We start from the raw sequence: 56,922 nt of genomic DNA, 5'->3' as shown, positions 1-56,922 counted from the left end.
TTGCTGGCCGACGTCGCCCTCGCCCGCATGCGCCCCGAAAGCGAACCGGCCAACACCGGCAACCTGCGCAGCGATGTGCGCGCCTGGGCGGAGCAATACCTCGACGAAATGAGTTCCGAGCCCGGCCGGAACATGCTGCGCGATGTGCAATGCAGCACCACGCCGGTCTATTGCACGACGATCATTGGCGGGCAGTTGCAGGCGATTCTCGACCGTTACCCTGATGAACCGAAACCGAGTGTCGATCGATTGATCAACCTGTTGGCGGCACCGACAGTGTTTCGCATCCTGTTTTCGGAGGCGGCGCTGGAGGTTGAGGAGTTGCATCGGTTGATCGATATTGCGTTGCAGCCTTGATGCCGCCAATCGCGGGCAAGCCTGCTCCCACATTAGTTGTTCTGTGGGAGCGGGCTTGCCCGCGAAGAAGCCCTATTGAACGCCACAGATCCAACCAGCAAACACCCTGCGACACCCCGCCACGCCACGACCTTGGTCGACACTGACTAACCCCTGCCATCGTGCGAGACTGTCTCACCGGGCTGCAATCCCGGGTGTCTTTTGTCTGGAGTTACCATGTCGCTGTCCAGCGGGCTGATCGCCGCCGTCGCCCTGGCCTATATGGCCATCATGTTTGCCATCGCCTTTTACGGCGACCGTCGCAGCACACCGTTGCCGCCGCGAGTGCGTGCGTGGGTGTACAGCTTGTCGCTGGCGGTCTATTGCACCAGCTGGACATTCTTTGGCGCCGTGGGCCAGGCCGCCGAACAACTCTGGTCGTTCCTGCCGATCTACCTCGGGCCAATCCTGCTGCTGGTCTGCGCGCCGTGGGTCCTGCAAAAAATGGTGATGATCAGCAAGCAGGAGAACATCACCTCCATCGCCGACTTCATCGCCGCCCGCTACGGTAAATCGCAGTCGTTGGCGGTCGTGGTGGCGCTGATCTGCCTGGTGGGGGTGTTGCCTTACATCGCCTTGCAGCTCAAGGGCATCGTGCTCGGGGTGAACCTGCTGATCGGCGCCGGCGCTGACGCGATGGGCACCCGCGCGCAGGACACGGCCCTGATCGTGTCCCTGGTGCTGGCGCTGTTCACCATCGTCTTCGGGACTCGCAACCTAGATGCCACGGAACACCACCGTGGGATGGTGCTGGCGATTGCCTTCGAGTCGCTGGTCAAGCTGTTCGCGTTCCTCGCCGTCGGCGCGTTCGTGACTTACGGCTTGTACGACGGCTTTGACGACCTGTTCGACCAGGCCATGCTCGCGCCACGCCTTGAGCAATATTGGAAAGAAACCATCAACTGGCCATCGATGGTGGTGCAAACCGGCGTCGCCATGATGGCAATCATCTGCCTGCCCCGGCAGTTCCACGTCACCGTGGTGGAAAACATCGATCCCCAGGATTTGCGCCTGGCCAAATGGGTCTTCCCGGCTTATCTGGCACTGGCGGCGTTGTTTGTCGTCCCGATCGCCCTCGCCGGTCAGATGCTGCTGCCCAGTTCCGTGCTGCCGGACTCGTTCGTCATCAGCCTGCCACTGGCCCAATCCCACCCGGCCTTGGCGATGTTGGCCTTCATCGGCGGCGCCTCGGCGGCGACCGGCATGGTGATCGTGGCCAGCGTTGCGCTGTCGACCATGGTCTCCAACGACATGTTGCTGCCGTGGCTGCTGCGCCGAAACAACGCCGAGCGACCGTTCGAAGTGTTCCGCCAGTGGATGCTCTCGGTGCGCCGCGTCAGCATCGTGGTGATTTTGCTGTTGGCCTACGTCAGCTATCGACTGCTGGGCTCAACCGCCAGCCTGGCGACCATCGGCCAGATCGCGTTCGCCGCCGTGACCCAACTGGCCCCGGCGATGCTCGGCGCGCTGTACTGGAAACAGGCCAACCGCCGGGGCGTATTCGCCGGTCTCGCCACCGGGACGTTCCTGTGGTTCTACACCTTGATCCTGCCCATTGCTGCCAACAGTCTCGGCTGGTCCTTGAGCAGTTTCCCCGGTCTGGCCTGGCTGCACAGTAACCCGCTGCACCTGCCAATCACCCCGTTGACCCAAGGCGTGGTGTTGTCGCTGGCCGGCAACTTCACGTTGTTCGCCTGGGTCTCGGTGCTCTCGCGCACCAGGGTTTCGGAACACTGGCAGGCGGGACGGTTTATCGGCCAGGAAATCAGCGCTCGCCCCAGCGCGCGCTCGATGCTGGCAGTGCAGATCGAGGACTTGCTGCAATTGGCCGCCCGCTTCGTCGGTGAAGAACGCGCCCGGCAGAGCTTCATCCGTTTTGCCTACCGCCAAGGCAAAGGCTTTAACCCGAACCAGAACGCCGACGGCGAATGGATCGCCCACACCGAACGCTTGCTGGCCGGCGTACTCGGCGCTTCGTCGACGCGCGCGGTGGTGAAAGCCGCCATTGAAGGTCGGGAAATGCAGCTGGAGGACGTCGTGCGGATCGCCGACGAAGCCTCGGAAGTGCTGCAATTCAACCGCGCCCTGCTGCAAGGCGCGATAGAAAACATCACCCAAGGCATCAGCGTGGTCGACCAATCGCTGAAACTGGTGGCCTGGAACCGGCGTTATCTGGAGCTGTTCAACTATCCCGACGGCTTGATCAGCGTCGGCCGGCCGATTGCCGACATCATTCGCTACAACGCCGAACGTGGCCTGTGCGGTCCCGGCGAAGCCGAAGTGCACGTCGCCCGTCGCCTGCACTGGATGCGTCAGGGCCGCGCCCATACCTCTGAACGATTGTTCCCCAACGGACGGGTGATCGAGCTGATCGGCAACCCGATGCCTGGCGGCGGTTTTGTCATGAGCTTCACTGACATCACCGCGTTCCGTGAAGCCGAGCAAGCGTTGACAGAAGCCAATGAAGGCCTGGAACAGCGGGTCATCGCTCGAACCCAGGAGCTGTCACAACTCAACGTTGCCTTGACTGAAGCCAAGGGCGTCGCGGAATCGGCGAACCAGTCGAAAACCCGTTTTCTGGCAGCGGTCAGTCATGACTTGATGCAGCCCCTGAATGCCGCGCGGCTCTTCTCTGCCGCCCTTTCCCACCAGGACGACGGCCTGTCCAGCGAAGCGCAGAAACTGGTGCATCACCTCGACAGCTCACTGCGCTCGGCAGAGGATTTGATCAGCGACCTGCTGGACATTTCGCGCCTGGAAAACGGCAAGATCAACCCCGACCCCAAGCCTTTCGTGCTCAACGAGCTGTTCGATGCCCTCGGTGCCGAGTTCAAGGCGCTGGCGCAGGAACAAGGGCTGAAATTCCGCGTCCGGGGCAGCACTTTGCGGGTCGACAGCGATATCAAACTGCTGCGACGGATCCTGCAGAACTTCCTGACGAATGCTTTTCGCTACGCCAAAGGCCCCGTGCTGCTCGGCGTTCGACGGCGCAAGGGCGAGTTGTGCCTGGAAGTCTGGGACCGTGGACCGGGGATTGCCGAAGACAAACAGCGGGTGATTTTCGAAGAATTCAAACGCCTCGACAGCCACCAGACCCGTGCCGAGAAGGGCCTGGGCCTGGGGTTGGCGATTGCCGATGGATTGTGTCGCGTGCTGGGTCACACCTTGCGCGTACGCTCCTGGCCGGGGCGCGGCAGCGTGTTCAGTGTCAGCGTGCCGCTGGCCCGGACGCAAACGGTGGCACCGGCCAAGGTTCACGAGCTCAATGGCCATGCGTTGAACGGTGCGCAGGTGCTGTGCATCGATAACGAAGACAGCATCCTGATCGGCATGAACAGCCTGCTGACGCGCTGGGGTTGCCAGGTCTGGACCGCGCGTAACCGTGACGAATGCGCGGCCCTGCTCAACGACGGCATGCGTCCACACCTGGCGCTGGTGGATTACCACCTGGACCATGGCGAGACCGGGACGCAATTGATGGCGTGGCTGCGCACGCAACTGGGAGAACCGGTACCGGGCGTGGTCATCAGCGCCGATGGCCGGCCGGAGATGGTGGCCCAAGTGCATGCGGCGGGTCTGGATTACCTGGCCAAACCGGTTAAACCTGCGGCGTTGCGGGCGTTGTTGAGTCGGCATTTGCCGTTGTGATACGTCAGGCTTCAGCTCTGCGGTGTCTGAAATGACGCCATCGCGAGCCTGCTCGCTCCCACAGGTTTTCGTGTCGGCAACAACACAGGTCCACTGTGGGAGCGAGCTTGCTCGCGATGCTTTTTAGCTATTCAGGCAACTCAGCCAATCCATCGACATCGGTCATCGCCCGTTCCAGCAAGTCCGCCGGCAGGCTCTTGCTCGCCCGCGCGCCCAGCAACTTCAACTGCTCGCTGCGACTGACCAGATTGCCGCGCCCTTCTGTCAGCTTGTTGCGCGCAGAGCTGTAAGCCTTGTCCAGTTGCTGCAAGCGATTGCCGACTTCGTCCAGATCCTGAATGAACAACACGAACTTGTCGTACAGCCATCCGGCGCGTTCGGCGATTTCCCGGGCGTTCTGGCTCTGGCGTTCCTGCTTCCACAGACTGTCGATGACTCGCAGCGTGGCCAGCAAGGTGGTCGGACTGACGATGACGATGTTGCGGTCGAACGCTTCCTGGAACAGCGTTGGCTCAGCCTGCAACGCCGCTGAAAACGCCGCTTCAATCGGCACGAAGAGCAACACGAAATCCAGGCTGTGCAAGCCGTCGAGTCGCTTGTAGTCCTTGCCGGCCAAGCCTTTGACGTGAGTGCGCAAGGACAGCACGTGCTGCTTGATGGCGATTTGGCCGATGGCATCGTCTTCAGCCGCGACGTATTGCTGATAGGCCGTGAGGCTGACCTTGGAGTCGACCACCACCTGCTTGTCGCCCGGCAGGTAAATGATCACGTCGGGCTGGAATCGCTCACCGTCCGGCCCCTTGAGATTGACCTGGGTCTGGTACTCGCGGCCCTTCTCCAGCCCGGCATGTTCGAGCACACGCTCGAGAATCAACTCACCCCAATTGCCTTGGGTTTTCTGCCCTTTCAAGGCGCGAGTGAGGTTGGTGGCTTCGTCGCTCAAACGCAGGTTCAGTTGCTGCAGGCGCTCCAGCTCTTTGGCCAGGGAAAAGCGCTCTCGGGCTTCGGCCTGATAGCTTTCCTCGACACGTTTTTCAAAAGACTGGATACGTTCTTTCAGTGGGTCGAGCAACTGGCCCAGGCGTTGCTGGCTGGTTTCAGCGAAGCGCTGCTCACGCTCGTCAAAAATCTTCCCTGCCAGCTCGGCGAACTGCGCTCGCAGCTCGTCTCGCGAGCCTTGCAGGTCATTGAGGCGTTGCTGATGGCTTTCCTGCTGTTCACGCAGCTCGGCGTTGAGCGAGGCCGCCTGGGCGTCGAGACGCCGCAGTTCGGCCTCTTTGCCGGCCCGCTCGATGTTCCAGGCGTGAGCCGCATCGCGGGCGTCGTCGCGTTCGATCTGTAGCAGTTCAATTTCACGGCGCATGGCGGCCAGGTCCGCCTGCTTGGCAGCATTAGCCTGGCCCAGATCGCCGATTTCATCGCGACAGGCTTCGAGCTGAGCGTTCAAGCCGTCCTGCGCCAATTGCGACATGGCCAGGCGCTCTTCCAGCAATGCACGCTCGGCTTGCCCCTCGCTCGCCCGACGCTGAATGCGCCAGGCCAGCACCAGCAATGGCAGTGCAGCGCCCGCCAGACCGAGCAAAATGCTGGTCAAGTCCATAGCCATAGCGACTCCTGCCGATGAGATAAAGCTTGAAGGTTAACCAAGGCGTCAGAACTTGGACAGTTCAGTCTTCGATCAGCCCCAGTTCCTGTTGAGCGCGCCGATCTCCTGCGCGAGCAGCCTTGTGCAGCAAGTCCTGGCCAATGCGACGATCACGGGCGTTCCCGCATTCGCGGCACATCAGCTGGCCGAGGCGACTTTGTGCGGCCACGACACCTTCACGCGCCGGCTGTTTGAGTAACCGCCCAGCGAGGTGTTTGACGTTAGCGTTTTCACCCAGGCGCGGGCTGTCCAGCAACCACTCGGCCACGCGCATTGAAAAACGCTTGGGCGGGGTAACACGAGGTGGTGTGGAAGTGGCAGAAACTGATACTGAGCGAAACTTCATAAAGCACTGTGGGACAGATCGGAGGGCGCGCCACTCTACTCTTTTTTTCTTACAGGTAAAGCCTAAAAAAACCCTGCACGCCCGTGCTAGAGCAAGCGCTCGGGACAATCCACAGAAGCTGTGGATAACTCAGTGGACAACCGCCCTTGAACTCGCGCAAAGCCCTGTGGAATGGGGCTCTCAGTCAAACTGACGATTTTTTCACCAGTAAAAAAAAGCGATGTTTTTCATTGACTTAAATTTTCAATACAGGCACCCACTGTGGTCGAGGCGCGGATTACAGTCCGGTTACAGTCTGCGCAACTTATGTGCACAACTGCCTTCGAGTCGGTTATATCGATGTACTTTTTCGGAGCGTTTTGTCGGACGTTTCTGGGGATAACTTGGGCAAACCCTTGCCCCAGGCGCGTGCCGAAGCGACGACCAACAGTCGGAAATTGCTCCATGGTGTGATCTATTTGCCGGACCCGAAAATTAATTTGTAGTCGTGCTTCACTTCTCCAACTCGATCCGTTACTATCCGCGGCGTTAGTACCAAGCTGAAAGTCAATTCTGGTCGAACAAATCCTCCCGGTCAGCCTTCCCAACGGAAGCCTCTACCGAATAAGCGGGATCGACCACCTCGATGGTTTCCAGGTAAACCTTGCGCCAACACTGCCTTTGAATCGAAAGCAAAGGGTGTTGCGAAGCTCACTTACTCTGACCGAACCAGCCTGCAAATTGATCAGGATCTTCACCCCGGGCCCAGAACCTTTGCCCTTGATGTGTTGCCTGCCCTCCTAAGTACCTACCTGCCAGCCCAAGCGCGCCAATTATCAGCGCTTCAAACTGGCTGCTTTGTTCCAGTCAGGTTCTTCGTTCGACCAACGGTGGTCGTCGTCACTGGAACGTTTTAATTTTGCACGGCTCTTATCCGTGTCGCTTGTAGGAACACCCAAAACATGACTACTCAAATCCATACCCAGGATGCTATCCGTACCCTGACCAACGCTTTTGCACCAATGAACTGCCTGATCATGGCCGCTCGCAAAGGCTGCTTCAGCTTCACTCTGGTCAACGAACACGGCATCGCTCGTCACAGCGAACGCCTGTACCCCGATCAGTACTCCAGCGCCGAGCCGCTGCAGGCAGTGATCGAGCGTACTCGTCAGGCACTGGTTGCCTGATACGCCAGAAAGGCTGAAACCTCAAAAGCCCTGCTTGAACAGCAGGGCTTTTTATTGCCCGAAATTCCTCATCCAACGGCACGGGGCTAAGCACAAACCGATATAACGGTTATAACTCGAAGCCGGAAATATTTTAAAAACAGTCCTTTACAGCGCGAATATGACACTACACTTCAACTCAAGCGGTGCAAGCCGCTTCCGGCGAGCCTGATTCGATTCACCCGCTGCCAACGCTTAATTCAGGTATCGCCGACCACTTCATGTTTCGAGGGCTTTATGGGTATCGCTGCCAGCGAACTGTGCCGTTATGTGATTCGTCCGACCTTGATCTACCTCGGACGCCATAGCGCGACTGCCGAATCCCTGCTGCTGGGCATCGCCGCCAGCCAGTCAGCCCTTGGTTCCGCCCTGCATGACCGCCGTGGACACGGCCTGTATCGAATCGCCGAACCCCGCCACCAGGCACTCTGGGATCACTACCTGGCACTGGACCCCGAACGCGCAAGCCTGGTTCGCGGCCTGGCCAGCCAGCATGCCTTTCTCAGCGGGCCGCACCTTGAGTTGACCGTCAACCTGCGTTACGCCACTGCCATCGCCTGGCTGCTGGTAGAAGAACAGAATACCCCCCTCCCCGCCGCCGATGACTTGATGGGAATGGCCCGAATCTGGCGCCAGACTTTTCAACCTCAAGGCCGTCTGCGCGACTTCACCTACGCCTGGCAAACCTGTGTTTCACCGCTGAATCAGGTCGCCTGCTGACCCGCCGACTTCACAAAATCCCGCAACGGGTCGCGATTTCGGTCTGATTGTCCTACAAAACCGCTCTAACTCAAGCGATACAGGCTATGGCGCTGGGACGAAAATGTTGGTAATTTTCGCCCCGGTGATCACCAGGAGTTCTAATAATGAAAAAAGTAATGCTCAAAACCACCCTTAGCCTCGCTGTTACCTTGGCATCCACCCAGATCTTCGCAAGTGGCTTTGCCATCAACGAACAAAGCATCAGCGGGATGGGTACAGGTTTTGCCGGGCGATCTTCCTCTGCCGATGACGCAAGCACAATTTTTGGCAACCCTGCCGGCATGTCCCGCCTCAAGCGTGAACAAGTCACCGGCGGCGCTGCATTTCTAGACGCACACACTGACATCAGCCACGCCTCTTCCAGCCCGAACAAAGGCAGCAACGACGGCGACATGGTTCCGTTCATCGCCGTGCCTATGGGCTACTACGTCAAGCCAATCGACGACCATTGGGCATTCGGTATCGGCATGTACGCGCCGTTCGGCCTGGTGACCGACTACGAAAACGGCTTCGCCGGCCGTTACTTCGGCAGCAAAAGCGAAGTTAAAATCATCACCCTGCAACCGACTGTCAGCTATGCCTTCAACGACAAGGTGTCGATTGGTTTCGGCCCGACGATCAACCGCATCGACGGTACCCTGGAATCGAACCTGTCGATCACCCAGGCTGCACCAGACGGCAAGGTCAAGATCAAAGGCGACGACACGGCGGTGGGCTACAACATCGGCATCCTGGCTCAGGTGACCGATAGCACTCGTGTCGGCCTGACCTACCACTCGAAAGTGAAGTACAAGCTCGACGGCGACACCAAGGTCAACTACAACGTCCTGGGCCTGATCGGTCAGAACCCAAACCAGAAGTACGACGCCTCGCTGGACCTGACCACCCCTGAATCGGTGGACTTCTCGCTGACTCACCAGTTCGACGACAAGTGGACCGTTTACGCCGGTAGCACGTGGACTCGCTGGAGCCGCCTGAAAGAAATCACCGTCGAAAACAAAGGTGTTCCGGCGGTCCTCAACGGCCAATTCGGCACCATCACCGAAGAACAGAACTGGCACGACACCTGGGCTCACGCCATCGGCGCGTCCTACCAGCTGAACAAGGAATGGGTACTGCGCACCGGTCTGTCCTTTGACCAGGCACCGACCAACAACGTCGACCGCTCCCCACGCATCCCGACTGGCGATCGCAAGATTTTCAGCCTCGGTGCCGGTTGGAGCCCAACCAACGACCTGACCATCGACGTAGCGTACTCGTACCTGCGCGAAGAGTCGGTCACGATCAAAAACAGCAACGACCGTGGCCAGACTTACAACGCCAAGTATGAAAACTGGGCGAACGGTTTTGGTGTTGGCGCGACCTACCGCTTCTGATGATTCACGGCGAGCCTGAAACGCTCGCCACCTGAATCAAAAAAAGCCCCGCTCTCTTGTAAAAAGGCGGGGCTTTTTAATGGGCGTCGATCAGGGTTGCGAAGCCAGGGCCTTTTCCACCGCTGCGATGAATTCAGGATCATCAGGCGTGGTCAGGCTGGAGAAATTGGCAATGACCTTGCCCTTGCGATCAACCACATATTTGTAGAAGTTCCACTTCGGTGCGCTGGACTGTTTGGCGAGGACCTTGAACAGATGAGTGGCGTCGTCGCCGCGTACTTTCTGCGGCTCGGTCATGGTGAACGTCACGCCATAGTTCACGTAACAGACCTTGGCCGTCTCAGCGCCATCCTTGGATTCCTGCTTGAAGTCATTGGACGGCACGCCAATCACCTCCAGCCCTTGATCCTTGTAACGCTGATTCAGCGCCTCAAGGCTTTTGAATTGCGGGGCAAAGCCACAGAAGCTCGCCGTGTTGACCACCACCAGCGGCTTGCCCTCATACCGCTGGCACAGGTCGATGGACTCCTTGGCGCGCAGCTTGGGTAACGAGCCCTGCAATAGCTCCGGGCACTCGGCCGCTTGTGCCAATCCGGTAAACGCCATCAGCAACGCGGGGACTGCAATCCAGCGCATCAGCATGTCAGTGCATCCTTGTTCAGTTGTCCAAAACGAAGTTACTCGCCCTCGCCTGCTCCTAGCAAGCACCCATGCCCAACTGCATCAGCGCCAAGCCGCCCTGATGCCAGCCCCACCACGCGAATGCCAGCAGCAAGGCGCCGGCAGCGGCAACAGCGATCCGCGGCCAGAGACTGTTCATATCGCGCTCATCTGGGTTTGCAGGCGCGCGACCGGTCGCTCACGCACGGGCCAGTTCAGGGCCGCTGCCATCAGACTCAAGAGAATCGCCACTTGCCAGATCAAGTCATAGCTCCCGGTTCGGTCATATACCACCCCGCCCAACCATCCGCCGAGGAACGAGCCGAGCTGGTGGAAGAGGAAAACGATCCCGCCGAGCATGGACAGGTTTCGCACCCCGAACAAGGTGGCCACGGTGCCATTGGTCAACGGCACCGTCGACAGCCACAGGAAGCCCATCGCCATGCCGAACAGGTACGCGGTGGTCGTGGTGACCGGCGCCCACAGAAACAGCGAAATCACCACCGCTCGCAGCAGGTACAGTCCCGTCAGCAAACGTGGCTTGGACATGCGCCCGCCGAGCCAGCCGGCGGTGTACGTGCCAAAGATATTGAACAAGCCGATCAGCGCCAGCACCGTAGTGCCCACCGTGGCCGGAAGGTGCTGATCCACCAGATAGGCCGGCAAATGCACGCCGATGAACACCACCTGGAAACCGCAGACAAAAAAGCCGAACGCCAGCAACCAGAAACCCGAATGGGAACAGGCTTCGCGTAGCGCTTCGGGCAGCGTTTGATCATGGCCAAGCACCGGCAATGGTTTGTCCTTGAGCATGCTCACCAACGGAATGATCAACGCCACAAGCAGGCCCAGCACCAGCAAGGCGGCGGACCAGCCGAGCCAGCCGATCAGACCCAGCGTACCGGGCAACATGGCGAACTGGCCGAAAGAACCGGCGGCGCTGGCAATGCCCATGCCCATGCTGCGTTTCTCCGGTGGCACTGCGCGACCGACCACGCCGAGGATCACCGAGAACGAAGTGCCGGACAGACCGATGCCGATCAACAGGCCCGCGCTCAAGGACAAGGTCACCGCCGAATCGGACAGGCCCATGAACACGAGGCCCAAGGCGTACAGCACGCCACCGATCAACACCACTTTCGCGGCGCCAAAGCGGTCGGCCAATGCCCCCGTGAAGGGCTGAGCCAGACCCCAGATCAGGTTCTGCAAGGCGATGGCAAACGCAAACGTCTCACGCCCCCAGCCGAACTCGGCACTCATTGGCGCCAGAAACAGCCCGAAGCCGTGCCGCACGCCCAAAGACAATGCCAGAATCAGCGCACTCCCCACCAAAACCCAACCACACGTACGCCACATCGATGTCATTTCTTATTCTCCGGTCGCGGGTATATACCCGCTTAAGATCGGAAAAACCGGCATCAAGCCAGTTCGTCCAGCAATCGCAGCAAGGTTTCGCGTTTCTCGGCGCCCAAACGGTCGATCAACCGCTGTTGCGCCGCCTCCCAGGCCGGCAAGGCTGCAGCCAGGCGTTGTGCACCCGCCTCCGTCAGCCGAACGATGCGGTTACGCATGTCCTCGCCTTCGACCAATGCCACCAGGCCTTCACCTTCCAGCACCCGAAGATTGCGCCCCAAGGTGCTGCGGTCCAGCCCCATGGCTTCGGCCAGGGTGGAAATACTCGGTTCATTCAGTCGCTGCAGATTGCACAGCAAAGAATACTGGGCGACGTTGATCCCGAAGCCGTCGAGAGCGCCGTCGTAATGCCTGCTGACGCCACGGGCGGCGCGACGCAGGTTGATGCATAAACATTGGGAGTCGAGCATAGTGCGTGTATATACCCGCGAGTGTGTTAAATCAAGTTACAGTTGGATTCAGTCAGAAGAACGGGAGTGTCAGGCAGACCGCCTTCGCGAGCAAGCTCGCTCCCACAAATGACCGCATTCCCCTGTGGGAGCGAGCCTGCTCGCGAAGTGGCCAGCACACCCAACACAGAAACATCAGACCAACGCCAATCCCACCAGCACCGCCATCTCCAGCAACTCCAGCAATGCGCCTGCGGTGTCCCCGGTCGTCCCACCCAATCGCCGCAGCATCACCTGCCGCAACCAGACGAACGTCCCGCCCGCCAGCACCAGCGCCCAGACGCTGCTGAAACCGGCGATCAGCACACACGCCAGTGCGCTGACCGCCAACACCTGTTTACCGGCCGAGCGCGGCAAATGATCAGCCAGAGCCTGACCCAATCCGCCGGCACGCACGTACGGCGTGGTCAGGAACAAGCCCAGCATCGCGCTACGGCCGATCAATGGAACGATGATCAGCCAAACGCTGTGCTGCTGCTCGATCAACGCCAGCAACGCCGTGAACTTGAGCAGCAACACCAGCACCAGCGTCACCACCGCGATCGGTCCGCTGCGAGGGTCTTTCATGATCGTCAGCGTGCGTTCACGGTCGCCGAAACCACCGAGCCACGCATCGGCGCTATCGGCCAGGCCGTCCAGGTGCAACGCGCCGCTGAGCAATACCCAAACCGTCAGCAGCAACGCGGCGTGAAGCAACAACGGCGCGCCCAGCAACAGCCCGTTCAGCGCCCATAAAATGACGCCGAACAGCAGCCCGACCAGCGGATAAAACAGCAACGAACGTCCGAGCTCTTGAGGCGCAGGCATGCCCGGAAGACGAATCGGCAAACTGCTGAGAAATTGCAGGGCGATCCAGAACGGCAACATGGTCAGAGGACTTCCTTGAGTGTCACGCCAGCCTCGACGCTCAGCGAGAAAAGCGCACCGTGGCAGACTTCAACGTTGAGCAATTGCTCTCGCGGCAAACCCCGCGCTTGAGCCAGCAGCAGACGCATGACACCACCATGGCTGATCAGCAAAATCCGCTCGCCCGCATAGGCAGCGTGCAGCCGCTCTACAGCGGCCAATACACGCTTGGAAAAATCTGCCACCGGTTCACCGTCAGGCGGAGTGAACGCATAAGGATCAGCCCAGAACAGGCCCAACGCCTCGGCATCGGTCTCCATCAATGCCGCTGCGCTTTGCCCTTCCCAAGCGCCGAAGTGCAGTTCCTGCAGATCTTTATCGAGCACCACCGGCAAACCCGATTTCGCCCCCAACTCTTCAGCGAAGCGCGCGCAGCGCTGCAACGGCGAACTGATCAGTCGATCCCACGGGCCCTGTTCAAGCACTGCCGCGCGCATCTGCTCCCAGCCCTTGCTGGTCAGGGCATCATCGAGACTGCCGCGCAAACCGCCGCCCAGTTCGGTTTCACCGTGGCGCAGCAAGTCCAGGCGCAGCGTCATGCCGGACGGTCCGCCACGGCCGCTTCGGCAAAGGTTGCCATCTGCCCGTGAAGATCGCAGGCCAGACGCAACAACGGCACGGCCAACGCCGCACCACTGCCCTCACCCAGGCGCAGGCCAAGGTCCAGCAGTGGTTCGGCTTTCAGGGTTTCCAGCACATGACGATGACCCGGCTCGGCACCACGATGACCGAACAACAGCCATTCACGGCACGCAGGATTCAAGCGCACGGCCACCAACGCGGCGACGCTGCAAATAAAGCCGTCCACCAGGACCGCGATGCCTTCCTGGGCACACGCCAGGTACGCGCCAACCAGTGCCACAATTTCAAAACCACCGAGGTTGAACAGCGTCTGCAAGGCATCACCGCGCTGAGCGCCGTGCAAGGCCAAGGCGCGCTCGATGACCTGAGCTTTATGGCTGACACCCGCCGCGTTCAAGCCTGTGCCGGGGCCGGCCAGATGCACCACTGGGCAATCGAGCAAGGCACACGCCAGCGCGCTGGCCGCCGTGGTATTACCGATGCCCATCTCGCCGCCGATAAACAACTGCGCGCCCGCCGCGAGCGCACGCTGCACGCTGTCGCGGCCAGCCTGCAAGGCGAGTTCGCCCTGGGCCGACGTCATGGCCGCGCCTGCGACGAAATTGGCAGTGCCCGGGCCGATGTTGAGGTGACGCACGCCCGGCAAATTCAACGACGGCGTCACCGTGCCAAGGTCGACCACTTCAAGGGAAGCACCGAGCTGGCGCGCCAGCACGCTGATTGCTGCACCGCCGCTGACGAAGTTGTGCAGCATTTGCCCGGTGACTTCCTGGGGAAACGCCGACACGCCTTCTGCGACCACGCCATGATCGCCGGCAAAAATGGCGATCCACAGTTGATCGAGACTCGGCTTGACCTGACCTTGCAGCCCCGCCAATTGCACCGCTACCGATTCGAGCCGGCCGAGAGAACCGGCGGGCTTGGTCAGTTGCTGTTGCCGCGCCTGCGCCTGTTCAACAGCTTGCGCATTGATTGGCTTGCACGGGTTCAGCCACCAGGATTGAGTCATAACGCAGTTCCTTTCAAAGTCAGGGGCAGGCCGGCGACGGTCAGGACGACACGTTGGCAGCGCTCGGCCAAGGCTTGATGCAGCCAACCGGCTTCATCGACATAGCGGCGAGTCAATTCGCCCAGCGGCACGACACCCATTCCGGTCTCGTTGCTGACAAAAATGATTTCACCCGGCAATGACGCCAGGCAATCCAGCAAAGCATCGCGTTCGGCAATCAGACGCTGATCGTCTTCGAGCATCAGCAGATTGGTCATCCACAGGGTCAGGCAGTCGACCAGCAGGCAACGGTCGACGCGGGCGGTGTCGCGCAACACGCGGGAAAGTTCGATCGGTTCTTCGATCAACGCCCATTCGGCAGGGCGACGGGCGCGGTGATGAGCGACCCGTTCGTTCATTTCACCGTCCAATGTCTGGCTGGTGGCGATGTAGGTGACGGCCAGCGCGCTGTCGCAAGCGAGTTTTTCGGCAAGACGACTTTTGCCGGAGCGAGCGCCGCCGAGGATCAGTTGCAGCATGGTGACATCCTATAAATGTGCGGTGAGGCGGCTTCAGTCATCACGAGCAGGCTCACTCCCACAGGGGATTTGTGCACGACATAGATTCAATGAGGCATTCAAACTCACCTCAAATCCCGCAAAGCTCGCGCAGCAGCGCGGTATCCAGATGCTTCTCCACCAAATCCGCCAACCGTTCGATATCGCGCTCACGCAACCCGTGGTAATCCACGTCCTGCACCTGCTGCAAACCCGCCCAGCGCAGCAACGCGCTACACGCCGCCGGGGATTCAAACAGACCATGCAGGTACGTGCCCATAATCTGTCCGTCAGCACTTTGCGCACCGTCGCAGCGACCGTCGTCCAGCTGCACGACGGCGTTTTCCAGCGCCGGCCCGGTGGTCACGCCGGCATGAATTTCGTAGCCGCTGACCTCAGCATCTTCCAACACCAGACGTCCGCGCACATTGCGCAATTGCTTCTCTTCTTCGAGCTGCGTTTCGAACGCCAGCAACCCCAGGCCAGCACTGGAACCCGGGGCACCTTCAAGGCCCAACGGATCATGCACTTGCTCGCCGAGCATTTGCAGGCCGCCGCAAATCCCCAGCACTTTCCCGCCGTACCGCAAATGACGACTGATCGCTGTATCCCAGCCATTGGCCCGCAGGTACGCGAGGTCGCTGCGCACGCTTTTTGAACCGGGGAGGATGATCAGGTCAGCCGGCGGGATCGCCTGGCCGGGGCCGACGAATTGCAGGTTCACTTGCGGGTGCAGGCGCAGCGGGTCGAAATCGGTGTGGTTGCTGATGCGCGGCAGTACCGGCACCACCACGTTCAACACCCGGTCTGCCTTGTCAGTCTGGCGCTGATCGATGCCGTCCTCGGCTTCCAGGTGCAAATCCATCACATATGGCAGCACGCCGATCACCGGTTTGCCGGTGCGCGCTTCGAGCCAGTCGAGGCCCGGTTGCAGCAACGCGAGGTCGCCGCGAAAACGGTTGATGATGAAACCTTTGACCCGTGCCTGCTCGGTCGGCGACAGCAGTTCCAGCGTGCCCACCAGATGCGCGAAAACCCCACCGCGATTGATGTCGGCGATCAACACCACCGGGCAATCCACCGCTTCGGCGAAGCCCATGTTGGCGATATCGCCGGCACGCAGATTGATCTCGGCCGGCGAACCCGCGCCCTCGACCATCACCACCGGATAGGCCGCGCTCAATCGTGCATGGGAGGCCAGCACCGCTTGCATGGCGATGGCTTTGTAGTCGTGATAGGCGACGGCGTTCATCGTCGTGACCGCACGACCATGAATGATCACCTGGGCGCCGGTGTCGCTGTTGGGTTTAAGCAGCACCGGGTTCATGTCGGTGTGCGGCTCTAGATTAGCCGCTTGAGCCTGCACCGCCTGGGCGCGGCCGATCTCGCCGCCGTCGGCAGTCACGGCACTGTTGAGCGCCATGTTCTGCGGTTTGAACGGCACCACACGCACACCCTGACGCGTGACCCAACGACACAGCGCCGTCACCAGCGTGCTTTTGCCGGCGTCGGACGTGGTGCCCTGCACCATCAACGTAGTCATTGGGTTTCCTTGTCGTAGGCTGCAAACGCTTGCTCGAGACGCTGCCAATCCGCTTCATCCCCAGGCAAGCCGAAACGCAGGCTGCTGTTGTGGGCGAACAAGCGCAGCAAGATGCCGCGCCGCGCCATGAAGTCGTGAAGGACTTCGGCGCGCTCGGTGATCAGCCATTGAAACAAGGCGCAGCCGCCCTGAGGCTGGAAGCCGTGCCGTGTGAGCAACAGCGCCAGGCGCTCGCTCGCCGCCTCGCTGCGCAGGCGTTGCCGGGCGTGGCCTTCGGTGTCCAGCAGACACGCTTGGCCGACCACGCGAGTCGGCCCGCTGACCGCCCAGGGCCCGACCTGCTCGGCAAGCAATTTGAGCAACTTGCGCTCCGCCAGCACAAAGCCCAGTCGCACACCGGCCAGACCAAAAAACTTGCCAAAAGAGCGCAGCACGATCAGGCCGACAAGGTGAGTAAAAGGCGCCAGACTCAACATCGGCGTGTTGTCCATGAACGCCTCGTCCACCACCAGCCAGCCCCCGCGAGACGCCAGTCGGGCATGCCAGTCGAGCAGACGACTCGGGGTCAAGCTCAGGCCCGTCGGGTTGTTGGGGTTGACCACCACCAGTACGTCGAGGCTGTCGAGATAGAAGTCGACTTCCTGCTCCAGCACTTCACGCACGATATAGCCGTTGCGTCGCCACGCTTCGGCATGTTCGGCGTAACTGGGTGACAGCACGCCGACCTTACCGGCGCGGCGTAAACGCGGCAGCAATTGGATGGCCATCTGCGAACCGGCAACCGGCAGCACCTGGGTTGTGCCGTAATAGTCGCAAGCGGCCTGCTCCAGACCGTCTTCGGTTTCGGGCAATCGCGCCCAGGCCCGCAACGGGATCTCGGGGATCGGGAACGGCCAGGGCGCGAGGCCACTGGACAGGTCCAGCCAGTCGGCTTCTGCAATAGCGTATTCGAGCGCTGCCTTGCGCAAGCGACCACCGTGCTCAAGCATAGAATTCAGCCCCCACGCAGAGGATCAGCAACCATAACCATACCCCGCGCCGGACCAATTGCCAGCCCCGGTCGATGGAGTCGGCGTCCGCTGGCACACCCTCGCCCAACTGTGGACGTTGATGCAGTTCACCGTGATAGATCGCCGCCCCGCCCAGCTCGACGCCGAGCGCGCCAGCACCGGCGGCCATCACAGGGCCGGCGTTCGGGCTGTCCCAGGTCGGGCCCTGGCTGCGCCAGCACTTCAACGCCAGTCGGGTTTTGCCCAGCAGCGCGTAGGTCAACGCCACCAGACGTGCAGGAATGTAGTTGAGCACGTCGTCGATCTTCGCCGCCGCCCAGCCAAACCGTTCGAAGCGTTCGTTGCGATAACCCCACATCGCGTCCAGGGTGTTGCTCAAACGGTAGAGCACCACACCGGGCGCGCCGGCCACGGCAAACCAGAACAGCGCGGCGAACACCGCATCGCTGCCGTTCTCCAGGACGGATTCAGTGGCGGCGCGGGCGACTTCGGTTTTATCCAGTTCGCTGGTTTGACGGCTGACCAGATAACCGACCCGTGTGCGCGCTTCAACCAGATCATCACTGCGCAGGGCCTTGGCCACCGGCTCGACATGTTCGCCGAGGCTGCGCATGCCGAGCGCGCAATAAAGCGCGAGGATCTCGACGATCCAGCCGACGTAAGGCGCCCAGGAAAATGCCGTCGCCAGCAAAGTCAGCGGCACGACGGCGATCACCCAGGCGGTGACGCCGTGGCTGCGCCAGCCGCGCCCTTCACCGTTGAAACGTTGTTCGATGCGATCGGCAAAACGGCCGAACGCCACCAGCGGATGCCAGCGTTTGGGCTCACCCAGCAGCGCGTCCAGCGCCACTGCGGCGACACTCAATAACGCCACACTCATTGACTCACTCCCCAATAGTTTTCATACAGCAACTCACTGAGCGGACGTGCCTGTGCCCACCCTTCGAGCACCAGCATCGGCGCTGGATAGAATTCCTTGACCGGCCCAAGACAAAGCACCGCCAACGGCTTGGCCCCGGCCGGCAACCCCAGCAGATCCGCCAGCGCTTGCGGCTCGAACAGTGACACCCACCCCATCCCCAGCCCTTCAGCGCGAGAGGCCAGCCAGAGGTTCTGGATCGCGCAGGACAACGAGGCCATGTCCATTTCCGGCAAGGTGCGACGACCGAAGATATGGCGCTCGCGATCGTCCATGAGCGCAGCGACCAGCACCTCGGCGCAGTCGTTGATGCCTTCGACCTTGAGCTTCATGAATTCGTCGGTGCGCTCGCCGAGGGCTTCGGCGGTGCGGATGCGCTCCTCTTCGACCAGAGACTGGATCTTGCCGCGCAGGGCGCGGTCGCTGATGCGGATGAAACGCCAGGGCTGCATCAGGCCGACGCTAGGCGCTTGATGCGCGGCTTCGAGCAGGCGCCTCAATAGTTCGGGCTCGACCGTGCCACCGCTGAAGTGGCGCATGTCGCGGCGTTCGGCGATGGCTCGGTAGACTGCATCGCGTTCGGACTGGCTGAATGCGTTGTCGGTCATGGCCTCTTCGCGAGCAGGCTCGCTCCCACAGTGGAAGGCGTGCTGTCTGCAGAAACACAGTCACCTGTAGGAGTGAGCCTGCTCGCGATGGCGGCCTCAAGGTCAGGCGAAAACAATGCGGCTATCGCCGACGGATTCGACGGAAAATAGAAGTGCACATAAGAGGCCGTCATCCGCCCCTCACGATAAACCGCCTCCGCCCCACGCCCGCCGTTCGGGCTCAGGCCCCGGGCAATGGGCTCAAGCTCGGTGCTGGTCAGCGAATGGTGATAGGTGTGGCCACGCAGCGAACCTTCCGGCAGTTCCACCGCTTGCAACGCCAATGCCGCCAGACGCTTTTGCATCACCGCATCGCCTTTGAGCAAGCCGACCAGCTCAGCGCGCGTGCCTTCGACATCGGTCAACGAATCCAGCAGATACAACATCCCGCCACACTCGGCCAGCAACGGCTTGCCGGCGGCATGATGCGCACGGATCGCGTCGAGCATCGATGTGTTCCGTGACAGCGCCACATGGTGCAATTCCGGATAACCACCCGGCAGATAAAGGCTGTCAGCCTCGGGCAATTGGCTGTCGCGGATTGGCGAGAAAAACGACAACTCGGCGCCCATGGCCCGCAGCAAATCCAGACTCGCGCCGTAAGTGAACGCGAACGCCTCGTCACGGGCCACGGCGATGCGCACGCCCGCGAGCAAAGGTTCGGCAACAATCACATCAGGCGCGGCGAACTGCACGGCAGGTGGCAACGCAACCTCGCAACTGCTGGCCAGGGCATCGGCGGCCGCATCGAGGCGCAGATCGAGGTCATTCAACTCACTGGCCTGAACCAGACCGAGATGGCGACTCGGCAATTCGATCCCGGTTTCCCGCGACAAGGCGCCGTACCAGCGCAAGCCTTCGGTGAGGCTGCCTTCAAGCAGTTGCGCGTGACGCAATGTGCCGACGCGGTTGGCCAGCACTCCGGCAAACGGCAAGTCCGGTTGATACCTGGCCAATCCCAACGCCAGCGCACCAAAGGTCTGCGCCATGGCGGTGCCGTCAATCACCCCGAGCACCGGCACACCAAAGTGCCGCGCCAGGTCGGCGCTGGACGGCGTGCCGTCGAACAGCCCCATGACCCCTTCGATGAGGATCAGGTCCGCTTCACCGGCGGCTTCCCACAACAGCCGACGACTTTCCTGCTCGCCGACCATCCACATGTCCAGCTGATACACCGGCGCACCGCTGGCACGCTCAAGAATCATCGGATCGAGAAAGTCCGGGCCGCATTTGAACACGCGAACCTTGCGCCCCTGGTTGCGATGCAAACGGGCCAGCGCAGCGGTGACGGTGGTCTTGCCCTGGCCGGAGGCCGGCGCGGCGATCAGTACTGCCGGGCAATGACGTATGCTTTTCATAAAATAGTATTCACAACTCGACGCCTTTTTGCGCTTTGATCCCGGCCTGGAACGCGTGCTTGATCACGCCCATTTCGGTGACGGTGTCGGCCAGTTCAATCATTTCCGGTTTGGCGCCGCGACCGGTGACGACCACATGTTGCATCGGCGGACGTGCCTGCAAGTCAGTGAGCACCTGATCGAGGTCGAGATAACCGTGCTTGAGGGCGATGTTCAGTTCATCCAGCACCACCAGGCCGATGGACGGATCGCGCAACAACTCACGGGACACCGCCCAAGCCGCTTCAGCGGCGGCGATGTCGCGCTGGCGGTCCTGGGTTTCCCAGGTGAAGCCCTCGCCCATCACATGAAAACGCACCTGCTCCGGGAAGCGGCGGAAGAACAGTTCTTCGCCCGTGCTATTGCGGCCCTTGATGAACTGCACCACACCGCACTGCATACCGTGGCCCATGGAGCGGGCGAGCATGCCGAAGGCAGAGCTGCTTTTGCCTTTGCCGTTGCCGGTCAACACCAGCAGCAATCCGCACTCGTTCGGGGAATTGGCGATGCGTTCGTCGATCACGGCTTTTTTGCGCTGCATGCGCGCCAGATGGCGTTCGTCACGATCGGGGGAATCAGTCATGGGGGAGCTCTCCGTTGAGGCTGGATAACGGCGGGCAGGCACAAGAATAGACGGCAAGAAGCCTGGCATCGCCCACCGTGATGCCGCTGGATGAATCAGGCCGGTCTCCGGGCTCATGAGCGGCGTTCGCCTGACTGCGCGCCTTCCCATGTCAGTCGACACAGTGGCTCAAAGCGCAGCTTTTCACTCATTTACCGTTGCGGGGGCAGCGCCGGGATCGTGCTGTTCATGAGTTGAACCAACGCACTCACCGGCTTCCCTGTTTCACTCTGTCGACCAAGGCCACAGAGCACCTGAAACAAGCCGCGAAGGTTAGAGGGTTGGGGGTGGAGCGTCAATTAAAGCCGGGGCGCCACCGGGCGAATAACAGCCGCTGATCAAAAATATGACGCCAATCTTGTGCCACGCGCGCCGCAATGATATCAAAGAGCCACAATCCCACATCACAATAACAAGGGTAAGCCACATGCAAGGCATGATCATCAGCAATCCGAAGCTGGAATTCCTGCGCCCGCTACTGGAACGCTGGTTTGACTGTATCGACCGCTACAACGCGGTGCGCGGTGATAACGACACACCTTATTGGTACGACGAAAAAGCCAACCTTGGCCTGCTCGCTGCCGCGGCGTGGATGGCGGAAATGGTTACGCTGCAGCAGACCCCGACGCGCAAGCAAACCGAAGAAGGCGAACGCAACGGTCGCGCCGATCTGTTTATCGCCACCCCCGAGGAGCGCGCCTACCTGCAGGCCACTCAACGCTGGCCACGGGTCAATAGCCTGAATCTGACGCAGGCCTTGCAGGACATCACCTGCGATGCCAAACGGATCAGCTATGCCAGCGACCTGAAACTCGGCTGCCTGTTCGTCGCGCCGCAAAAAGCCCAGCAAAGCGCGACACCGGAAGAACTGCAGGACATGGTCGACGACCTGCAAAAGGAACACTGCTGCGCCGTGGCCTGGTATTTCCCGTACGCCTACCGCAAGTTGCGCAGCGAAGCCGGCAACTATCACCCGGGCATTGCCGTGCTGCTCAAGGAAGCCCGCGGCTGATGGGTTGAACCATCGCACCACTGATCTTCTCTATGATTAAGTCACTGCATTCATAGGGAAGATCAGTATGCGCAAGCCCCAGCTCGTTCTCGTTATCGCGCTCGCCGGAGGGCTCGCCGCTTGTGGTGAAACTTCCAGCCTGCAAGTCACCGACGGCACCGGCCCGTCCCCCAAGCTGCCCGAACCGAACAAAACCCTGATTCCGACGGTGAATATCGCTCCGGCAATCGGCTGGCCGGCCGGTGCAAAACCCGCTGCCGCGCCAGGCACTCAAGTGGCCGCGTTCGCCGAAGGACTCGATCACCCGCGCTGGCTCTACGTGTTGCCCAATGGCGATGTGCTGGTGGCTGAAACCAACGCGCCGCCCAAACCCGATGACGGCAAAGGCGTTAGAGGCTGGGTGATGAAGAAAGTCATGGGCCGTGCCGGTGCTGGCGTCCCCAGCCCTAATCGCATCACCTTGCTGCGAGACAAGGACCATGACGGCATCGCCGAAACCCGCACGGTGTTCCTGGAGAACCTCAACTCGCCCTTCGGCATGACCCTGGTCGGCAATGACCTGTACGTGGCCGACACCGACCGCTTGCTGCGCTTTCACTATGAAAATGGCGACACGGCGATCAAGTCGTCGCCCATCAAAGTGGTCGATCTGCCAGGGGGCACGCTGAATCACCACTGGACCAAAAACGTCATCGCCAGCAAGGACGGCAGCAAGCTCTACGTCACTGTCGGTTCCAACAGCAACGTCGGTGAAAATGGCCTGGACAAGGAAGAAGGTCGCGCGGCGATCTGGGAAGTCGATCGGGCCACGGGCAATCACCGGATCTTCGCCTCGGGGATTCGCAATCCCAACGGCCTGGCCTGGGAGCCGCACACCGGCGCCTTGTGGACGGCAGTCAATGAGCGCGACGAAATCGGCAGCGATCTGGTGCCGGACTACATCACCTCAGTGAAGGATGGCGCGTTTTACGGCTGGCCTTTCAGCTATTACGGCCAACACGTCGATGTGCGCGTCGAACCGCAAAACCCGGACCTGGTGGCCAAGGCGATCGCCCCGGATTATGCCGTTGGCCCGCATACCGCTTCGCTGGGCTTGTCTTTCGCCGAGGGCAACACACTGCCGGCGCAATTCAAGGAAGGCGCCTTCATCGGCCAGCACGGCTCATGGAACCGCAAGCCGCACAGTGGCTATAAAGTGATTTTTGTTCCGTTCGCAGGAGGCAAACCGAACGGGCAACCGGTGGACGTGCTGACCGGTTTCCTTAACGACGATGAGAAAGCCATGGGTCGGCCAGTGGGCGTGGTGATTGATCAGCAAGGAGGGTTGCTGGTGGCCGACGATGTGGGGAACAAGGTGTGGCGCGTTTCGGCGGTGAAGTAACTGCAACACACACCTTGTAGGAGTGAGCGTGCTCGCGATTGCGTCAGCATAGTCAGCAATGACGTAGCCTGACGGATCGCTATCGCGAGCAGACTCGCACCCACAGGAGCATCGCGTTTAGCGTTTGCGGCACAGTGTCAGTCCATCACCCAATGGCAACAACGACAGATCCACCCGCAAGTCATCCTTCAAGGCACGATTGAGCGCCTGGATGGCTCGTGTGTCCGCACTCTCGGGATTGCTCTCCAGCACTCGCCCGCTCCACAGCGTGTTGTCGAACACCGCCAGACCGCCGACGCGCAACAGACGCAATGCATGCTCGAGATAATTCGGGTAGTTGGCTTTGTCGGCATCAATGAAGATCAAATCGAACTGTCCCGGCTCATTCAGTGCAGAGAGGGTTTCCAGTGCAGGCGCAAGACGCAGATCAATTCGTTCAGCGAGCCCTGCTTCCTGCCAGTAATGACGTGCGATGGCGTTGTAGTCGCCAGGAATATCACAGCAGATCAACGAACCGTCATCGGGTAACGCTGCAGCCATGCACAGGGCGCTGTAACCGGTGAACGTACCGACTTCCAGCAAGCGCTTGGCACCGATTAGTTTCACCAATAGAGCGAGGAACTGCCCCTGCTCCGGCGCCACCTGCCAGCGAGCCATCGGCATCGCCTGGGTTTCATCACGCAGGCGTTTGAGCAGCGGCGTTTCCCTCAGGGAAACGTCGAGCAGGTATTGGTACAGGGAATCATCGAGGTTGAGTGTGCGAGCGGTCATGACACCCTCTTCGGACAGGACGCTACGGATTGCGCGCCAGGTGCTCAGGCTGCAGAACGCGCTTGGCGCTCAGATAAGCCTTCTGCCAGTAAGCCTTGGACAAGCTGTCGAGCTTCACCGTGCCGCCGGTGGCCGGCGCATGGACAAAACGACCTTCGCCGACGTAAATCCCGGCGTGGCTGACCTGAGAACCGCCGTTGGTGGCGAAGAAAATCAGATCGCCGGTTTGCAGGCCTTCCTTGCCAACGTTGGCCGCCTGCATGGTGATCAACTCGCGAGTGGTGCGCGGCAGGGAAATGCCGGTGACATCACGGTAGACGTAGCCGATCAGGCCGCTGCAATCAAAACCCGAATCCGGCGTGTTACCGCCCCAGCGATACGGCGTCCCCACCAGACCCAGCGCGCGGAACAGCACGTCTTCCGCCTCGGGCGAAAAGGGTTGCGGGTTGCCGAAGACAATGGGCGCCCGGACCACCGGAGCAGGCGGCGGTGTGTGGCTGGCGCAGGCGCTGAGCAGCGCTGCGAAGAACATGAGTGCGAGGCGGGCCGACATAGTCATAAACAGAACATCCTGATCTGGCGGCGGCTTTTTTTTGCCGAAAAGGCAGAAAAGAAAACCGCCTGCGCAGGACGCAGGCGGTTTGCCATCAATAATAGATCAGGATTCTAGCGCCTATGGGCCAAACTTCAAGTAAGACTTTAAGTTCGCCTTACAAGTTGTCCGCCTACTCCCTTGCAGAGAGGCGTTTTGTCGCCACCGAGGTGGCGACAGACTGAATATTTACTTGCGAGCGGTGACCACGGTCGGAGCCATCGCGAGGGCGCGCTTGGCTTCGATGAAGGTCTTGCTCCAGTAGCTATCGCCCAGATTATCGACCCGGACACCACCGCTTTTGCGGCTGCTGGAGTGGATGAACTGGTTGTCACCCAGGTAGATTCCGGCGTGACTGACACGACCGCGACGACCATTGGTGGCGAAGAACAGCAGGTCACCCGGCTTCAACGCACTACGAGCCACTAGCGGCGCGTCGACGTTGATCATTTCGCGAGTGGAACGCGGCAGGTTCATGCCGGCCTCTTCACGAAACAGATAGCCGATGAAACCGCTGCAATCAAAGCCAGCCTCGGAGGTGCCGCCGAAACGGTAACGGGTACCGATCAGGGACATGCCACGTTCGAGGATGCTGTCGGCCAAAACCGGAAGCTGGTAAGACTTGCCATCGGCGAAGTTTGCCAGTTCTTTATCGGTGGCCACGCCGTCTTGGTAAAGCTCTTCCTGGAAAAGAACGGAAGAAGACTGGGCGGTCATTGAATTTTTGAACTGTTGTTGTTGCTCTTGCTGGGACACTGGAGAGTGGGCAGCGCAACCGAACAACAGGGTAACGAGTGCGAGAGGCACGAGGGGTGCGAAGCGCTTTAGCATGGGCACGACCGTGGCTGATTAGTTTTAAAGAAGCCGCGACTATGCCCGCTATCATCCTCATTTGCAAATTCAATCGAACTTTATGTGACTTCCTGGTTTCGCGTAAACATCTAAGCGCTTAAGCCCCTTTTAGACGCCTGCGCAGCCTGCAACCCGTAGGAAAGCGGATTTTCTGGCGCCTGAAATATGCCGAAACCCCCGCCAGGCTTGGGTTTTACCAGCCTAAAGTTTCTTTCAGGAACGGAATGGTCAGCTTGCGCTGAGCTTGAAGAGAGGCCTGATCGAGGCGCTCAAGCAGCTCAAAAAGTGCACTCATGCTGCGGGTGCCGCGAGTCAGAATAAAATGCCCGACTTCATCGGTCAGGTGCAGGCCGCGACGAGACGCACGCAGTTGCAAGGCACGCAATTTGTCTTCGTCCGAGAGCGGACGCATCTGGAAGATAAGTGCCAGGGTCAGCCGCGATTTCAGGTCCGCCAGCTTGACCGGCAATTCGCGCGGCGAGGTCGATGCAGCAATCAGCAGACGTCGACCGCTGTCGCGCAGACGATTGAACAGATGGAACAGCGCCTCTTCCCAATCCGCACGGCCGGCGACCGCCTGCAAATCATCCAGGCAGACCAGTTCGTATTGTTCGAGGTTGTCGAGGATCGAAATGCCGCGATCCAGCAGCTCGGCCAACGGCAGATACACCGCCGGCTCTCCCAGTTGTTCGAAGCGCAGGCAAGCCGCCTGCAACAGATGCGTACGCCCTACCCCGTCCTTGCCCCAGAGATAAATCAGGCTTTCGGTCCAGCCGGCATCGGCTTCGCATAGCCGCTCGACATAGCCGAGTGCAGCGGCATTGGCGCCTGGGTAGTAATTGATAAAGGTAGCGTCGTCACGCAGACGCACACCTAGGGGCAGCTGAATCGGTTTCATGCTGACTGAACAGTTCCAAAGGAACCGTTAGTGGCCTCTGTGTAAAGTTTGCGAAGTTTATACCCGTGGGGCGGGTCGCACAATGCGACAGACCATAAGCAAAATCAAAGGTTTGCGTTAGCACCCGGGTTTTATGACAGTTTCTTTGGCGGGGGATGTGACAGCGACACAGGGGAAGCAGGCCAGCCCGGCGTGAAACCGGGCTGCCAGCGACAGGTTATCAACGCACCTTATAGCTCCGGTTCGTCGACCCCACTGTACATATCAGAATCCTTATACAAATCATGCACATGGCGCACCAGAACCATGATGACCGCCGCCACCGGCAATGCCAGCAACACCCCGGTAAAACCGAACAGCTCACCACCCGCCAGAATGGCAAAGATCACCGCTACCGGGTGCAGACCGATCCGGTCACCCACCAACAGCGGCGTCAGCACCATGCCTTCCAGCGCCTGCCCGACCATGAATACCGCGACGATACCCAGCATGGGGTAGAGGTCACCACCGAACTGGAACAACCCGGCAATCAATGCCGCACCGATCCCGATGACAAAGCCCATATAGGGCACGATCGCCGCCAGGCCTGCGATCAATCCGATCAACAACCCCAGCTCCAGCCCGACCAGCATCAGCCCGGCCGCGTAGATCACGCCCAACGCCACCATCACCAGCAATTGCCCGCGTACAAACGCCCCAAGCACCTCGTGGCACTCACCCGCGAGAATGACGACGCGCTCTTCACGATCCCGAGGCAGCAGGCTGCGGATCTTGCCCACCATCACATCCCAATCGCGCAGCAAGTAGAAGCTCACCACCGGGATCAACACCAGATTGGCCAGCCAGCCGATCAACGCCAGCCCCGAAGCGGTCGCCTGGCTCAGCACCACCCCGACAATGTCGGTGGTCTGGCCCATGTGTTCGCTGATCGCAGCCTTGAGCTTGTCGAACTTCCAGAAGTTATCCGACAGCCCGAATTTCGACTGCGCCCACGGCAATGCGGTGTGCTGCAACCAATCGAGCATTTGCGGCGCCAGTTCATACAAGCGAAACAACTGCTTGGCGAGCATCGGCACCAACACCAGCAGCAGCGTCGTGAAGATCAGGGTGAATAGCGCGAACACCGCCACCACGCCCCAGGTGCGTGACAGGCCGGCCTTCTCCAGCCGGTCAACCAACGGATCGAACAGATAGGCCAGCAGCAACGCAACCAGAAATGGCGTGAGGATCGGATGCAACAACCAGACAAACGCGCAGAGCAGAACCACTCCACCCAACCAGAACCAACGCCGCGTATCGGCCATGTACCACTCCCTATGCATCTATATAAAGAAAGAAAACCTTACCAACGGAATCGCAACTGCGGCACCGGTGCCGGGGTTGGCGCGGTTACAGGCGCCGAACCCTGGGCCAGCGGCTGCACAGGCGTCGCCGGTGCAGGTGCCTGACCGGCCGGAACCTCTTGCAACTTCGCCAGGGACAACTGCGAACGCAACTGTTCAACGCTGCCATTGACCCGATAAAGAATGCGCTCACCGTCAACGCTTTGCAGATGCGCACCGAAGGGCTCCAGCAAGCGCCCGAGCGCGGCGTATCGCTCCAGGTTCATGCCCTGAACTTCCAGCAATTGTTCCCCCGAAGCCCCCGGCTTGACCACAAACCGCGGCGCCAGTCGCTCACTGACGGCCAGCATCACCGCATCGGCCACAGCGGCCTGATCCGCGCCTTGCACGCTGCCCGCCTCCTTCTTGTCGCCCAGCCACAAATTCCACTTCGCCTGCCACTGGCCACCCTCTTCACGGGCATGCACCGCGAGCAAGGCATCAGCGTTGTAACGATCCGATGCAGCACGCAGGGGCGTCGCGTCCGTGCCTTCAAGGTGCGGCGCCGTGGCGACCAGTTGCTCGCTCAGGTCCGCCAACGGCAATCGCAGCGGCAGACCGCGGTGTTGAGCCGCGCGACGCAGCGGCGCGGCGCTGGCCTGGCCATCGCCCACCAGGCTGGAACCCTCGGCGGAGTCGTTCAGCCACCAACTCAGGATCGAGGGCCGATTCGCCCCCCATAACGACAACCCGGCCCGGCGCAGCGCCTGCTCGGTGGTGGCCGGGTCGAAATCGACCTTCAGCACTTGCGGCGGGCCGGCGTCAAAACCGTACTGACTGATGATCTGCTGCGGGTCCTTGCGCAGTGCTGCCAGCCCCGGGCTTTGCACCGACTTGGGATCGCCCGTCAGGCGCAGCACCAGTGTGTCCAGCGCGCGCTGCGTCGCCTGGTCACGCTCCTCGGCCGACTGACTGCCGACAGGCTCGCGCACCTGATAAAGGCCTTTGACGGTTTCGGCATGACTCGCCAGGCTGACCAGTGATAAACAGCCTGCAAACACATATCTGGAAATAAAACGCATGGAAGATTCCTGACGACAAGAGCGGCTGGAACAGACCGCATGAAGACGATCGAGCAAGGCTGTGACCACAGCCCTGCGCAAAACATTCACCACGATCTGACGAAGTTTTCGCACTGTCATAACGATAGACGGTTAATCGCGCTACCTTATACAGCCATCAAGGAGGCGACCAACACGGGCCACAACGGTTTTTTTCAACCGATATGCCCCTGCCGTCGGCCTGAGGATGGCCGCTGCCCCTCAAGCCTGATAAAATCGCGCGCCTTCGCAGACCGGCAACAGCCGGGCACCCTGAAATTCGCGGACGGCACTCGCCTTCGTTAGTTTCAGCGGTCCCACTGGACTCGGTCGTTACCCCTGAATCCCCCCTAAAGGCCTGGATCATGAGCAAGCAACCCTCCCTGAGCTACAAGGACGCCGGTGTAGACATCGACGCCGGTGAAGCATTGGTCGAACGCATCAAGAGCGTCGCCAAGCGCACTGCGCGCCCGGAAGTCATGGGCGGCCTGGGCGGTTTCGGCGCCCTCTGCGAAATCCCGGCCGGCTACAAGCAGCCCGTGCTGGTTTCCGGCACCGACGGCGTGGGCACCAAGCTGCGCCTGGCACTGAACCTGAACAAGCACGACAGCATCGGCATCGATCTGGTGGCCATGTGCGTTAACGACCTGGTGGTTTGCGGTGCCGAGCCGTTGTTCTTCCTCGACTACTACGCCACCGGCAAACTGAACGTCGAAACCGCGACCCAGGTCGTGACGGGTATCGGTGCAGGCTGCGAATTGTCCGGCTGCTCCCTGGTCGGCGGCGAAACCGCTGAAATGCCAGGCATGTACGAAGGCGAAGACTACGACCTGGCCGGCTTCTGCGTCGGCGTCGTGGAAAAATCCGAAATCATCGACGGTTCCAAAGTCGCTGCTGGCGATGCCCTGCTGGCCCTGCCATCTTCCGGCCCGCACTCCAACGGTTACTCGCTGATCCGCAAGATCATCGAAGTGTCCGGTGCCGACATCGAAAACATCCAGCTCGACGGCAAACCGCTGACCGACCTGCTGATGGCGCCGACCCGCATCTACGTGAAGCCGCTGCTCAAGCTGATCAAGGACACCGGCGCGGTCAAAGCCATGGCCCACATCACCGGTGGTGGCCTGCTGGACAACATCCCGCGCGTACTGCCAAAAGGCGCCCAAGCGGTGGTTGACGTTGCGAGCTGGACCCGTCCTGCCGTCTTCGACTGGCTGCAAGAGAAAGGCAACGTCGACGAAAATGAAATGCACCGCGTGCTGAACTGCGGCGTGGGCATGGTCATCTGCGTCGCTCAAGAGCACGTTGAAACCGCGCTGAACGTGCTGCGTGAAGCCGGCGAGCAACCTTGGGTCATCGGTCAGATCGCCACCGCTGCCGAAGGCGCAGCCCAGGTTGAACTGAAGAACCTCAAGGCTCATTGATGTCCCAGACCTGTGATGTGGTGGTGCTGTTGTCCGGCACCGGCAGTAACTTGCAGGCCTTGATCGACAGCACGCGGACCGGCGACAGCCCGGTCCGCATCGCTGCGGTGATTTCCAACCGCGCCGACGCCTTCGGCCTGCAACGCGCCAGGGACGCGGGTATCGAAACCCGCTTCCTGGATCACAAGGCTTACGAAGGCCGCGAGGCCTTCGATGCCGCGCTGATCGAACTGATCGACGCCTTCAATCCCGAACTCGTGGTACTGGCCGGCTTCATGCGCATTCTCAGCGCTGACTTCGTACGCCACTACGCGGGTCGCCTGCTCAATATCCATCCCTCGCTGCTGCCCAAATACAAAGGGTTACACACTCATCAGCGCGCGCTGGAGGCCGGCGACACCGAGCACGGCTGCTCCGTGCACTTCGTCACCGAGGAACTCGATGGCGGACCACTGGTCGTACAGGCAGTAATACCGGTAGAGTTGCATGACTCGCCGCAGAGTCTGGCGCAGCGGGTCCATGCTCAAGAACACCTGATCTACCCAATGGCCGTACGCTGGTTTGCCGAAGGGCGTTTAGCACTCGGCGAGCAAGGAGCTTTACTGGATGGGAAGTTACTCGCGGCCAGCGGCCACTTGATTCGAACCTAGGAGATTTTATGCGTCGCGCCCTGCTCTTCGCTTGCGCTCTGCTCGCCCTGCCGTTTGCGCAGGCTGCAGAACTTCAACCCTTCTCCGCCAGTTACACTGCAGACTGGAAACAGCTGCCCATGAGCGGCACCGCTGAACGCAGCCTGACCAAGCAAGCCAACGGCGCCTGGAAGCTCAGCTTCAAGGCGTCGATGATGATCGCCAGCCTTACCGAAGAAAGCACCCTGACTCTGGACAAGGACACCTTGCTGCCACAGTCCTACCACTTCGAACGCGGCGGCCTGGGCAAAGCCAAGAAAGCCGACCTGGACTTCGACTGGACCAACAAGATGGTAACCGGCACCGATCGCGGTGACCCGGTCAAGGTCCCGCTTAATCGCGGCATGGTCGACAAATCCACTTATCAGCTGGCCCTGCAACACGACGTGGCCGCTGGCAAGAAAAGCATGAGCTATCAGGTTGTCGATGGTGGCGAAGTCGATACCTATGACTTCCGCGTACTGGGTTCGGAAAAAGTCGACACCAAGGCTGGCCAGATCGATGCGGTCAAGGTCGAGCGCGTGCGTGACCCGACGCAAAGCAAGCGCATCACCGTGCTGTGGTTCGCCAAGGACTGGGATTACCTGCTGGTCCGCCTGCAACAGGTTGAAACCGACGGCAAGGAGTACAACATCATGCTCCTGGACGGTACGGTCAACGGCAAGACTGTCAAAGGCAGCTGATCCGGTTCGACACAAGAATCCGGAATCCACCAAGGATTCCGGATTTTTTTATGCCTGCTGTTTTTCAGATCTTCGCCAACGCCTGGGCCAGATCGGCGCGCAAGTCTTCGACATCCTCGACCCCCACGGACAAACGCACCAGCGCATCGCCGATGCCAAGCTGCGCGCGGGTCGCAATGGGAATGGTGGCGTGAGTCATGATCGCCGGGTGCTCGATCAGGCTTTCCACCCCGCCCAGGCTCTCGGCCAAAGCGAATATCTGCACGTTTTCAAGGAAGCGTCGGGCCCCAGCCAGGTCGCTGTTCAGATCAAGGGAAATCATCCCGCCGAATCCGCGCATTTGCTGCCGAGCCAGTTCGTGCTGCGGGTGCGACGGTAAACCTGGATAGTAGACGCGCGCCACCTGCGGCTGACGCTCCAGCCATTGCGCCAGCTCCAACGCGTTGCTGCAATGGCGTTCCATACGCAGCGCCAGGGTTTTCACGCCACGCAGGGTGAGGAACGCATCAAACGGCCCGGCGATCGCGCCGACCGAGTTCTGCAGAAAACCCAGGCGCTCGGCCAGCTCCGGGTTCTGCCCGACCACCGCGATGCCGCCGATCACGTCGGAGTGACCATTCAAATACTTGGTGGTCGAGTGCAGCACGATGTCGAAGCCCAGCTCCAGCGGACGCTGAATCCAGGGGCTGGCAAAGGTGTTGTCAGCGACACAGATGATGCCCCGCTGGCGGCAGATACGCGCGACAGCGGCGAGGTCCGTCAGGCTCAGCAACGGATTGCTGGGTGTCTCGACCCAGACCATTTTCGTCTCGGGCTGCAGTGCCGCTTCGAATCCCGCCAGGTCTGTCAGATCGACGAAGCTGAATAGATGCCCGGCACTGCGTTTGCGCACCTTATCGAACAGTCGAAAAGTACCGCCATACAAATCATTGCCGGAAACAATGTGCGAGCCCGCGTCGAGCAACTCCAGCACCGTGGAAATCGCCGCCAGCCCGGAGGCGAACGCGAAAGCCTGGGTGCCGCTTTCAAGGTCCGCCACGCAGCGTTCCAGCGCGAAGCGCGTCGGGTTATGCGAGCGCCCGTAATCGAAGCCCTTGTGCACGCCGGGACTTTGCTGCAAATAAGTGGAGTTAGCGTAAATCGGCGGCATTAACGCACCGGTGGTAGGGTCCGGGGTCTGTCCGGCATGGATCACACGGGTGCCGAAGGCACGGGGCGCAGCGGTTTCATCGTGTTGACTCATTTAAGGGATCTCCGTAAGTGATTGAGCATGTCGACTCGGGTAATCAAACCGTGGAACCCCGCAGCATCGGCGATGATCGCCACCAAACCGCGATCGAGCTCCGCTTGCAGTTCGGCCAGACTGGCGGCGGCAGGCAGAGTTTGCAATTTGTCGGTCATGGCGCTGGCCACGGGCATGCGCAAGTGCGAAGCGTCTTCGTGTACCCCCAGCAGAATATCGGACTCATCGATCACGCCGACCAGGCGCTTTCCGTCCGCCAACACTGGCAGTTGTGACACATCCGCCAGGCGCATGCGCTGAAAAGCCGTCAGCAGCGTGTCATCCGGGCCGACGCTGATCACCCGGCCATCCTCGAAGCGCCGCGCAATCAGGTCGCGCAAGTCGCCATAGCGCTTGTACTGCAACAGGCCTTGATCGTTCATCCACTGATCGTTGTAAACCTTCGACAGATAGCGGGTGCCGGTGTCGCAGACGAAGCTGACCACGCGCTTGGGCTCGGTTTGCTCTCGGCAGTAACGCAGCGCTGCCGCCAGTAATGTGCCGGTCGACGAGCCACCCAGAATGCCTTCGGCGCGCAGCAATTGACGGGCGTGATCGAAGCTTTCCTCATCGCTGATCGAGTAGGCGTGGCGCACGCTGGACAGGTCGGCAATCGACGGAATGAAGTCTTCGCCGATGCCCTCCACCGCCCACGAGCCCGCCTTGCCGAGGACGCCGCTGCGACTGTATTCAGCCATCACCGAACCGACCGGATCGGCCAGCACCATTTCAAGGTTGGGTTGCACACGCTGAAAGAAACGGGTCAAGCCGGTCAACGTGCCAGCCGAACCGACACCGACGACAATGGCGTCGAGGTCATGCTGGGTCTGCGCCCAGATTTCCGGCGCGGTGCTGCACTCGTGGGCCAGCGGATTGGCCGGGTTGTTGAACTGATCGGCGAAGAACGCATCGGGAATTTCCTGCGCCAGTCGCGCCGCCACGTCCTGGTAATAATCGGGATGGCCCTTGCCGACATCCGAGCGAGTGATGTGCACCTCGGCGCCCATCGCCTTGAGGTGCAAGACCTTCTCGGTGGACATCTTGTCCGGTACCACCAGCACCACGCGATAACCCTTGGCGCGTCCGACCAGGGCCAAGCCGAGGCCGGTGTTGCCGGCAGTGGCCTCGACGATGGTTCCGCCAGGGCGCAGACGGCCATCGCGCTCGGCGGCGTCGATCATCGCCAGGCCAATACGGTCCTTGATCGAGCCGCCGGGGTTCTGTGATTCGAGCTTGAGGAACAGGGTGCAGGGACCGGTATCGAAGCGGCTGACGCGCACCAGCGGCGTGTTGCCGATCAGTTCGAGCACGGCAGGGCGGGAGTCGTTTGGCATGTCGTAACCTCACTGCGAAAATCCGCATTGGATGGACAGCAACGGGCGATGAAACTCGTGCCAATCGCCGGTAATGCCTCGCATGGAACATAGGCACGGATTGCCTCCTCCGCAACCTTCTGCGGCTGGCCGGTCACATCGCCGGCTCATGGCAGCGTGTAAGAAAGTGGAACGCGCAAGTGCTGCAATGCTCTATACCTTCAAGGTCTTTTTTGATCGAATGTCCTTTCCTGATGCCTGCGAGGTTTCCCATGACCGTTACCGTCAATACCGTTTCCGCCGATGGTTTGCGCCACAGTGTCCAGATCGATGACCACGAACTGTTTGCCGATGCGCCAATCTCGGCGGGCGGCGAAGGCTCGGCACCCGAGCCACACGACTATTTCGATGCCGCACTGGGTGCCTGCAAGGCGCTGACGCTGAAGATGTACGCGAAGAAGAAAGACATTCCCCTGACCGGCGTGACGGTCGAGGTCAAGCGTGACAACAGCGAAGAGCAAAAAGGCAAATACGCCCTGCACGTCAAACTGACCCTCAAGGGCGTGCTCACCGATGCTCAGCGCGAAGAGCTGCACCGCGTGGCGGATCGTTGCCCGGTGCATAAACTGATGACCAGCACTGAAGTCAGCATCGAAACCCATCTGTCCGAAGGTGCCTTCAGCCAATAGCGGCAACGGCTGCGCAAGCGGGTTATGCTCCCTGCGTCACCCGCTCAGCCTGGAATGCACCATGAACACGCCACTCGTGATCCGCCCCCGCGCCGAAGATGTCGAAGGCCAGCCGATTCTGCGCCCGTTGCCGTCCGCCAAGTGCCGCAGCGTCGGGCCTTTCGTGTTTTTCGATCACATGCTCGAAACCCGCTATGCGCCGGGTAAAGGCATGAACATCCGCCAGCATCCGCATATCGGCCTGTCCACCCTCACCTATTTGTTCGAAGGAAAAATCCAGCACAAGGACAGTCTCGGTTCCGACCAAGTGGTGGAAGCGGGTGATGTCAGCTGGATGACGGCGGGCAGCGCGATAGCTCATGTCGAACGCACGCCTGAAGCCTTGAAGGCCAGCGGCTTCACGATGCACGGTTTGCAGATCTGGCTCGCCTCCCCCAAGGAACATGAACAGGGGCCGGGGCACTACAGCCATCATCCCGCGGCAACACTGCCAGTCAGCGATAACCTTGGGGTGAAGATCCGGATGATTGCCGGGTCAGGCTTCTGCCTGGAATCGCCGGTCCCGGTGCTTTCTCCTACGCTGTATGCGGAATTGAACCTGCAAACGGCGACCACTTTGCTGATTCCCACCGAGCATGAAGAACGAGCGCTCTATGTGTTGAGTGGCGACGTGCAGCTGGAGGGCGAGTTGCTGGAGCCGCACTCGCTGGTGGTCTTGCCGGCCGGGGAGGAAATGACGTTGTTTGCCGAGAGCGACAGTCATGCCGTGCTGTTCGGTGGGGCGCCACTGGATGGGCCACGGCGGATCAACTGGAATTTTGTGGCAAGCGATCCGGCAGCGATCGATGAAGCGCGCCGACGCTGGGCAGCCGGGGACTGGCCGACGGTGCCGGGGGAAACCGAGCGGATCGAATTGCCGAAACACCGAAGCGAGCCGACTCCCCTGTAACCGATCGTTCCCACGCTCCGCGTGGGAATGCAGCCCGTGACGCTCCGCGTCACTGGACGCGGAGCGTCCCTAGAGGCATTCCCACGCGGACGGTTCGACGCCTCGACGTGGGAACGATCATCAGGCTTTAAACACTTCATCCAGCAAGTTGTGCATCGAGGTAAACGCCCGAGCGGCTGTCTTCGCGTCATACATCATCTTGCCCGGCACATTCGCATGCGGATCAGTAAACGAATGCACCGCGCCACCGTAGCTCAGCAATTGCCAATCCACCTCCGCCGCATTCATTTCCGCTTCGAACGCCGGCAGTTGTTCTTTTGGCACCAATGGATCGGACGCCCCATGCAACACAAGCACCGAGCCCTTGATGTTTTTCGCATCGTTGACGTTCGGCGTATCCAGGGTGCCATGGAACGAAACGGCGGCTTTTACCGGCGCGCCCGTGCGGGCCAGCTCCAGCGCACAGCAACCGCCGAAGCAGAAACCGAACGTCGCCAGTTTAGAGGTATCGACCGCCGCCTCGCCCTGCCCTTGCAACTGCTCGAACGCCGCCTGCATGCGCTTGCGCAGCAACGCGCGGTTGTTCTTCAGCGGCATCATTGCCGCGCCCGCCTCGTCGCCGTTCTGCGGACGCACCGCTTGACCGTAGAGGTCAGCGATCAACACCACATAACCCTTGGACGCCACGGACTTCGCAATGGCCTCGGCACCGGCGCTGACGCCCATCCAGTTCGGCGCCATCAACAGACCCGGACGCGCGCCCTTATGCTCAGCGTCGAAGGCCAGACGGCTTTCATACGACTGGCCATTAATCTGATAGGCGACGGAACGAACAGTGATTTGGCTCATGACAAACTCCCAGTTAAAGACCCCAGAATGAAAAAAACCCGCCGAAGCGGGTTTTTGTACAACGCCGTTAAACCGACAGTTCAACCAGCAGCTTGTTGAGGCGGCGCACATACGCGGCCGGGTCTTTCAAGCTGTCGCCGGCTGCCAAGGCGGCCTGATCGAAGAGGATGTGCGACAGGTCGCCGAAGCGCTCGTCGCTCTGCTCGTTGTCGAGCTTCTCGATCAGCGGGTGGCCCGGGTTGAATTCGAAGATCGGCTTCGAATCCGGAACCTTCTGGCCGCTGGCTTCGAGGATCTGACGCATCTGCATGCCCAGGTCCTGCTCGCCGATGGCCAGAATCGCCGGGGAGTCGGTCAGACGATGGGAAACCCGTACTTCAGCGACAGAATCGCCCAGTGCGGTTTTCAGACGTTCAACCAGACCTTCTTTGGACTTGGCGACTTCCTCCGCGGCTTTCTTGTCCTCTTCCGAGTCCAGGTTGCCCAGGTCCAGGTCACCGCGCGCCACGTCGACAAAGCTCTTGCCGTCGAAATCGCTGAGGTAGCTCATCAGCCACTCGTCGATACGATCGGTCAGCAGCAACACTTCGATGCCTTTCTTGCGGAAGACTTCCAGGTGCGGGCTGTTTTTGACTTGCGCGTAGGTTTCGCCAGTCAGGTAGTAGATCTTGTCCTGACCTTCCTTGGCGCGAGCCAGGTATTCGGCCAGGCCTACAACCTGTTCGCCGTCATCACCGCTGGTCGATGCGAAACGCAGCAGGCCGGCGATTTTCTCTTTATTGGCGAAGTCTTCTGCCGGGCCTTCTTTCATGACCTGACCAAAGTTTTTCCAGAAGCCTTTGTATTGCTCAGGCTCGTTCTTCGCCAGTTTTTCCAGCATGTCCAGAACGCGCTTGGTCAGCGCCGACTTCATGGAATCGATGATCGGATCTTTCTGCAGGATTTCCCGCGACACGTTCAGCGACAAGTCGTTGGAATCGACCACACCTTTGATGAAGCGCAGGTACAGCGGCAGGAACGACTCCGCCTGGTCCATGACGAACACGCGCTGCACGTACAACTTCAGGCCTTTAGGCGCTTCACGCTGGTACAGATCGAACGGAGCACGGGTCGGCACGTACAGCAGCGAGCTGTATTCGAGCTTGCCTTCGACCTTGTTGTGGCTCCAGCTCAGCGGATTTTCGAAATCGTGAGCGATGTGTTTGTAGAACTCCTGGTATTCCTCGTCCTTGATTTCGGTGCGAGGACGGGTCCACAGGGCGCTGGCGCGGTTGACGGTTTCCCATTCAACGGCTGGCTTCTCTTCGCCTTCGACGGCAGCCACTTCTTTAGGCAACTCGATCGGCAAAGCGATGTGGTCGGAGTATTTCTTGATGATGTTACGCAGACGCCAGCCATCGGCAAATTCGTCTTCACCGGACTTCAGGTGCAGGACGATGCGAGTACCGCGCTCGGCTTTCTCAACGGTGGCAACTTCAAAATCGCCTTCGCCCTTGGAAGACCAGTGCACGCCTTCGCTGGCGTCAGCACCGGCACGGCGGCTGAACACGTCTACTTTGTCGGCGACGATGAAAGCCGAGTAGAAACCCACACCAAACTGACCGATCAAGTGCGAATCTTTCTTCTGATCGCCCGACAGGTGTTTCATGAAGTCGGCTGTGCCGGATTTGGCGATGGTGCCCAGATGGGTGATCGCATCTTCGCGGCTCATGCCGATGCCGTTGTCTTCGAGGGTGACGGTTTTCGCGTCCTTGTCGAAGCTCACACGGATTTTCAGTTCGGCGCCGCCTTCCAGCAATTCAGGCTTGGACAGGGCTTCGAAACGTAATTTGTCGACAGCGTCAGAGGCGTTCGAGATCAATTCGCGAAGGAAAATTTCCTTGTTGGAATACAGCGAATGGATCATGAGGTGCAGCAGTTGCTTCACCTCGGTCTGGAAGCCCAGGGTTTCCTTTTGAGTTTCCACACTCATGGTCATCAAACTCCAATCAGATGGCAGTGGCCACGACCATCAGGGTCGGCGGCGGGTTGTCATCAGAGTTTGGGGCTGAGTTCAGGATTTCAAGGGCTCTTCAATTTTGAAATGGGCGCGGGCCGTGGCAATCGGTTCGGCCTGGGTGGTTTGCCAGGCGGTAATCGCGACGTTGGCAACGCGCCGGCCCTGGCGGCACACCTGGCAGCGAGCCCACGTATCGCGAAACTGCCCTGCGCGAAGATAGTCGAGGGAGAAGTCGATGATCTTCGGCACACCGGGCGAACCGGTGAAAATCAACAGGTGCAGCGCGGCACTGAGCTCCATGAACCCGGCAATCACCCCGCCATGTATCGCGGGCAGTAAAGGGTTACCAATGTTGTCCTTGTTGGCCGGCAGGCGAAACAGCAACTCATCGCCGACACGCGAACACTCAACGCCGATCAGCTTGGCGTAGGGAAGCAAGTGCAGCAGCGAGGCGTAGTCACCTCGCTCATGGGCCTGCTGAAGTTGTTCCTTGAAGGTGTCAGTCATTTCGCCTCTCCGGCGATCACGCCGCCAAATCCCTTGGTGCCTTTGACGGCCTTGCCCATGCGCATGAAGGTGCCGACGACATGCGCGATGGGCTGCTCGGGGTCGTCCTGATAAGCGAAGCCTCGAGCGAAGATCACGTCGGTGGTGACCCGGTAGCATTGGGCAAAACCGTAGACATCCTTATGTGGCTCGGCGGCATGCATGTAGTCGATGCGCAAATCGAGAGTCGGACAGACTTCAAATTCGGGCAGCACGCAGAGGGTCGACATGCCGCACGCGGTGTCCATCAACGTCGTCAACGCCCCGCCATGGATAACGCCGGTTTTTGGGTTACCGACGATCTGTGGACTGTAAGGCAGGACAACCGTCAGTCCTTCGCTGCTGGCGCTGTGAACGCGCAGCCCGAGTACCTGACAATGCCGCAGCGCCGACAGGAACCGGGTCGCACGCTCAAAAACGGGGTTTTCAGTCATTCGATAAAAACTCTTGTTAGTTTTTGGACATTGCACTTGGCGTGTTCGGTAAAAGTTCCCGTGGGAATTATCTTATATATCTGAACGAATTGAGGAACTTAACGCTGAGGGCTGCGCTCGAAAGGCCAGTAGATACTTTCCATAAGGAGAAACACCCCATGCGTAAGACTTTAGCTATTGCCTTGATGTTGACCGCTTCCCTCGGTCTCGCTGCCTGCGATAAAAAATCCGAGGACAAAGCTCAAGATGCAGCCAAACACTCTGAGCAAGCTCAGCAAGACATGAACAAAGCGCAGGATAAAGTGAACGACGCTGCGAAAGAAAACGCCGAAGCTGCCAAAGCTCAGGCTGAATCGAACGCAGCCGCTGCGAAAGAAGCACCTAAAAACTAAACCGGTTTTTAGCGTGATAAAGAAAACCCGCCAAGTGCGGGTTTTCTTTTGCCTGCCTTTTATCCTGTTAGAGCAAAATAGTTCTAAAAGTCGGACTAATCATTAGCAGCAACGAACACACAAATCCGACAATCCATACCAGACTCCGCTGCCAGGCCAGATCAGCCCAATAACACAGTAAATAAATAACTCGGCTAATCACAAAGATGATTGCCAGCATATCGATCAGCCATCCCGCCGTCTGCGTGGTATGCGCCATCAGCACCCCGACCGCAAACAGAATGAACGCCTCGAAGCAGTTCTGGTGCGCCGCCACCGCACGGGCGCCGAAGCCTGTGAGTTGCGCCTGTTGCTGTCGCGGCAGGTGATTGTTGTAACCGCCCTGCTCTTTCATGGCCTTGGCCACCGGCATACGCGCCACGTAAATCAGCAAGGCGCTGACAAACACACACCAGAACGGAATACTCATCAAGCAACCTCTTTGTTCAACTCGGGCACTGGCGCCTCTGTAGGGGTATAGACCATCACGTCGAGAACGTCGGAATGAAACTCCCGGCGATACAGCACCAGCACCACCCCGGCACTCATCAACATAAACAGCCATGGGCTGACAAACCAGGCCAGCATGGTCATACCGAAGTAATAGGAACGCAGGCCGAAGTTGAACTGGTTCGCGGCCATGGAAATGACCCGGGCCGCTCGGGAAGCGAAGGCTTTACGCTCTTGCTCGGACACATGCCGCTCACCGATCATCGGTGCCGAGCCAACCAGGATTGCCGCAAAGTTGTACTGACGCATGCACCAGCTGAACGTGAAGAACGCATAGACAAACACCAGCGCCAGGCAGAGCAACTTGATCTCAGACATGCCTTGCGACGCCTGCTGCACCATCGGGATATCCGCCAGTAACGATACAGCCCTTTCCGAGGCTCCCAGCACGGTGAGAATCCCAGCCAGGATAATCAGCGTACTGGAGGCGAAGAAGGAGGCGTTGCGTTCCAGATTGCCAATCACGCTGGCGTCGGCGATGCGGTTATCGCGCAGCAGCATGCGGCGCATCCAGTCTTCCCGATACAAGTGCAGCACACTGGCCAGACACGCGGTGTCGCGGCCCTTCCACGAGGCATAACGGGTGTAGCCGCCCCAGCAGATGACAAACCAGAGTGCAGCGATCAGGTGGATGATGTTGGCGTGGATGAACGACATGCAGGTCCTTGTGATGTGTTGAAGGCGTACTGAAATCCTGTGGGAGCGAGCTTGCTCGCGATTGCGGACTATCAGTCAAAATCGATCTGAATGTCAGGCCCTCATCGCGAGCAAGCTCGCTCCCACAAAGGAATTTGCAGTGCTTCGACGTTAGCTCAGAAAAAAAGACACCGCATCGCGCACATAAAAAATGCCCCGTATCGATTGATACGGGGCATTTCCGTTTCTGCTTGCCAGGCCCGCTTATGGCGGCCCCTGGAGCGGCTTAAGCCAGCGCTTCTTCGCGTTTGCCCAGCAGACGATCGCAAACCACGGCGACCACCAATGTCATCACCGACGGCACCAGCCATGCCAGGCCCTGCGCGCTCAGCGGCAAGTGGGACAGCTGCGACGGCATCCAGTCCGCCAAACCTGCGCCCTTGAGCGCGTCGATCATGCCGAAAATGAACGAAACCAACATCACCGGACCCACGATGCGTCCCTGCTCATGCCAGAAGTCCTTGCAGAAGCTCAGCGCTACCAGGGCGATGCACGGCGGGTAAATGGCGGTCAGTACCGGGATCGAAAACGCAATCAGCTTGGTGAGGCCCAGGTTGGACACCAGCAAGGAGAACGCGGCCAGGATGATCACCAGGGTCTTGTAGGACAGTGGCAGCACACGGCTGAAGTACTCGGCACAGGCGCAAGTCAGACCGACTGCCGTGACCAGGCAGGCCAGGGAGATCAGCACGGCAAGGAAACCGCTGCCCAACGAACCGAAGGTGTGTTGAACATAGGCGTGCAAGACCGCCGCGCCATTGGTGGCGCCTGCCGCGACTTCATGGCTGCCCGAACCGAGGCGGAACAGACTGACGTAAACCAGCGCCAGGCCGACGCCGGCAATCAGCCCGGCGATGATTGCGTAACGGGTGATCAGCGCAGGCGATTCAACCCCACGCGAGCGGATCGCGTTGACGATGACGATGCCGAACACCAGCGCGCCCAGGGTATCCATGGTCAGGTAACCATTGATAAAGCCTTGGGAGAATGGCGCTGCAACATATTCCGGCGTTGCCACACCGATATCACCGGCAGGCAAGGCGAACGCGGCAATGCCGAGGGCCGCCAGGGCGATGATCTTCAGCGGGGCGAGGAAACGTCCGACGGTGTCCAGCAAACGGCCCGGGTAGAGCGAGATGAAGAACACCAGCAGGAAATACACCGAGCTGTAGAGGAACAACGCCAACGGGCTTTCACCGGTCAGTGGTGCCAGGCCGACTTCGAACGATACCGTCGCGGTGCGTGGCGTGGCGAACAGTGGCCCCACGGCCAGGTAGCACGCGGCCGCCAGCAAGCCACCGGCAACTTTGCCGATCGGGCTGCTCAGGGCATCCATCGCACCACCGACCTTGGCCAGCGCAACAACCGTGATCACCGGCAAACCGACGGCGGTGATCAAAAAGCCCAGCGCTGCCATCCAGACGTGAGGCCCGGACTGCAAACCGACGATAGGCGGGAAGATGATATTGCCAGCCCCGACAAACAGGGCAAACGTCATAAAACCAAGTGCCAGGATGTCCTGGCCTTTCAACACTTTCATTAAGGAAATACCACACTACTGAATCGGAATTTAGAGAGGGATTTCCCTATGGGTGAGGGAAATGCTGTCGGTCCGTATAGGGCTGACCCGTTTAGCGCGACGCTTCCTTGTGGGATGCAAACGCAAAATGGCGGCTAGCCTAACGAATTTGCCCGGCAAACGCACTGTTAGGGTGCGATCATTCCGATACGCGACATTTCCGTGTCGCGTTTTTGCATGTAAATGGTTGTCGCCTGTAAGTACGCCATCGCGAGCAAGCTCGCTCCCACAGGATTTGTGAACGCTGGAAATCCAATGTGGGAGCGAGCTTGCTCGCGATGGGGCTGTCACTGACGACACATATCTTCAGAATCGACAAAGGCCACCCGAAGGTGGCCTTTGTTTGGTGAAGCGTGAGTTAAGCGCGAGGCTTACTTCATCGCCCAGCCGGTCAGCTCGGACAAAGCCTTGCCGATGTCTGCCAGCGAACGCACGGTTTTCACGCCTGCGTCTTCCAGGGCAGCAAACTTCTCGTCTGCAGTGCCTTTGCCGCCAGAGATGATTGCGCCAGCATGGCCCATGCGCTTGCCTGCAGGGGCAGTCACACCAGCAATGTAGGAAACAACCGGCTTGGTCACGTGTGCCTTGATGTAGGCAGCCGCTTCTTCTTCAGCCGAACCGCCGATCTCACCGATCATCACGATCGCTTCGGTCTTCGGGTCTTCCTGGAACAGCTTCAGGATGTCGATGAAGTTCGAACCAGGAATCGGGTCACCGCCGATGCCGACGCAAGTCGACTGACCGAAACCGGCGTCAGTGGTTTGCTTCACAGCTTCGTAGGTCAGGGTGCCGGAACGGGAAACGATACCGACCTTGCCTGGCAAGTGAATGTGACCTGGCATGATGCCGATCTTGCATTCGCCTGGAGTGATCACGCCTGGGCAGTTAGGACCGATCAGGACTACGCCCAGCTCGTCGCACTTGACCTTGGCATCCAGCATGTCCAGGGTAGGAATGCCTTCAGTGATGCAAACGATCAGCTTGATGCCGCCGAACGCTGCTTCCAGGATGGAGTCCTTGCAGAAAGGAGCTGGAACGTAGATCACGCTGGCGGTGGCGCCAGTGGCAGCTACAGCGTCTTTCACGGTGTTGAACACTGGCAGACCCAGGTGCTCGGTGCCGCCTTTGCCCGGAGTTACGCCGCCAACCATCTTGGTGCCGTATTCGAGCGCTTGCTGGGTGTGGAAACTACCTTGCGAACCGGTAATACCCTGGCAGATAACTTTGGTGTCTTTATTGATCAGGACGCTCATTATTTGCCCTCCGCAGCTTTAACGACTTGTTGAGCAGCGTCGGTCAGGCTGGTAGCAGCGATGATGTTCAAACCGCTTTCTGCCAGTACTTTAGCGCCCAGCTCAGCGTTGTTGCCTTCAAGGCGAACAACAACCGGGATTTTCACGCCGACTTCTTTCACTGCACCGATGATGCCTTCGGCAATCATGTCGCAACGAACGATGCCGCCGAAGATGTTGACCAATACTGCTGCGACGTTAGTGTCGGACAGGATGATCTTGAACGCTTCGGTAACGCGTTCTTTGGTAGCACCGCCGCCCACGTCGAGGAAGTTGGCTGGTTTGCCGCCATGCAGGTTGACGATGTCCATGGTACCCATGGCCAGGCCAGCACCGTTGACCATGCAACCGATGTTGCCTTCCAGTGCTACGTAGTTCAGTTCGAACTTGGCAGCGTGCGCTTCGCGCGGATCGTCTTGCGACGGATCGTGGAAAGTCTTCAGCTTAGGCTGACGGTACATGGCGTTGGCGTCGATGTTGATCTTGGCGTCGAGGCAATGCAGATCGCCGTCAGCCTTGATCACCAGCGGGTTCACTTCCAGCAGGGCCAGGTCGTGATCCTTGAACAGTTTGGCCAGACCTACGAAGATCTTGGCGAACTGAGCAACTTGCTTGCCTTCCAGACCCAGCTGGAATGCCAGCTCGCGACCCTGGAATGGCTGAGCGCCAACCAGTGGATCGATAGTGGCTTTCAGAATTTTTTCTGGAGTGTCGTGAGCGATTTTCTCGATGTCCACGCCACCTTCGGTGGAAGCCATGAACACGATGCGACGGCTCGAACGGTCAACGACAGCGCCCAGGTACAGCTCTTTAGCGATATCAGTGCACGATTCAACCAGGATCTTGGTGACTGGCTGACCATTGGCATCAGTCTGGTAAGTCACCAGACGCTTGCCCAACCACTGTTGAGCGAATGCCTTGGCGTCTTCTTTGCTGCGAACCAGCTTTACGCCGCCCGCTTTACCGCGACCACCAGCGTGGACCTGGGCTTTGACAACCCACTCGGTGCCGCCGATTTTGTCGCAAGCTTCTGCTGCTGCTTCCGGGGTGTCTACTGCGTAGCCGGTGGAAACTGGCAGGCCGTATTCAGCGAACAGCTGCTTACCCTGATACTCGTGAAGATTCATGCTTATTACCGTCTTCGTTAGGTACTGCGCATTCGGTGCTGCACTTGTTCAAGTGCCGCACCACCTGTGACTGCTGCTTGCGTAGCTGAGCTACGCAAGACTGCGTCCAGCGGACATTCCGCGGTGAGTCTTGCATGCAAGGCTCACGACGGGCCATACCGCCGTGGTTTCTTATTGTCTTAACGCTTCTTGCGGTTGGCGATGTGGATGGCGCCGCCATTCACAGCCAGGGCTGCTTCGTGCAGTGCTTCGGACAGGGTCGGATGGGAGAAAACCATCATGCCCAGGTCTTCAGCGCTGGTGCCAAATTCCATACCGATCGCGCCCTGCTGAACCAGTTCTGCAGCGCTCGGGCCAATCACGTGGACGCCCAATACGCGGTCAGTCTTGGCATCGGCAATGACTTTCACGAAACCGCCGGTATCGTTGGCTGCCATGGCACGGCCACTGGCTGCGAACGGGAAGGTGCCGACGTTAACTTCAACGCCTTCAGCTTTCAAGACCTGCTCGGTTTTGCCAACCCACGCGATTTCCGGGTGAGTATAAATAACAGACGGGATCAGGTCATAGTTGATTTGGGCTTTGTGGCCCTTGATGCGCTCAACCACCATGATGCCTTCCTCGGACGCCTTGTGCGCCAGCATCATGCCGCGAACCACGTCGCCGATCGCGTAAACGCCCGGCACGCTGGTCGCGCACTGGTCGTCAACGAATACGAAACCACGCTCGTCGATGTTCACACCGCTGTCAGCTGCCAGCAGTTCGGTGGTCACTGGACGGCGACCAACGGCAACGATCAGCTTGTCGAAAGTGATGGTCTGCTCGCCATTGGCATCGGTGTAGTTCACGACAACTTCATTGCCGTTGACTTTGGAACCGGTGACGCGAGCGCCCAGCTTGATGTCCAGACCTTGTTTGGTCAGGGTTTTGAAAGCTTCTTTGGAAACGGCTTCGTCAGCGGCTGGCAGGAACTTCTCCAGTGCTTCCAGAACAACCACTTCAGCACCCAGACGCGACCATACCGAACCCAGTTCCAGACCGATCACGCCAGCGCCGATAACGCCCAGACGCTTGGGTACGGATTGGAATTCCAGCGCGCCAGTCGAATCGACGATCACGTTCTGGTCAACCGGAGCCGGTGGAATGTCGATCGGACGCGAGCCCGAAGCCAGAATCACGTTCTCGGCTTCGATGATTTCGACGGTGCCGTCCGGCTTGGTCAGTTCAACTTTCTTGCCGGCCAGCAGTTTGCCGTGGCCTTGCAGGGAAGTGACGCCGTTAGCCTTGAACAGGGTCGCAACGCCGGAGGTCAGGCCTTTGACGATGTTGGCTTTACGGCCAACCATCGCTGCCACGTCCATGGTCACGCCAGCGTGATTGATACCGTGGATCGCGAAGCCTTCTTTGGCTTCCTTGTATTTCCAGGAGCTGTCCAGCAGCGCCTTGGATGGAATGCAGCCGACGTTCAGGCAAGTACCGCCGAGGGCAAGTTTGCCTTCCTTGTCGGTGTATTTCTCGATGCAGGCAGTGGAGAGGCCCAGTTGCGCTGCTTTGATGGCAGCCACGTAGCCGCCAGGGCCCGCGCCAATCACTACCACGTCGAATTTCTGAGTCATGTGTCATTCCTTCTCGAATCAAACCGGACAGTCCCTTATGGGGACTGTCGTGGGACGAAGCTGGTCATTACAGACGGGCCATCCATCACTGGACGGCCCGTGCAACGAAATCAGATATCCAGCAGCAAACGAGCCGGGTCTTCCAGCAGGTTCTTGATGGTAACCAGGAAGGTCACAGCTTCTTTGCCATCGATCAGACGGTGATCGTAGGACAACGCCAGGTACATCATCGGACGGATAACGACCTGACCGTTGATCGCCATAGGACGCTGCAGAATGTTGTGCATGCCCAGGATAGCCGCTTGCGGCGGGTTGACGATCGGAGTCGACATCATCGAACCGAAGGTACCACCGTTGGTGATGGTGAACGTGCCGCCGGTCATTTCGTCCATCGACAGTTTGCCGTCACGCGCCTTCTTGCCGAAGGTGGCGATGCCGCCTTCGATTTCAGCCAGGCTCATCAGTTCGGCGTTACGCAGAACCGGTACAACCAGGCCACGGTCGCTGGAAACGGCAACACCGACGTCGGCGTAGCCGTGGTAAACGATGTCCGCACCGTCGATCGACGCGTTGACTGCCGGGAAGCGTTTCAGCGCTTCGGTGGCGGCCTTGACGAAGAACGACATGAAGCCCAGGCGTACGCCGTTGTGGGACTTCTCGAACAGGTCCTTGTACTTCGAACGCAGGGCCATGACTTCGGTCATGTCGACTTCGTTGAACGTGGTCAGCATGGCCATGTTCGACTGAGCTTCAACCAGACGCTCGGCAACCTTGGCGCGCAGACGGGTCATTGGAACGCGTTTTTCAACACGCTCGCCGGCCGCGAACACTGGAGCCGAAGCAGCCGGTGCAGGAGCCTTGGCAGGCGCTGCAGCCGGAGCGGCTTTCTTGGCAGCAACAGCCGCTACCACGTCTTCCTTGGTCACACGACCGCCTTTGCCAGTGCCGGCAACGGAAGCGATGTTGATGCCGTTTTCTTCAGCCAGCTTGCGAGCAGCCGGTGCAGCAACAGGATCGTCTTCGCCTTCAGCAGCAGGAGCAGCAGCTTGTGCAGCGGCCGGAGCCGCGGCAGGTGCTGGAGCGGCAGCAGCGCCGCCGGCTTCGATGGAGCCCAGGACTTCGTCGGACAGAACGGTGTCGCCTTCGTTCTTGACGATAGCGCCCAGTACGCCGTCGGCGGTGGCCAGCACTTCCAGGACAACCTTGTCGGTTTCGATGTCGACGATCAGGTCATCACGCTTGACGGCGTCGCCCGGCTTTTTGTGCCAGGTGGCAACGGTGCCATCGGCAACCGATTCCGGGAAGGTGGGGGCTTTGATTTCGATAGCCATTATCTGTGGGTCCTTAAATTCGGTTTCAGGTGCGCGAAGGCGTTAAACAGTAAAGGCGTCTTGCAGCAGTTTTTCCTGCTGCTCAGCGTGCATCGATGCATAACCACAAGCAGGTGCAGCAGAAGCATCACGGCCCGCGTACTCGAGTACGAGAGATTTGTTGTGATTGCCAACGATGCGGCGCATGTGGTGCTGGCTGCAGTACCAGGCACCCTGGTTCATCGGCTCTTCCTGACACCAAACGATATGTTTGAGGTTGGTGTACGGAGCCAGGACTTCGTTCAAGTCGTCCTCAGGGAACGGGTACAGCTGCTCGATACGCACGATGGCGATGTCATCACGACCTTCGGCACGGCGTTTTTCCAGCAGGTCGTAGTAGACCTTGCCGCTACACAGAACAACGCGCTCGACCTTTTTCGGGTCCAGTGCATCGATTTCCGGAATAACGGTCTGGAACGAACCTTCTGCCAGATCTTCCAGGGTCGATACGGCCAGCTTGTGACGCAGCAGCGACTTCGGAGTCAGAACGATCAACGGCTTGCGCAGCGGACGAATGACCTGACGACGCAGCAGGTGGTAGATCTGGGCCGGTGTAGTCGGTACGGCAACCTGAATGTTGTGCTCGGCGCACAGTTGCAGGTAACGCTCCAGACGAGCCGACGAGTGCTCCGGACCCTGACCTTCATAACCGTGCGGCAGCAACATGGTCAGACCGCAGAGACGGCCCCACTTGTGCTCGCCACTGGTGATGAACTGGTCGATAACCACCTGGGCACCGTTGGCGAAGTCGCCGAACTGGGCTTCCCAGATCACCAGCGCCTCAGGCGTGGTGGTCGAGTAACCGTATTCGAACGCCAGAACCGCTTCTTCGGACAGGAACGAATCGTACAGGTCGAAACGTGGCTGGCCTTTGTACAGGTTCTGCAACGGAATGTAGGTACCCGCGTCTTTCTGGTTGTGCAAGACAGCGTGACGGTGCGAGAACGTACCGCGACCGATGTCCTGACCCGTCATGCGAATCGGGTGACCTTCGAACGCCAGGGTTGCGTACGCCATGGTTTCGGCGTAACCCCAGTTGATCGGCAGGCCGCCGACTTGCATCTTCTGACGGTCTTCGTAGATTTTCGAGACCTGGCGCTGAACCACGAAGCCTTCTGGAATTTCCAGCAGCTTGGCGGACAGTTCCTGCAAGGTTTTCAGATCGAAACGCGTGTCGTGACGCGCGGTCCAGGCGTGGCCCAGATACGGACGCCAGTCCACGAACAACTCTTTGTTCGGCTCTTTGACCAGGCTTTTTACAACATGCAGACCATTGTCCAGCGCATTGCGGTATTCATCGACTTTCGCCTGAACACGCTCTACGTCCAGCACACCGGACTGGGTCAGACGATCGGCATACAGTTCACGGGTGGTGCGCTGTTTGGTGATCTGCTGATACATCAGAGGCTGGGTGCCGCTCGGCTCGTCGGCCTCGTTGTGGCCGCGACGGCGGTAGCAGACCAGGTCGATTACCACGTCACGCTTGAATTGCATGCGGTAGTCAATGGCCAGCTGAGTGACGAACAATACAGCTTCCGGATCATCACCATTCACATGGAGGATCGGCGCCTGGATCATTTTCGCCACGTCGGTCGCGTACTCGGTGGAGCGCGAGTCCAGCGGGTTGCTGATGGTGAAACCGACCTGGTTGTTGATCACGATGTGCACGGTGCCGCCGGTCTTGAAACCGCGGGTCTGCGACATCTGGAAGGTTTCCATTACCACGCCTTGACCAGCGAAAGCCGCGTCACCGTGGATGGAGATCGGCAGAACCTTCTCACCGGTTGGGTCGTTACGACGATCCTGACGGGCGCGAACCGAACCCTCGACCACTGGAGATACGATTTCCAGGTGGGACGGGTTGAACGCCATGGCCAGGTGAACTTCACCGCCGGTGGTCATCACGTTGGAAGAGAAGCCCTGGTGATATTTAACGTCACCGGAACCCAGCTCGACCTTCTTCTTGCCTTCGAACTCGTCGAACAGCTCGCGCGGGTTCTTGCCGAAGGTATTGACCAGCACGTTCAGACGGCCACGGTGGGCCATGCCGATGACGATTTCCTTGGTACCGTAGGAACCGGAACGCTGGATCAGCTCGTCGAGCATCGGAATCAGGCTTTCGCCGCCTTCCAGACCGAAACGCTTGGTGCCCGGGTATTTGGTACCCAGGTATTTTTCCAGGCCTTCACCGGCAGTAACACGCTCGAGCAGATGGCTCTTGATGTCTGCGGAGTACGTCGGACGGCCACGCACGCTTTCCAGACGCTGCTGGAACCACTGGCGCTGCTCCGAATCGGTGATGTGCGTAAATTCAGCGCCGATGGTGCGGCAATATGTCTGCTGCAACGCTTCGTGAATTTCGCGTAGGCTCGCCTCCTCTTTGCCGATGAACAGGTCGCCGGCACGGAAGGTCGTATCAAGATCGGCATTGGTCAAGCCGTAATGATTGATCGACAGGTCTGCAGGTGCAGGACGCTGCCACAGCCCCAGCGGATCAAGCTGGGCTGCCTGGTGGCCACGCATACGGTAGGCCTGGATCAGTCGCAGCACTTCAACTTGCTTCTTCTCGTGCTCACTGCTCACGCTGCCGGCGGAAACCGGTTGGGCGCGGCGCTGGTTCTTTGCCAGCAAGACGAAATGATCGCGAATTGTGGAGTGCGATACATCGGTGGCAGGGTTGCCGTCAGCAGGCAACTTCTGGAAGTAGGTGCGCCACTCTTCTGGCACAGCGTTAGGGTCGTGCAGGTAGAGCTCGTAGAGCTCTTCCACATAGGCAGCGTTACTACCGGATAGGTAGGCGCTGTTCCACATGCGCTGCATCACGCTTTCTTGCATGCTTGGTCACCCTCGGTTAGGGGAACACCACCGGCGTCGACACCGAGCAAACTTGCAGAAGTCCAAATGCAGCGACCAAAACAAGCCACTTAGGATCACGCTGATAGTCCGGGTACCAGCCCGGATGCCCCTGCTTGTCTCATTTCTTCAAAATAAGAGCCGCAGCTTTATGGGCTGCTGCTCAGGTTAAAACTACGGCGCCGGTTGAAGCCTGCGCCGTAGCATCTACGGGTACAGCGGTCCTGCATTTACTGCTGAATCACACACCGCTTTGCAGCAGCATGTTACGTACGTGTCCGATGGCCTTAGTCGGGTTCAGGCCTTTCGGGCAGACGTTGACGCAGTTCATGATCCCGCGGCAGCGGAATACGCTGAACGGGTCATCCAGCGAAGCCAGACGCTCGGCAGTCTTGGTGTCACGGCTGTCTGCCAGGAAGCGGTACGCTTGCAGCAGGGCAGCTGGACCCAGGAACTTGTCGGGGTTCCACCAGAAGGACGGGCAAGAGGTCGAGCAGCAAGCGCACAGGATGCACTCGTACAGACCGTCGAGCTTTTCACGCTCTTCCGGAGTCTGCAGACGCTCGATGGCCGGAGCCGGCGTGTCGTTCTGCAGGTAAGGCTTCACCTTCTCGTATTGCTTGTAGAAGATGCTCATATCGACGACCAGGTCACGGATTACCGGCAAACCTGGCAGCGGACGAACGATCAGCTTGTTACCTTTTACGACAGAAGACAGCGGCGTAACGCACGCCAGACCGTTTTTGCCGTTGATGTTCATGCCGTCGGAACCGCAAACGCCTTCACGGCAAGAGCGACGATAGGAGAAACCCTCGTCCTGCTCTTTGATCAGGGCCAGCACGTCCAGCACCATCAGGTCTTTACCACCGGTGTCGACCTGGAATTCCTGCATGAACGGCGCAGCGTCCTGATCAGGGTTGTAGCGATAAACACTGACTTGCAACATGGCGGCCACCCTTAATAAGTCCGAATCTTAGGTTCAAAAGTCGGAACAGTCTTCGGCGAGAAGTTCACGGCCCGCTTGGTTACGCGCTTGTCACCCGGGAAGTACAGGGTGTGGCACAGCCAGTTTTCATCGTCGCGATCTTCGTAGTCTTCACGGGCGTGAGCGCCGCGGGACTCTTTGCGGATTTCAGCAGCGATGGCGGTGGCTTCGGCCACTTCCAGCAGGTTCTGCAGTTCCAGGGCTTCGATTCGAGCCGTGTTGAACGCCTGGCTCTTGTCGTTGATCTTGACGTTGGCGATACGGCCACGCAGATCAGCGAGCTGGGCAATACCCTTCTGCATGTATTCGCCGGTACGGAATACACCGAAGTAGTTCTGCATGCAGCTTTGCAGCTCTTTACGCAGGGTAGCGACGTCTTCACCTTCGGTACGCGAGTTCAGGCCATCGAGACGTGCCAGGGCAGCGTCGATGTCGGACTGGCGAGGGCGAGCGTAGTCGACGCCTTCTTTCAGGGTCTGTTCCAGGAACAGGCCGGCGGCACGACCGAAGACCACCAGGTCGAGCAGCGAGTTGCCGCCCAGGCGGTTGGCACCGTGAACCGATACGCACGCCACTTCACCTACAGCGAACAGGCCAGGAATGATCTGGTCTTTGCCGTCGGCGTCTTGAGTGATTGCCTGGCCATGAATGTTGGTGGCAACGCCGCCCATCATATAGTGGCAGGTTGGAACGACCGGAATCGGCGCCACGGCTGGATCGACGTGAGCGAAGGTCTTGGACAGTTCCATGATGCCTGGCAGACGGCTGTGCAGAACTTCTTCACCGAGGTGATCGAGCTTCAGCATTACGTGGTCGCCATCCGGACCGCAACCGTTGCCGGCGATGATTTCTTTAACCATCGAGCGAGCAACCACGTCACGACCAGCCAGGTCTTTGGCGTTCGGAGCATAACGCTCCATGAAACGCTCGCCGTGCTTGTTGATCAGGTAGCCGCCTTCACCGCGGCAGCCTTCAGTTACCAGTACACCGGCGCCGGCGATGCCGGTCGGGTGGAACTGCCACATTTCAATGTCTTGTACCGGCACGCCAGCACGCAGAGCCATGCCGACGCCGTCACCGGTGTTGATCAGGGCGTTGGTGGTGGACGAGTAGATACGACCTGCACCGCCGGTCGCCAATACGGTGGCGTTAGCGCGGACGTAGGAAGTTTCGCCGGTTTCGATGCAGATGACGATCATGCCGACAAAGGCACCGTCTTCGTTCTTCACCAGGTCGACGCCATAGTATTCGTTGAGGAATACGGTGCCGGCCTTGAGGTTGGCCTGGTACAGGGTGTGCAGCAAAGCGTGACCGGTACGGTCGGCAGCAGCGCACGTACGGGCAGCCTGGCCACCTTTACCGAAGTCTTTCGACTGACCGCCGAACGGACGCTGATAGATGCGGCCCTGTTCGGTACGGGAGAACGGCAAGCCCATGTGCTCGAGTTCAAAAACTGCTTCCGGACCTACGGAACACATATATTCGATAGCGTCCTGGTCACCGATATAGTCGGAACCCTTGACGGTATCGTACATGTGCCAGCGCCAGTCATCGTTCGGATCAGCGGACGCGATGGCGCAGGTAATGCCACCCTGGGCGGATACAGTGTGCGAACGAGTCGGGAAAACCTTGGTAACTACGGCAGTCTTGTGACCACCTTGTGCCAATTGCAGCGCAGCGCGCATGCCAGCACCGCCGCCGCCAATGATGATGGCGTCGAACGAAAGCGTATTAACTGTAGTAGACATGAATCAGATACCCCAAAGAATCTGCACACCCCAGACGAAGTAGGCGAACATCGCGACGCCGCATACTGCCTGGAAGAGGAAACGTATCGCAGTCGCGGACTTGCCGAACGCCATTGGCGTCAGGTAGTCGGTCGCGATGGTCCACATGCCGACCCAGGCGTGAGCGCCGAGGGCAACGAGGGCCAGGAGACTGAAAATACGCATCCAGTTGCTTGCGAACAGTTCATGCCATTGGGCGTAGCCGATGCCGGGATGGGCAACGACGTATCCGATCAGGAAAATGAAGTAAGCCGCGAGAACGACCGCAGACACACGTTGTGCCATCCAGTCATAGAGGCCCGAACGGGACAGGTTCGTGACGTTAGTTACCATATCCAAACTCCTGCCAGAACGATTACCACCACGGAAACGGCGATAACGATTTTCGAGCCCAGTTTGCCGCCTTCAAGCGACTCGCCGATGCCCATGTCCATGATCAAGTGGCGCACACCGGCAACCAGGTGATACAGCAAGGCGGACAGGATGCCCCAAATCACTAGCTTGGCTAGCGGACTGGTCAGACACGCTTTCACCTGACCGAAGCCTTCTTCTGAGCTCAGCGATTTGTCCAATGCATAAAGCATGATGGCCAGGCTGACAAAGAGGATGACACCGGAGATTCGGTGAAGAATGGACGTGTAAGCAGTGACTGGGAGTTTGATGGTCCTTAGGTCTAGGTTTACAGGTCGTTGGCTATTCACGGCTTTTTTTCACACTGAAGAGCCCCTAACAATCAGGGCAAAGTTGTTGGGGAGTGCACTGGTCAGGTACCCACCACCCAGGGAGTGCGACCCCCAATAAAGCAGGCCCAAAAGCCCCTGGCGGTCGGAGGCCGAGTATAGACAGTTAGGCTACTAATGACAACGCGTTCACCTTCCCCTAATAGCGCATTGCACAAGTTGGATAAAAGGCGTAAATGGCAGTCAATTTCGAGGAAAAAGTCCGGTTAAAGCCTTCTGGAGCAAGACTTTAGGCAAATTGACATTCGAATTTATCTCACTATAGTGGTGCGGGCCCTGCGTGGGGGGTCTGTCTGATGATTTCAAGCATAAATAGGAGGCCACATGGCTGACAAAAAAGCGCAGTTGATCATCGAGGGCGCAGCCCCCGTCGAGCTGCCCATTTTAACCGGCACCGTTGGTCCCGATGTTATCGATGTTCGGGGCCTGACGGCCACGGGCCGTTTCACCTTTGACCCTGGTTTCATGTCGACAGCTTCCTGCGAGTCGAAGATCACCTATATCGACGGCGACAACGGCATTCTGCTGCACCGCGGCTATCCGATCGAACAGCTGGCTGAAAAGTCGGACTACCTGGAAACCTGCTATCTGCTGCTCAACGGCGAATTGCCGACTGCAGAACAGAAGGCCCAGTTCGTCAGCACCGTGAAGAACCACACCATGGTTCACGAGCAGTTGAAGACTTTCTTCAACGGTTTCCGTCGCGACGCCCACCCAATGGCAGTCATGTGCGGTGTAGTCGGCGCTCTCTCGGCCTTCTACCACGACTCCCTCGACATCAATAACCCGCAGCATCGCGAAATCTCCGCGATCCGCCTGGTCGCCAAGATGCCGACCCTGGCAGCGATGGTTTACAAGTACTCCATGGGTCAACCCATGATGTACCCGCGCAACGACCTGACGTACGCGGAAAACTTCCTGCACATGATGTTCAACACTCCGTGCGAGATCAAACCGATCAGCCCGGTGCTCGCCAAGGCCATGGACCGGATTTTCATCCTCCATGCCGACCACGAGCAGAACGCATCGACCTCTACCGTACGTCTGGCCGGCTCGTCGGGTGCCAACCCGTTCGCCTGTATCGCCGCCGGTATCGCTGCACTGTGGGGCCCTGCCCACGGCGGCGCGAACGAAGCTGTTCTGACCATGCTTGACGAAATTGGCGATGTGTCGAACATCGACAAGTACATCGCCAAGGCCAAGGACAAGAACGATCCGTTCAAACTGATGGGCTTCGGTCACCGGGTTTACAAAAACCGCGACCCACGCGCCACAGTTATGAAGCAGACTTGCGACGAAGTGTTGAAGGAACTGGGGATCAACAACGATCCGCAACTCGAACTGGCCATGCGCCTGGAAGAGATCGCCCTGACCGACCCGTACTTCATCGAGCGCTCGCTGTACCCGAACGTCGACTTCTACTCGGGGATTATCCTCAAGGCGATCGGCATTCCAACCAGCATGTTCACCGTGATCTTCGCTCTGGCGCGGACCGTTGGCTGGATCTCCCACTGGAAAGAAATGCTCTCCAGCCCGTACAAGATTGGCCGCCCGCGCCAGCTGTACACTGGCTACGAGTCGCGTGACATTACCAAGCTGGAAGACCGCAAATAAGACCTGTCTTGCGATAACGTCTTGAGTTGTACGCTGTACCGGGAACGGCCTCTATTTATATAGAGGCCGTTTTTGTTTGTGCGAGGGTGGTGTTGTGTGATGTGGGGTTGGGGGCATATCCGTTGCTGCGGTAACGGCTGCTTATGGTTTCGCTCTTACAGCGAGTCCCTTTTTCAAACGCCAAAAAGGAACCAAAAGGCTTCGCCCCGGCGTACGGCGCCTCGCTGAGGCTCCGCGTACCCTCGCTACGGTGTCCATCAGGGGGCATCGCCTCCGGTCTGCTTCGCGACGACCTCCTCTCGATGTGTGCGGCTGCGCCGCACGGCGCTACGCGCCTAACCCCCTGATGGACACCTACGCTCGGCCTGCCGAAGGGGCGAAAGGTCAAGATCAAGATCAACGTCAAAAGCCAAAGCCAAAGCCAAAGCCAAAGCCAAAGCCAAAGCCAAAGCCAAAGCCAAAGCCA

General features: G+C 59.5%; 54 protein-coding genes and 1 riboswitch (1 of these 55 only partly in view). Of the genes, 14 read left to right on the top strand and 40 right to left on the bottom strand.

Annotated features, from left to right (window positions below; translation table 11 throughout):
- On the top strand, window positions 1-357 hold the 3' portion of the coding sequence (locus QRN31_RS26355) for a TetR/AcrR family transcriptional regulator (protein ID WP_285435525.1). 183 nt of this gene lie to the left of the window's left edge; the window shows 357 of its 540 coding nt (coding positions 184-540); its start codon lies beyond the left edge, outside the window; the stop codon is at window positions 355-357.
- Between the two features lie 216 nt (window positions 358-573).
- The gene (locus QRN31_RS26350) at window positions 574-4,044 is read left to right on the top strand and encodes a hybrid sensor histidine kinase/response regulator (RefSeq protein ID WP_285435523.1); all 3,471 of its coding nucleotides are present in this window, start codon (window positions 574-576) and stop codon (window positions 4,042-4,044) included.
- A 127-nt stretch (window positions 4,045-4,171) separates the two neighbouring features.
- Here QRN31_RS26350 and QRN31_RS26345 read toward each other — a convergent pair whose 3' ends face one another.
- Window positions 4,172-5,536, bottom strand: a complete 1,365-nt coding sequence (locus QRN31_RS26345) for a DNA recombination protein RmuC (protein WP_285435535.1) — start codon at window positions 5,534-5,536, stop codon at window positions 4,172-4,174.
- A gap of 175 nt (window positions 5,537-5,711) precedes the next feature.
- Complete coding sequence (locus tag QRN31_RS26340) at window positions 5,712-6,035, bottom strand: SEL1-like repeat protein (RefSeq protein WP_285435522.1); 324 nt, start codon at window positions 6,033-6,035, stop codon at window positions 5,712-5,714.
- A 941-nt stretch (window positions 6,036-6,976) separates the two neighbouring features.
- On the opposite strand from QRN31_RS26340, the gene QRN31_RS26335 reads away from it, so the two are divergent.
- From QRN31_RS26335 to QRN31_RS26325, 3 genes are all read left to right on the top strand, one after another.
- Window positions 6,977-7,201 (top strand): hypothetical protein, encoded by a 225-nt coding sequence (locus tag QRN31_RS26335; protein WP_008031832.1) that lies wholly within the window; start codon window positions 6,977-6,979, stop codon window positions 7,199-7,201.
- 276 nt (window positions 7,202-7,477) lie between these two features.
- A complete protein-coding gene (locus QRN31_RS26330; RefSeq protein WP_259151025.1) occupies window positions 7,478-7,960 on the top strand; it encodes a hypothetical protein in 483 nt (160 codons plus the stop codon).
- Between the two features lie 146 nt (window positions 7,961-8,106).
- Entirely contained in the window at window positions 8,107-9,378 is a 1,272-nt protein-coding gene (locus QRN31_RS26325; protein WP_285435521.1) for an OmpP1/FadL family transporter, read from the top strand.
- Between the two features lie 90 nt (window positions 9,379-9,468).
- Here the strand turns inward: QRN31_RS26325 and QRN31_RS26320 are convergent, their stop codons facing one another.
- The 14 genes from QRN31_RS26320 to cobO form a co-directional block, all read right to left on the bottom strand.
- Window positions 9,469-10,020 (bottom strand): glutathione peroxidase, encoded by a 552-nt coding sequence (locus QRN31_RS26320; RefSeq protein ID WP_285435520.1) that lies wholly within the window; start codon window positions 10,018-10,020, stop codon window positions 9,469-9,471.
- Window positions 10,021-10,075: 55 nt separating this feature from the next.
- Complete coding sequence (locus tag QRN31_RS26315; protein WP_285435519.1) at window positions 10,076-10,198, bottom strand: hypothetical protein; 123 nt, start codon at window positions 10,196-10,198, stop codon at window positions 10,076-10,078.
- Window positions 10,195-11,403 carry an MFS transporter gene (locus QRN31_RS26310; RefSeq protein ID WP_285435518.1) on the bottom strand — a complete coding sequence of 403 codons (1,209 nt, stop codon included), beginning with the start codon at window positions 11,401-11,403 and terminating at the stop codon, window positions 10,195-10,197. The genes QRN31_RS26315 and QRN31_RS26310 overlap by 4 nt, the downstream gene beginning before the upstream one ends.
- Before the next feature lie 53 nt (window positions 11,404-11,456).
- Entirely contained in the window at window positions 11,457-11,861 is a 405-nt protein-coding gene (locus QRN31_RS26305) for a MarR family winged helix-turn-helix transcriptional regulator (protein ID WP_090181701.1), read from the bottom strand.
- A gap of 174 nt (window positions 11,862-12,035) precedes the next feature.
- On the bottom strand, window positions 12,036-12,767 hold the full coding sequence (locus QRN31_RS26300; RefSeq protein ID WP_285435517.1) for an adenosylcobinamide-GDP ribazoletransferase: 732 nt from the start codon (window positions 12,765-12,767) through the stop codon (window positions 12,036-12,038).
- Window positions 12,768-12,769: 2 nt separating this feature from the next.
- On the bottom strand, window positions 12,770-13,345 hold the full coding sequence (cobC, locus tag QRN31_RS26295; RefSeq protein WP_285435516.1) for an alpha-ribazole phosphatase family protein: 576 nt from the start codon (window positions 13,343-13,345) through the stop codon (window positions 12,770-12,772).
- Window positions 13,342-14,397 carry a nicotinate-nucleotide--dimethylbenzimidazole phosphoribosyltransferase gene (cobT, locus tag QRN31_RS26290; RefSeq protein ID WP_285435515.1) on the bottom strand — a complete coding sequence of 352 codons (1,056 nt, stop codon included), beginning with the start codon at window positions 14,395-14,397 and terminating at the stop codon, window positions 13,342-13,344. Before cobT ends, cobC begins: the two co-directional genes overlap by 4 nt.
- A complete protein-coding gene (cobU, locus tag QRN31_RS26285) occupies window positions 14,394-14,915 on the bottom strand; it encodes a bifunctional adenosylcobinamide kinase/adenosylcobinamide-phosphate guanylyltransferase (RefSeq protein WP_285435514.1) in 522 nt (173 codons plus the stop codon). The genes cobT and cobU overlap by 4 nt, the downstream gene beginning before the upstream one ends.
- Before the next feature lie 109 nt (window positions 14,916-15,024).
- Complete coding sequence (locus QRN31_RS26280) at window positions 15,025-16,476, bottom strand: cobyric acid synthase (protein ID WP_285435513.1); 1,452 nt, start codon at window positions 16,474-16,476, stop codon at window positions 15,025-15,027.
- Window positions 16,473-17,465 (bottom strand): threonine-phosphate decarboxylase CobD, encoded by a 993-nt coding sequence (gene cobD, locus QRN31_RS26275; RefSeq protein ID WP_285435512.1) that lies wholly within the window; start codon window positions 17,463-17,465, stop codon window positions 16,473-16,475. Before cobD ends, QRN31_RS26280 begins: the two co-directional genes overlap by 4 nt.
- Entirely contained in the window at window positions 17,458-18,366 is a 909-nt protein-coding gene (gene cbiB / locus QRN31_RS26270) for an adenosylcobinamide-phosphate synthase CbiB (protein ID WP_285435511.1), read from the bottom strand. The genes cobD and cbiB overlap by 8 nt, the downstream gene beginning before the upstream one ends.
- On the bottom strand, window positions 18,363-19,013 hold the full coding sequence (gene bluB / locus QRN31_RS26265; RefSeq protein ID WP_222585309.1) for a 5,6-dimethylbenzimidazole synthase: 651 nt from the start codon (window positions 19,011-19,013) through the stop codon (window positions 18,363-18,365). The genes cbiB and bluB overlap by 4 nt, the downstream gene beginning before the upstream one ends.
- Complete coding sequence (locus QRN31_RS26260; RefSeq protein WP_285435510.1) at window positions 19,010-20,410, bottom strand: cobyrinic acid a,c-diamide synthase CobB; 1,401 nt, start codon at window positions 20,408-20,410, stop codon at window positions 19,010-19,012. Before QRN31_RS26260 ends, bluB begins: the two co-directional genes overlap by 4 nt.
- A 10-nt stretch (window positions 20,411-20,420) precedes the next feature.
- Window positions 20,421-21,032 (bottom strand): cob(I)yrinic acid a,c-diamide adenosyltransferase, encoded by a 612-nt coding sequence (cobO, locus tag QRN31_RS26255; RefSeq protein WP_090181682.1) that lies wholly within the window; start codon window positions 21,030-21,032, stop codon window positions 20,421-20,423.
- 81 nt (window positions 21,033-21,113) lie between these two features.
- Window positions 21,114-21,344, bottom strand: a riboswitch (cobalamin riboswitch).
- Window positions 21,345-21,498: 154 nt separating this feature from the next.
- Here cobO and QRN31_RS26250 point away from each other — a divergent pair.
- A complete protein-coding gene (locus QRN31_RS26250) occupies window positions 21,499-22,083 on the top strand; it encodes a hypothetical protein (protein WP_285435509.1) in 585 nt (194 codons plus the stop codon).
- Window positions 22,084-22,150: 67 nt separating this feature from the next.
- Window positions 22,151-23,464 (top strand): PQQ-dependent sugar dehydrogenase, encoded by a 1,314-nt coding sequence (locus QRN31_RS26245; RefSeq protein WP_285435508.1) that lies wholly within the window; start codon window positions 22,151-22,153, stop codon window positions 23,462-23,464.
- A gap of 117 nt (window positions 23,465-23,581) precedes the next feature.
- Here the strand turns inward: QRN31_RS26245 and QRN31_RS26240 are convergent, their stop codons facing one another.
- The 6 genes from QRN31_RS26240 to QRN31_RS26215 all read right to left on the bottom strand — a co-directional run bounded on the left by QRN31_RS26240 (window position 23,582) and on the right by QRN31_RS26215 (window position 28,981).
- Window positions 23,582-24,235 (bottom strand): O-methyltransferase, encoded by a 654-nt coding sequence (locus QRN31_RS26240; protein ID WP_285435507.1) that lies wholly within the window; start codon window positions 24,233-24,235, stop codon window positions 23,582-23,584.
- Window positions 24,236-24,257: 22 nt separating this feature from the next.
- Window positions 24,258-24,794, bottom strand: a complete 537-nt coding sequence (locus QRN31_RS26235; RefSeq protein ID WP_090181674.1) for a C40 family peptidase — start codon at window positions 24,792-24,794, stop codon at window positions 24,258-24,260.
- A gap of 222 nt (window positions 24,795-25,016) precedes the next feature.
- Window positions 25,017-25,658: a C40 family peptidase gene (locus QRN31_RS26230; protein ID WP_285435506.1), complete on the bottom strand. Its 642-nt coding sequence runs from the start codon at window positions 25,656-25,658 to the stop codon at window positions 25,017-25,019.
- 214 nt (window positions 25,659-25,872) lie between these two features.
- A complete protein-coding gene (hda, locus tag QRN31_RS26225; protein ID WP_010456804.1) occupies window positions 25,873-26,577 on the bottom strand; it encodes a DnaA regulatory inactivator Hda in 705 nt (234 codons plus the stop codon).
- Window positions 26,578-26,807: 230 nt separating this feature from the next.
- Window positions 26,808-27,881, bottom strand: coding sequence for an AI-2E family transporter (locus QRN31_RS26220; RefSeq protein ID WP_285435503.1), 1,074 nt, complete (start codon window positions 27,879-27,881; stop codon window positions 26,808-26,810).
- A 38-nt stretch (window positions 27,882-27,919) separates the two neighbouring features.
- Window positions 27,920-28,981 carry a DUF2066 domain-containing protein gene (locus QRN31_RS26215; protein WP_285435502.1) on the bottom strand — a complete coding sequence of 354 codons (1,062 nt, stop codon included), beginning with the start codon at window positions 28,979-28,981 and terminating at the stop codon, window positions 27,920-27,922.
- Window positions 28,982-29,364: 383 nt separating this feature from the next.
- On the opposite strand from QRN31_RS26215, the gene purM reads away from it, so the two are divergent.
- Genes purM through QRN31_RS26200 form a run of 3 tightly spaced genes read left to right on the top strand, consistent with a single transcriptional unit; the run spans window position 29,365 to window position 31,795 of the window.
- Complete coding sequence (purM, locus tag QRN31_RS26210) at window positions 29,365-30,423, top strand: phosphoribosylformylglycinamidine cyclo-ligase (RefSeq protein ID WP_010456810.1); 1,059 nt, start codon at window positions 29,365-29,367, stop codon at window positions 30,421-30,423.
- A complete protein-coding gene (purN, locus tag QRN31_RS26205; protein ID WP_285435500.1) occupies window positions 30,423-31,073 on the top strand; it encodes a phosphoribosylglycinamide formyltransferase in 651 nt (216 codons plus the stop codon). The genes purM and purN overlap by 1 nt, the downstream gene beginning before the upstream one ends.
- Window positions 31,074-31,081: 8 nt before the next feature.
- Window positions 31,082-31,795 carry a DUF3108 domain-containing protein gene (locus QRN31_RS26200; protein ID WP_222585299.1) on the top strand — a complete coding sequence of 238 codons (714 nt, stop codon included), beginning with the start codon at window positions 31,082-31,084 and terminating at the stop codon, window positions 31,793-31,795.
- A gap of 64 nt (window positions 31,796-31,859) precedes the next feature.
- On the opposite strand, the gene QRN31_RS26195 is transcribed toward QRN31_RS26200, so the two are convergent.
- Together QRN31_RS26195 and QRN31_RS26190 are read right to left on the bottom strand one after the other, a co-directional pair.
- Entirely contained in the window at window positions 31,860-33,038 is a 1,179-nt protein-coding gene (locus QRN31_RS26195; RefSeq protein WP_285435498.1) for a cystathionine gamma-synthase, read from the bottom strand.
- Window positions 33,035-34,411 (bottom strand): pyridoxal-phosphate dependent enzyme, encoded by a 1,377-nt coding sequence (locus QRN31_RS26190; RefSeq protein WP_285435496.1) that lies wholly within the window; start codon window positions 34,409-34,411, stop codon window positions 33,035-33,037. Before QRN31_RS26190 ends, QRN31_RS26195 begins: the two co-directional genes overlap by 4 nt.
- A gap of 251 nt (window positions 34,412-34,662) precedes the next feature.
- Here QRN31_RS26190 and QRN31_RS26185 point away from each other — a divergent pair, with 251 nt between their 5' ends.
- Both QRN31_RS26185 and QRN31_RS26180 read left to right on the top strand, forming a co-directional pair.
- Window positions 34,663-35,079, top strand: coding sequence for an OsmC family protein (locus QRN31_RS26185; protein ID WP_222585296.1), 417 nt, complete (start codon window positions 34,663-34,665; stop codon window positions 35,077-35,079).
- A 61-nt stretch (window positions 35,080-35,140) separates the two neighbouring features.
- Window positions 35,141-36,028 (top strand): pirin family protein, encoded by an 888-nt coding sequence (locus tag QRN31_RS26180; protein ID WP_285435495.1) that lies wholly within the window; start codon window positions 35,141-35,143, stop codon window positions 36,026-36,028.
- Window positions 36,029-36,148: 120 nt separating this feature from the next.
- On the opposite strand, the gene QRN31_RS26175 is transcribed toward QRN31_RS26180, so the two are convergent.
- The 4 genes from QRN31_RS26175 to QRN31_RS26160 form a co-directional block, all read right to left on the bottom strand.
- Complete coding sequence (locus tag QRN31_RS26175) at window positions 36,149-36,877, bottom strand: dienelactone hydrolase family protein (protein WP_285435494.1); 729 nt, start codon at window positions 36,875-36,877, stop codon at window positions 36,149-36,151.
- A gap of 67 nt (window positions 36,878-36,944) precedes the next feature.
- Entirely contained in the window at window positions 36,945-38,849 is a 1,905-nt protein-coding gene (gene htpG / locus QRN31_RS26170) for a molecular chaperone HtpG (protein WP_285435493.1), read from the bottom strand.
- An 81-nt stretch (window positions 38,850-38,930) separates the two neighbouring features.
- Complete coding sequence (locus tag QRN31_RS26165) at window positions 38,931-39,383, bottom strand: PaaI family thioesterase (protein ID WP_090181651.1); 453 nt, start codon at window positions 39,381-39,383, stop codon at window positions 38,931-38,933.
- Window positions 39,380-39,856, bottom strand: coding sequence for a PaaI family thioesterase (locus QRN31_RS26160; RefSeq protein WP_285435491.1), 477 nt, complete (start codon window positions 39,854-39,856; stop codon window positions 39,380-39,382). The genes QRN31_RS26165 and QRN31_RS26160 overlap by 4 nt, the downstream gene beginning before the upstream one ends.
- 158 nt (window positions 39,857-40,014) lie before the next feature.
- Here QRN31_RS26160 and QRN31_RS26155 point away from each other — a divergent pair, with 158 nt between their 5' ends.
- Window positions 40,015-40,248: a hypothetical protein gene (locus QRN31_RS26155; RefSeq protein ID WP_090181648.1), complete on the top strand. Its 234-nt coding sequence runs from the start codon at window positions 40,015-40,017 to the stop codon at window positions 40,246-40,248.
- 67 nt (window positions 40,249-40,315) lie between these two features.
- On the opposite strand, the gene QRN31_RS26150 is transcribed toward QRN31_RS26155, so the two are convergent.
- The 12 genes from QRN31_RS26150 to sdhC all read right to left on the bottom strand — a co-directional run bounded on the left by QRN31_RS26150 (window position 40,316) and on the right by sdhC (window position 54,803).
- On the bottom strand, window positions 40,316-40,717 hold the full coding sequence (locus QRN31_RS26150) for an MAPEG family protein (protein ID WP_285435490.1): 402 nt from the start codon (window positions 40,715-40,717) through the stop codon (window positions 40,316-40,318).
- The gene (locus tag QRN31_RS26145) at window positions 40,717-41,454 is read right to left on the bottom strand and encodes a DUF599 domain-containing protein (RefSeq protein WP_285435488.1); all 738 of its coding nucleotides are present in this window, start codon (window positions 41,452-41,454) and stop codon (window positions 40,717-40,719) included. Before QRN31_RS26145 ends, QRN31_RS26150 begins: the two co-directional genes overlap by 1 nt.
- Before the next feature lie 265 nt (window positions 41,455-41,719).
- Window positions 41,720-43,033 carry a branched-chain amino acid transport system II carrier protein gene (gene brnQ, locus QRN31_RS26140; protein ID WP_285435485.1) on the bottom strand — a complete coding sequence of 438 codons (1,314 nt, stop codon included), beginning with the start codon at window positions 43,031-43,033 and terminating at the stop codon, window positions 41,720-41,722.
- A 410-nt stretch (window positions 43,034-43,443) separates the two neighbouring features.
- Window positions 43,444-44,325, bottom strand: coding sequence for a succinate--CoA ligase subunit alpha (gene sucD, locus QRN31_RS26135; protein ID WP_027922418.1), 882 nt, complete (start codon window positions 44,323-44,325; stop codon window positions 43,444-43,446).
- Window positions 44,325-45,491: an ADP-forming succinate--CoA ligase subunit beta gene (gene sucC, locus QRN31_RS26130; RefSeq protein WP_007898980.1), complete on the bottom strand. Its 1,167-nt coding sequence runs from the start codon at window positions 45,489-45,491 to the stop codon at window positions 44,325-44,327. Before sucC ends, sucD begins: the two co-directional genes overlap by 1 nt.
- 179 nt (window positions 45,492-45,670) lie before the next feature.
- Window positions 45,671-47,107 (bottom strand): dihydrolipoyl dehydrogenase, encoded by a 1,437-nt coding sequence (lpdA, locus tag QRN31_RS26125; protein ID WP_222585288.1) that lies wholly within the window; start codon window positions 47,105-47,107, stop codon window positions 45,671-45,673.
- A gap of 110 nt (window positions 47,108-47,217) precedes the next feature.
- Window positions 47,218-48,438 carry a 2-oxoglutarate dehydrogenase complex dihydrolipoyllysine-residue succinyltransferase gene (gene odhB, locus QRN31_RS26120; RefSeq protein ID WP_222585287.1) on the bottom strand — a complete coding sequence of 407 codons (1,221 nt, stop codon included), beginning with the start codon at window positions 48,436-48,438 and terminating at the stop codon, window positions 47,218-47,220.
- A gap of 42 nt (window positions 48,439-48,480) precedes the next feature.
- Window positions 48,481-51,312 carry a 2-oxoglutarate dehydrogenase E1 component gene (locus QRN31_RS26115; RefSeq protein ID WP_285435480.1) on the bottom strand — a complete coding sequence of 944 codons (2,832 nt, stop codon included), beginning with the start codon at window positions 51,310-51,312 and terminating at the stop codon, window positions 48,481-48,483.
- A gap of 259 nt (window positions 51,313-51,571) precedes the next feature.
- Window positions 51,572-52,276 (bottom strand): succinate dehydrogenase iron-sulfur subunit, encoded by a 705-nt coding sequence (locus QRN31_RS26110; protein ID WP_010456852.1) that lies wholly within the window; start codon window positions 52,274-52,276, stop codon window positions 51,572-51,574.
- Window positions 52,277-52,287: 11 nt separating this feature from the next.
- Window positions 52,288-54,063 (bottom strand): succinate dehydrogenase flavoprotein subunit, encoded by a 1,776-nt coding sequence (gene sdhA / locus QRN31_RS26105; RefSeq protein ID WP_027922415.1) that lies wholly within the window; start codon window positions 54,061-54,063, stop codon window positions 52,288-52,290.
- Between the two features lie 3 nt (window positions 54,064-54,066).
- A complete protein-coding gene (sdhD, locus tag QRN31_RS26100; RefSeq protein WP_027922414.1) occupies window positions 54,067-54,435 on the bottom strand; it encodes a succinate dehydrogenase, hydrophobic membrane anchor protein in 369 nt (122 codons plus the stop codon).
- Window positions 54,429-54,803, bottom strand: coding sequence for a succinate dehydrogenase, cytochrome b556 subunit (gene sdhC / locus QRN31_RS26095; protein ID WP_027922413.1), 375 nt, complete (start codon window positions 54,801-54,803; stop codon window positions 54,429-54,431). Before sdhC ends, sdhD begins: the two co-directional genes overlap by 7 nt.
- A 363-nt stretch (window positions 54,804-55,166) precedes the next feature.
- On the opposite strand from sdhC, the gene gltA reads away from it, so the two are divergent.
- Window positions 55,167-56,456, top strand: coding sequence for a citrate synthase (gltA, locus tag QRN31_RS26090; RefSeq protein ID WP_017337241.1), 1,290 nt, complete (start codon window positions 55,167-55,169; stop codon window positions 56,454-56,456).
- The last annotated feature ends 466 nt before the right edge of the window (window positions 56,457-56,922 follow it).

It is taken from the genome of Pseudomonas sp. fls2-241-R2A-110 (genome assembly GCF_030209165.1).
GTDB lineage: Bacteria > Pseudomonadota > Gammaproteobacteria > Pseudomonadales > Pseudomonadaceae > Aquipseudomonas.
The sequence above is the reverse complement of the archived record's forward strand: the minus strand, read 5'-3'. Positions and strand labels throughout refer to the sequence as shown.

Coding starts and splice junctions, on each gene's coding strand:
- cobD (WP_285435512.1), bottom strand. CDS start 17,465: ATGCTTGAGCACGGTGGTCGCTTGCGCAAGGCAGCGCTCGAATACGCT.
- cobT (WP_285435515.1), bottom strand. CDS start 14,397: ATGACTCAATCCTGGTGGCTGAACCCGTGCAAGCCAATCAATGCGCAA.
- cobU (WP_285435514.1), bottom strand. CDS start 14,915: ATGCTGCAACTGATCCTCGGCGGCGCTCGCTCCGGCAAAAGTCGTCTT.
- htpG (WP_285435493.1), bottom strand. CDS start 38,849: ATGAGTGTGGAAACTCAAAAGGAAACCCTGGGCTTCCAGACCGAGGTG.
- QRN31_RS26175 (WP_285435494.1), bottom strand. CDS start 36,877: ATGAGCCAAATCACTGTTCGTTCCGTCGCCTATCAGATTAATGGCCAG.
- cobC (WP_285435516.1), bottom strand. CDS start 13,345: ATGACGCTGCGCCTGGACTTGCTGCGCCACGGTGAAACCGAACTGGGC.
- QRN31_RS26115 (WP_285435480.1), bottom strand. CDS start 51,312: ATGCAAGAAAGCGTGATGCAGCGCATGTGGAACAGCGCCTACCTATCC.
- cbiB (WP_285435511.1), bottom strand. CDS start 18,366: ATGAGTGTGGCGTTATTGAGTGTCGCCGCAGTGGCGCTGGACGCGCTG.
- sdhD (WP_027922414.1), bottom strand. CDS start 54,435: ATGGTAACTAACGTCACGAACCTGTCCCGTTCGGGCCTCTATGACTGG.
- QRN31_RS26200 (WP_222585299.1), top strand. CDS start 31,082: ATGCGTCGCGCCCTGCTCTTCGCTTGCGCTCTGCTCGCCCTGCCGTTT.
- QRN31_RS26280 (WP_285435513.1), bottom strand. CDS start 16,476: ATGACTACGTTGATGGTGCAGGGCACCACGTCCGACGCCGGCAAAAGC.
- QRN31_RS26310 (WP_285435518.1), bottom strand. CDS start 11,403: ATGACATCGATGTGGCGTACGTGTGGTTGGGTTTTGGTGGGGAGTGCG.
- sdhA (WP_027922415.1), bottom strand. CDS start 54,063: ATGTCTACTACAGTTAATACGCTTTCGTTCGACGCCATCATCATTGGC.
- QRN31_RS26335 (WP_008031832.1), top strand. CDS start 6,977: ATGACTACTCAAATCCATACCCAGGATGCTATCCGTACCCTGACCAAC.
- QRN31_RS26240 (WP_285435507.1), bottom strand. CDS start 24,235: ATGACCGCTCGCACACTCAACCTCGATGATTCCCTGTACCAATACCTG.
- brnQ (WP_285435485.1), bottom strand. CDS start 43,033: ATGAAAGTGTTGAAAGGCCAGGACATCCTGGCACTTGGTTTTATGACG.
- sucC (WP_007898980.1), bottom strand. CDS start 45,491: ATGAATCTTCACGAGTATCAGGGTAAGCAGCTGTTCGCTGAATACGGC.
- QRN31_RS26165 (WP_090181651.1), bottom strand. CDS start 39,383: ATGACTGACACCTTCAAGGAACAACTTCAGCAGGCCCATGAGCGAGGT.
- QRN31_RS26330 (WP_259151025.1), top strand. CDS start 7,478: ATGGGTATCGCTGCCAGCGAACTGTGCCGTTATGTGATTCGTCCGACC.
- QRN31_RS26235 (WP_090181674.1), bottom strand. CDS start 24,794: ATGACTATGTCGGCCCGCCTCGCACTCATGTTCTTCGCAGCGCTGCTC.
- QRN31_RS26305 (WP_090181701.1), bottom strand. CDS start 11,861: ATGCTCGACTCCCAATGTTTATGCATCAACCTGCGTCGCGCCGCCCGT.
- gltA (WP_017337241.1), top strand. CDS start 55,167: ATGGCTGACAAAAAAGCGCAGTTGATCATCGAGGGCGCAGCCCCCGTC.
- bluB (WP_222585309.1), bottom strand. CDS start 19,013: ATGACCGACAACGCATTCAGCCAGTCCGAACGCGATGCAGTCTACCGA.
- QRN31_RS26145 (WP_285435488.1), bottom strand. CDS start 41,454: ATGTCGTTCATCCACGCCAACATCATCCACCTGATCGCTGCACTCTGG.
- QRN31_RS26160 (WP_285435491.1), bottom strand. CDS start 39,856: ATGACTGAAAACCCCGTTTTTGAGCGTGCGACCCGGTTCCTGTCGGCG.
- purN (WP_285435500.1), top strand. CDS start 30,423: ATGTCCCAGACCTGTGATGTGGTGGTGCTGTTGTCCGGCACCGGCAGT.
- QRN31_RS26215 (WP_285435502.1), bottom strand. CDS start 28,981: ATGCGTTTTATTTCCAGATATGTGTTTGCAGGCTGTTTATCACTGGTC.
- QRN31_RS26245 (WP_285435508.1), top strand. CDS start 22,151: ATGCGCAAGCCCCAGCTCGTTCTCGTTATCGCGCTCGCCGGAGGGCTC.
- QRN31_RS26260 (WP_285435510.1), bottom strand. CDS start 20,410: ATGAAAAGCATACGTCATTGCCCGGCAGTACTGATCGCCGCGCCGGCC.
- QRN31_RS26150 (WP_285435490.1), bottom strand. CDS start 40,717: ATGAGTATTCCGTTCTGGTGTGTGTTTGTCAGCGCCTTGCTGATTTAC.
- QRN31_RS26325 (WP_285435521.1), top strand. CDS start 8,107: ATGAAAAAAGTAATGCTCAAAACCACCCTTAGCCTCGCTGTTACCTTG.
- QRN31_RS26300 (WP_285435517.1), bottom strand. CDS start 12,767: ATGTTGCCGTTCTGGATCGCCCTGCAATTTCTCAGCAGTTTGCCGATT.
- sucD (WP_027922418.1), bottom strand. CDS start 44,325: ATGAGCGTCCTGATCAATAAAGACACCAAAGTTATCTGCCAGGGTATT.
- QRN31_RS26110 (WP_010456852.1), bottom strand. CDS start 52,276: ATGTTGCAAGTCAGTGTTTATCGCTACAACCCTGATCAGGACGCTGCG.
- QRN31_RS26220 (WP_285435503.1), bottom strand. CDS start 27,881: ATGGCCGATACGCGGCGTTGGTTCTGGTTGGGTGGAGTGGTTCTGCTC.
- QRN31_RS26315 (WP_285435519.1), bottom strand. CDS start 10,198: ATGAACAGTCTCTGGCCGCGGATCGCTGTTGCCGCTGCCGGCGCCTTG.
- purM (WP_010456810.1), top strand. CDS start 29,365: ATGAGCAAGCAACCCTCCCTGAGCTACAAGGACGCCGGTGTAGACATC.
- QRN31_RS26180 (WP_285435495.1), top strand. CDS start 35,141: ATGAACACGCCACTCGTGATCCGCCCCCGCGCCGAAGATGTCGAAGGC.
- hda (WP_010456804.1), bottom strand. CDS start 26,577: ATGAAACCGATTCAGCTGCCCCTAGGTGTGCGTCTGCGTGACGACGCT.
- cobO (WP_090181682.1), bottom strand. CDS start 21,032: ATGACTGATTCCCCCGATCGTGACGAACGCCATCTGGCGCGCATGCAG.
- QRN31_RS26190 (WP_285435496.1), bottom strand. CDS start 34,411: ATGCCAAACGACTCCCGCCCTGCCGTGCTCGAACTGATCGGCAACACG.
- QRN31_RS26195 (WP_285435498.1), bottom strand. CDS start 33,038: ATGAGTCAACACGATGAAACCGCTGCGCCCCGTGCCTTCGGCACCCGT.
- lpdA (WP_222585288.1), bottom strand. CDS start 47,107: ATGACTCAGAAATTCGACGTGGTAGTGATTGGCGCGGGCCCTGGCGGC.
- odhB (WP_222585287.1), bottom strand. CDS start 48,438: ATGGCTATCGAAATCAAAGCCCCCACCTTCCCGGAATCGGTTGCCGAT.
- QRN31_RS26350 (WP_285435523.1), top strand. CDS start 574: ATGTCGCTGTCCAGCGGGCTGATCGCCGCCGTCGCCCTGGCCTATATG.
- QRN31_RS26250 (WP_285435509.1), top strand. CDS start 21,499: ATGCAAGGCATGATCATCAGCAATCCGAAGCTGGAATTCCTGCGCCCG.
- QRN31_RS26340 (WP_285435522.1), bottom strand. CDS start 6,035: ATGAAGTTTCGCTCAGTATCAGTTTCTGCCACTTCCACACCACCTCGT.
- QRN31_RS26230 (WP_285435506.1), bottom strand. CDS start 25,658: ATGCTAAAGCGCTTCGCACCCCTCGTGCCTCTCGCACTCGTTACCCTG.
- QRN31_RS26155 (WP_090181648.1), top strand. CDS start 40,015: ATGCGTAAGACTTTAGCTATTGCCTTGATGTTGACCGCTTCCCTCGGT.
- QRN31_RS26320 (WP_285435520.1), bottom strand. CDS start 10,020: ATGCTGATGCGCTGGATTGCAGTCCCCGCGTTGCTGATGGCGTTTACC.
- QRN31_RS26185 (WP_222585296.1), top strand. CDS start 34,663: ATGACCGTTACCGTCAATACCGTTTCCGCCGATGGTTTGCGCCACAGT.